This is a genomic window from Streptomyces hydrogenans (genome assembly GCF_014656075.1).
GTDB lineage: Bacteria > Actinomycetota > Actinomycetes > Streptomycetales > Streptomycetaceae > Streptomyces > Streptomyces hydrogenans.
This window is the reverse complement of the sequence record NZ_BNBS01000053.1, coordinates 1-52,743: the sequence shown is the minus strand read 5'-3', so window position 1 is coordinate 52,743 and position 52,743 is coordinate 1. Positions and strand designations below refer to the sequence as shown.

At 73.9% G+C, this 52,743-nt stretch carries 47 protein-coding genes and 2 pseudogenes; 19 read left to right on the top strand and 30 right to left on the bottom strand.

Features of this window, described 5'->3' with window-relative positions:
* Window positions 1-579 precede the first annotated feature (579 nt).
* Entirely contained in the window at window positions 580-1,578 is a 999-nt protein-coding gene (trpS, locus tag IE321_RS22435) for a tryptophan--tRNA ligase (protein ID WP_190224285.1), read from the top strand.
* On the opposite strand, the gene IE321_RS22430 is transcribed toward trpS, so the two are convergent.
* Window positions 1,545-2,543 carry a GlxA family transcriptional regulator gene (locus tag IE321_RS22430; protein WP_190224284.1) on the bottom strand — a complete coding sequence of 333 codons (999 nt, stop codon included), beginning with the start codon at window positions 2,541-2,543 and terminating at the stop codon, window positions 1,545-1,547. The two genes, trpS and IE321_RS22430, sit on opposite strands and share 34 nt — an antisense overlap.
* Window positions 2,544-2,618: 75 nt before the next feature.
* Here IE321_RS22430 and IE321_RS22425 point away from each other — a divergent pair, with 75 nt between their 5' ends.
* Entirely contained in the window at window positions 2,619-3,227 is a 609-nt protein-coding gene (locus tag IE321_RS22425; RefSeq protein WP_190224283.1) for a cysteine hydrolase family protein, read from the top strand.
* 3 nt (window positions 3,228-3,230) lie between these two features.
* Here IE321_RS22425 and proC read toward each other — a convergent pair whose 3' ends face one another.
* From proC to IE321_RS22400, 5 genes are all read right to left on the bottom strand, one after another.
* Window positions 3,231-4,040, bottom strand: coding sequence for a pyrroline-5-carboxylate reductase (gene proC / locus IE321_RS22420; RefSeq protein WP_043226625.1), 810 nt, complete (start codon window positions 4,038-4,040; stop codon window positions 3,231-3,233).
* An 85-nt stretch (window positions 4,041-4,125) separates the two neighbouring features.
* Window positions 4,126-4,863 (bottom strand): ABC transporter permease, encoded by a 738-nt coding sequence (locus tag IE321_RS22415; protein WP_043226624.1) that lies wholly within the window; start codon window positions 4,861-4,863, stop codon window positions 4,126-4,128.
* The gene (locus tag IE321_RS22410; RefSeq protein WP_190224282.1) at window positions 4,860-5,732 is read right to left on the bottom strand and encodes an ABC transporter ATP-binding protein; all 873 of its coding nucleotides are present in this window, start codon (window positions 5,730-5,732) and stop codon (window positions 4,860-4,862) included. Before IE321_RS22410 ends, IE321_RS22415 begins: the two co-directional genes overlap by 4 nt.
* A gap of 85 nt (window positions 5,733-5,817) precedes the next feature.
* Window positions 5,818-6,324, bottom strand: coding sequence for a hypothetical protein (locus tag IE321_RS22405; RefSeq protein ID WP_190224281.1), 507 nt, complete (start codon window positions 6,322-6,324; stop codon window positions 5,818-5,820).
* A 49-nt stretch (window positions 6,325-6,373) separates the two neighbouring features.
* On the bottom strand, window positions 6,374-6,628 hold the full coding sequence (locus IE321_RS22400) for an SH3 domain-containing protein (protein WP_043226621.1): 255 nt from the start codon (window positions 6,626-6,628) through the stop codon (window positions 6,374-6,376).
* A 138-nt stretch (window positions 6,629-6,766) separates the two neighbouring features.
* Between IE321_RS22400 and IE321_RS22395 the strand changes: the two genes are divergently transcribed.
* The gene (locus IE321_RS22395) at window positions 6,767-9,025 is read left to right on the top strand and encodes a protein kinase domain-containing protein (RefSeq protein ID WP_190224280.1); all 2,259 of its coding nucleotides are present in this window, start codon (window positions 6,767-6,769) and stop codon (window positions 9,023-9,025) included.
* 206 nt (window positions 9,026-9,231) lie between these two features.
* Here the strand turns inward: IE321_RS22395 and ilvD are convergent, their stop codons facing one another.
* From ilvD to IE321_RS22375, 4 genes and pseudogenes are all read right to left on the bottom strand, one after another.
* Window positions 9,232-11,085 carry a dihydroxy-acid dehydratase gene (gene ilvD, locus IE321_RS22390; RefSeq protein ID WP_190224279.1) on the bottom strand — a complete coding sequence of 618 codons (1,854 nt, stop codon included), beginning with the start codon at window positions 11,083-11,085 and terminating at the stop codon, window positions 9,232-9,234.
* A 154-nt stretch (window positions 11,086-11,239) separates the two neighbouring features.
* The gene (locus IE321_RS22385) at window positions 11,240-11,854 is read right to left on the bottom strand and encodes a TetR/AcrR family transcriptional regulator (protein ID WP_190224278.1); all 615 of its coding nucleotides are present in this window, start codon (window positions 11,852-11,854) and stop codon (window positions 11,240-11,242) included.
* A 2-nt stretch (window positions 11,855-11,856) separates the two neighbouring features.
* Window positions 11,857-12,675 (bottom strand): annotated as a pseudogene (locus tag IE321_RS22380) (sugar phosphate isomerase/epimerase family protein); the annotation flags it as partial.
* Between the two features lie 221 nt (window positions 12,676-12,896).
* Window positions 12,897-13,841, bottom strand: a complete 945-nt coding sequence (locus tag IE321_RS22375; protein WP_043226614.1) for a Ppx/GppA family phosphatase — start codon at window positions 13,839-13,841, stop codon at window positions 12,897-12,899.
* 137 nt (window positions 13,842-13,978) lie between these two features.
* On the opposite strand from IE321_RS22375, the gene IE321_RS22370 reads away from it, so the two are divergent.
* Window positions 13,979-14,785, top strand: coding sequence for a DUF3109 family protein (locus IE321_RS22370; protein ID WP_043226647.1), 807 nt, complete (start codon window positions 13,979-13,981; stop codon window positions 14,783-14,785).
* A gap of 50 nt (window positions 14,786-14,835) precedes the next feature.
* On the opposite strand, the gene IE321_RS22365 is transcribed toward IE321_RS22370, so the two are convergent.
* Entirely contained in the window at window positions 14,836-16,662 is a 1,827-nt protein-coding gene (locus IE321_RS22365; protein WP_190224277.1) for a sigma-70 family RNA polymerase sigma factor, read from the bottom strand.
* 217 nt (window positions 16,663-16,879) lie between these two features.
* Here IE321_RS22365 and radA point away from each other — a divergent pair, with 217 nt between their 5' ends.
* Both radA and disA read left to right on the top strand, forming a co-directional pair.
* The gene (gene radA, locus IE321_RS22360; protein ID WP_043226612.1) at window positions 16,880-18,286 is read left to right on the top strand and encodes a DNA repair protein RadA; all 1,407 of its coding nucleotides are present in this window, start codon (window positions 16,880-16,882) and stop codon (window positions 18,284-18,286) included.
* Between the two features lie 198 nt (window positions 18,287-18,484).
* Window positions 18,485-19,609 carry a DNA integrity scanning diadenylate cyclase DisA gene (gene disA / locus IE321_RS22355; RefSeq protein ID WP_043226611.1) on the top strand — a complete coding sequence of 375 codons (1,125 nt, stop codon included), beginning with the start codon at window positions 18,485-18,487 and terminating at the stop codon, window positions 19,607-19,609.
* A gap of 223 nt (window positions 19,610-19,832) precedes the next feature.
* On the opposite strand, the gene IE321_RS22350 is transcribed toward disA, so the two are convergent.
* Window positions 19,833-20,705 carry a hypothetical protein gene (locus tag IE321_RS22350; protein WP_190224276.1) on the bottom strand — a complete coding sequence of 291 codons (873 nt, stop codon included), beginning with the start codon at window positions 20,703-20,705 and terminating at the stop codon, window positions 19,833-19,835.
* Window positions 20,706-20,930: 225 nt separating this feature from the next.
* Here IE321_RS22350 and IE321_RS22345 point away from each other — a divergent pair, with 225 nt between their 5' ends.
* The 6 genes from IE321_RS22345 to cseC all read left to right on the top strand — a co-directional run bounded on the left by IE321_RS22345 (window position 20,931) and on the right by cseC (window position 26,257).
* On the top strand, window positions 20,931-21,608 hold the full coding sequence (locus tag IE321_RS22345; protein ID WP_043226609.1) for a phosphatase PAP2 family protein: 678 nt from the start codon (window positions 20,931-20,933) through the stop codon (window positions 21,606-21,608).
* Between the two features lie 33 nt (window positions 21,609-21,641).
* Window positions 21,642-22,580: an iron-sulfur binding domain-containing protein gene (locus IE321_RS22340; protein WP_190224275.1), complete on the top strand. Its 939-nt coding sequence runs from the start codon at window positions 21,642-21,644 to the stop codon at window positions 22,578-22,580.
* A 174-nt stretch (window positions 22,581-22,754) separates the two neighbouring features.
* Complete coding sequence (locus IE321_RS22335) at window positions 22,755-23,351, top strand: SigE family RNA polymerase sigma factor (protein WP_043226607.1); 597 nt, start codon at window positions 22,755-22,757, stop codon at window positions 23,349-23,351.
* The gene (locus IE321_RS22330; protein WP_190224274.1) at window positions 23,339-24,148 is read left to right on the top strand and encodes a hypothetical protein; all 810 of its coding nucleotides are present in this window, start codon (window positions 23,339-23,341) and stop codon (window positions 24,146-24,148) included. The genes IE321_RS22335 and IE321_RS22330 overlap by 13 nt, the downstream gene beginning before the upstream one ends.
* Before the next feature lie 72 nt (window positions 24,149-24,220).
* Window positions 24,221-24,931, top strand: a complete 711-nt coding sequence (gene cseB / locus IE321_RS22325; protein WP_043226606.1) for a two-component system response regulator CseB — start codon at window positions 24,221-24,223, stop codon at window positions 24,929-24,931.
* A gap of 3 nt (window positions 24,932-24,934) precedes the next feature.
* Window positions 24,935-26,257, top strand: coding sequence for a two-component system sensor histidine kinase CseC (gene cseC, locus IE321_RS22320; protein WP_190224273.1), 1,323 nt, complete (start codon window positions 24,935-24,937; stop codon window positions 26,255-26,257).
* 60 nt (window positions 26,258-26,317) lie between these two features.
* Here the strand turns inward: cseC and IE321_RS22315 are convergent, their stop codons facing one another.
* Window positions 26,318-27,895 (bottom strand): MDR family MFS transporter, encoded by a 1,578-nt coding sequence (locus IE321_RS22315; RefSeq protein ID WP_190224272.1) that lies wholly within the window; start codon window positions 27,893-27,895, stop codon window positions 26,318-26,320.
* A gap of 105 nt (window positions 27,896-28,000) precedes the next feature.
* Here IE321_RS22315 and IE321_RS22310 point away from each other — a divergent pair, with 105 nt between their 5' ends.
* Window positions 28,001-28,558: a TetR/AcrR family transcriptional regulator gene (locus IE321_RS22310; protein WP_190224271.1), complete on the top strand. Its 558-nt coding sequence runs from the start codon at window positions 28,001-28,003 to the stop codon at window positions 28,556-28,558.
* Between the two features lie 12 nt (window positions 28,559-28,570).
* Here IE321_RS22310 and IE321_RS22305 read toward each other — a convergent pair whose 3' ends face one another.
* A complete protein-coding gene (locus tag IE321_RS22305) occupies window positions 28,571-29,287 on the bottom strand; it encodes a M23 family metallopeptidase (protein ID WP_190224270.1) in 717 nt (238 codons plus the stop codon).
* A gap of 476 nt (window positions 29,288-29,763) precedes the next feature.
* Between IE321_RS22305 and IE321_RS22300 the strand changes: the two genes are divergently transcribed.
* A complete protein-coding gene (locus IE321_RS22300) occupies window positions 29,764-32,748 on the top strand; it encodes an NACHT domain-containing protein (protein WP_190224269.1) in 2,985 nt (994 codons plus the stop codon).
* A gap of 68 nt (window positions 32,749-32,816) precedes the next feature.
* Here the strand turns inward: IE321_RS22300 and IE321_RS22295 are convergent, their stop codons facing one another.
* Entirely contained in the window at window positions 32,817-35,336 is a 2,520-nt protein-coding gene (locus tag IE321_RS22295) for an ATP-dependent Clp protease ATP-binding subunit (protein ID WP_043226599.1), read from the bottom strand.
* 473 nt (window positions 35,337-35,809) lie between these two features.
* Between IE321_RS22295 and IE321_RS22290 the strand changes: the two genes are divergently transcribed.
* Window positions 35,810-36,406, top strand: coding sequence for an SCO3374 family protein (locus tag IE321_RS22290; protein WP_043226598.1), 597 nt, complete (start codon window positions 35,810-35,812; stop codon window positions 36,404-36,406).
* Here IE321_RS22290 and IE321_RS22285 read toward each other — a convergent pair.
* From IE321_RS22285 to IE321_RS22240, 10 genes are all read right to left on the bottom strand, one after another.
* Window positions 36,385-36,720 (bottom strand): histone-like nucleoid-structuring protein Lsr2, encoded by a 336-nt coding sequence (locus tag IE321_RS22285; RefSeq protein WP_190224268.1) that lies wholly within the window; start codon window positions 36,718-36,720, stop codon window positions 36,385-36,387. The two genes, IE321_RS22290 and IE321_RS22285, sit on opposite strands and share 22 nt — an antisense overlap.
* Before the next feature lie 153 nt (window positions 36,721-36,873).
* Window positions 36,874-37,383 (bottom strand): amino-acid N-acetyltransferase, encoded by a 510-nt coding sequence (locus IE321_RS22280; RefSeq protein WP_190224267.1) that lies wholly within the window; start codon window positions 37,381-37,383, stop codon window positions 36,874-36,876.
* Window positions 37,384-37,398: 15 nt separating this feature from the next.
* Window positions 37,399-37,812: a BlaI/MecI/CopY family transcriptional regulator gene (locus tag IE321_RS22275; protein ID WP_079022203.1), complete on the bottom strand. Its 414-nt coding sequence runs from the start codon at window positions 37,810-37,812 to the stop codon at window positions 37,399-37,401.
* 118 nt (window positions 37,813-37,930) lie between these two features.
* Window positions 37,931-38,113 carry a hypothetical protein gene (locus tag IE321_RS22270; RefSeq protein ID WP_043226594.1) on the bottom strand — a complete coding sequence of 61 codons (183 nt, stop codon included), beginning with the start codon at window positions 38,111-38,113 and terminating at the stop codon, window positions 37,931-37,933.
* A gap of 14 nt (window positions 38,114-38,127) precedes the next feature.
* Window positions 38,128-38,703 carry a hypothetical protein gene (locus tag IE321_RS22265; protein WP_190224287.1) on the bottom strand — a complete coding sequence of 192 codons (576 nt, stop codon included), beginning with the start codon at window positions 38,701-38,703 and terminating at the stop codon, window positions 38,128-38,130.
* Window positions 38,704-38,995: 292 nt separating this feature from the next.
* On the bottom strand, window positions 38,996-39,802 hold the full coding sequence (locus tag IE321_RS22260; RefSeq protein ID WP_043226591.1) for a type III pantothenate kinase: 807 nt from the start codon (window positions 39,800-39,802) through the stop codon (window positions 38,996-38,998).
* Window positions 39,802-40,815: a carboxylating nicotinate-nucleotide diphosphorylase gene (gene nadC, locus IE321_RS22255; protein ID WP_190224266.1), complete on the bottom strand. Its 1,014-nt coding sequence runs from the start codon at window positions 40,813-40,815 to the stop codon at window positions 39,802-39,804. The genes IE321_RS22260 and nadC overlap by 1 nt, the downstream gene beginning before the upstream one ends.
* The gene (locus IE321_RS22250; protein ID WP_190224265.1) at window positions 40,812-42,503 is read right to left on the bottom strand and encodes an L-aspartate oxidase; all 1,692 of its coding nucleotides are present in this window, start codon (window positions 42,501-42,503) and stop codon (window positions 40,812-40,814) included. Before IE321_RS22250 ends, nadC begins: the two co-directional genes overlap by 4 nt.
* Window positions 42,500-43,570 carry a pantoate--beta-alanine ligase gene (panC, locus tag IE321_RS22245; protein ID WP_190224264.1) on the bottom strand — a complete coding sequence of 357 codons (1,071 nt, stop codon included), beginning with the start codon at window positions 43,568-43,570 and terminating at the stop codon, window positions 42,500-42,502. The genes IE321_RS22250 and panC overlap by 4 nt, the downstream gene beginning before the upstream one ends.
* Complete coding sequence (locus tag IE321_RS22240; protein WP_043226588.1) at window positions 43,567-44,526, bottom strand: Rossmann-like and DUF2520 domain-containing protein; 960 nt, start codon at window positions 44,524-44,526, stop codon at window positions 43,567-43,569. The genes panC and IE321_RS22240 overlap by 4 nt, the downstream gene beginning before the upstream one ends.
* Window positions 44,527-44,664: 138 nt before the next feature.
* Between IE321_RS22240 and IE321_RS22235 the strand changes: the two genes are divergently transcribed.
* Window positions 44,665-45,876, top strand: a complete 1,212-nt coding sequence (locus tag IE321_RS22235) for a threonine aldolase family protein (protein WP_190224263.1) — start codon at window positions 44,665-44,667, stop codon at window positions 45,874-45,876.
* Between the two features lie 177 nt (window positions 45,877-46,053).
* Here IE321_RS22235 and IE321_RS22230 read toward each other — a convergent pair whose 3' ends face one another.
* Window positions 46,054-46,293, bottom strand: coding sequence for a hypothetical protein (locus IE321_RS22230; protein ID WP_190224262.1), 240 nt, complete (start codon window positions 46,291-46,293; stop codon window positions 46,054-46,056).
* Window positions 46,294-46,393: 100 nt separating this feature from the next.
* Between IE321_RS22230 and IE321_RS22225 the strand changes: the two genes are divergently transcribed.
* Complete coding sequence (locus IE321_RS22225; protein ID WP_043226584.1) at window positions 46,394-47,485, top strand: DUF5937 family protein; 1,092 nt, start codon at window positions 46,394-46,396, stop codon at window positions 47,483-47,485.
* Window positions 47,486-47,502: 17 nt separating this feature from the next.
* On the opposite strand, the gene IE321_RS22220 is transcribed toward IE321_RS22225, so the two are convergent.
* On the bottom strand, window positions 47,503-48,177 hold the full coding sequence (locus IE321_RS22220) for a response regulator (protein WP_043226583.1): 675 nt from the start codon (window positions 48,175-48,177) through the stop codon (window positions 47,503-47,505).
* A 37-nt stretch (window positions 48,178-48,214) separates the two neighbouring features.
* A complete protein-coding gene (locus IE321_RS22215) occupies window positions 48,215-49,414 on the bottom strand; it encodes a sensor histidine kinase (RefSeq protein ID WP_190224261.1) in 1,200 nt (399 codons plus the stop codon).
* Between the two features lie 96 nt (window positions 49,415-49,510).
* Between IE321_RS22215 and IE321_RS22210 the strand changes: the two genes are divergently transcribed.
* Both IE321_RS22210 and IE321_RS22205 read left to right on the top strand, forming a co-directional pair.
* On the top strand, window positions 49,511-50,512 hold the full coding sequence (locus IE321_RS22210; RefSeq protein ID WP_373316633.1) for an SAM-dependent methyltransferase: 1,002 nt from the start codon (window positions 49,511-49,513) through the stop codon (window positions 50,510-50,512).
* 79 nt (window positions 50,513-50,591) lie between these two features.
* Window positions 50,592-51,734 (top strand): NADH-quinone oxidoreductase subunit D, encoded by a 1,143-nt coding sequence (locus IE321_RS22205; RefSeq protein ID WP_043226581.1) that lies wholly within the window; start codon window positions 50,592-50,594, stop codon window positions 51,732-51,734.
* A 13-nt stretch (window positions 51,735-51,747) separates the two neighbouring features.
* On the opposite strand, the gene IE321_RS22200 is transcribed toward IE321_RS22205, so the two are convergent.
* On the bottom strand, window positions 51,748-52,233 hold the full coding sequence (locus tag IE321_RS22200; RefSeq protein ID WP_190224260.1) for a GNAT family N-acetyltransferase: 486 nt from the start codon (window positions 52,231-52,233) through the stop codon (window positions 51,748-51,750).
* Window positions 52,230-52,743 (bottom strand): annotated as a pseudogene (locus IE321_RS22195) (hypothetical protein); the annotation flags it as partial. The gene IE321_RS22200 and the pseudogene IE321_RS22195, both read right to left, overlap by 4 nt.

Genomic DNA, 52,743 nt, shown 5'->3' with positions numbered 1-52,743 from the left:
CTGCGTTTCCGACTCTATCAGATCTTTCCGACCCGATTTCCTCGGTGCTTTCCGGTCCCTTTTGCTTTCGCTCCGGGCCCTTCCGGCGTTTCCGACTCTATCAGATCCTTTCGGCGTCTGATTCCCAGTCAGCGGGAGTTGTCTTCCCGGCCGTTGGGCCGTTCCGACGAGTGAGACATTAGCGGATTCCCCGGCCCCGAAGCGAATCGGGGTCTGCGTCCGGACTTCGAACGCGGATTCCTCATTTCGCAAAAGCGCACGGAAATCAAACGGCACGACGAATCGCAGCCGTCAGGCTCAGTGGTTCTTGCGGAATCGCTGTCCGGGGCCGGCCTGGGCCGGTGCTCACGTCGGACAACTCGGAGAACACTACGGACCTGACAAACCCGTGTCAACCCTGGTCCGGAGGCGTACTCTCTCCCCATGACTACGCATGCGCACACCACCCAGTGGTGGGCCGCCTGACCGGCGGCCCGTACTGACGCATGCACACGGCCGCCGCCTCGGCGGCCGTTCGCGTATCCCCCTCCGGGAGCCGGGCCGTCGGGCCGGCGAAGGACGGAGAAGGAGCGGATCGCGATGACGAGGATCTTCAGCGGGGTCAAGCCGACCGGGCACCTGACGCTGGGCAACTACCTCGGAGCCGTACGGCGGTGGGTCGAGGTCGACCAGCACCAGGGCGAGGCGCTGTTCAGCGTCGTGGACCTGCACGCGCTGACCGTGGAGCACGATCCGGCGCGGGTGCGCCGGCTGAGCCGGCAGGCGGCGACGCTGCTGCTGGCCTCGGGGCTCGATCCGGAGCTCTGCACGCTGTTCGTGCAGAGCCACGTGGACGAGCACGCCCGGCTGTCGTACCTCCTGGAGTGCACGGCCACCGACGGCGAGCTGCGGCGGATGATCCAGTACAAGGAGAAGAGCGTGCGGGCGCGGGAGGCCGGGCAGGGCGTGCGGCTGTCGCTGCTCACCTATCCCGTGCTGATGGCCGCGGACATCCTGGCCTACGGGACCGACGAGGTGCCGGTGGGCGAGGACCAGACGCAGCACGTGGAGCTGACCCGGGACCTGGCACTGCGGTTCAACCAGCGGTACGGGCACACGTTCACCGTGCCCAGGGCGACGCGGCCGGCGGTGGCGGCGCGGGTCATGGACCTCCAGGACCCCACCTCCAAGATGGGGAAGTCCCACGAGAACGGGGCCGGGATCGTCTATCTGCTGGACGACGCCGACACCGTGCGGCGGAAGGTCATGCGGGCCGTGACGGACAGCGGCCGGGAGGTCGTCTACGACCGGGACGTCAAGCCGGGTCTCGCAAATCTGCTCGATCTGATGGCGGCGGCGACGGGTGGGAACCCGGAGGAGCTGGCCGGTGTATACGAGTCGTACGGAGCCTTGAAGAAGGACACGGCGGACGCCGTCGTCGAGCTGCTGCGGCCGGTGCGGGAGCGGCATGCCGAGCTCGCGGCGGATCCGGGGTACGTGGACCGGGTGCTGAGGGAGGGGGCCGAGCGGGCCCGGGGGATCGCGCGGCCGCTGGTGGACCGGGCCTACCGGGCGATCGGGCTGCTGCCCGCCGCGTGACGGAAGGCGGCGCGGTAGTCGCGCGGGCTGGTGGCGAGGTGCGCGGCGAAGTGCTGGCGCATCGTGACCTCGCTGCCGAAGCCCGCGCGGCGGGCCACCTCGGGAAGGGGGTGGTCGGTGAGTTCGAGGAGTTTCTGGGCGGCGGCGACGCGCTGGGTGATGAGCCAGTGGAGGGGGGTGGTGCCGGTGGTGGCCTGGAAGTGGCGGGCGAAGGAGCGGGGGGACATGCCCGCGTGGGCCGCGAGGCTCGCGACCGTGTGGGGCAGGTCGAGGTGGGCGAGCGCGTGGGCGCGGACGGCGGCGAGGGCGTCCTCGTCCCGGTCGGCCCTGGGCGTGGGTCGCTCGATGAACTGGGCCTGGGTCCCGGTGCGGAAAGGGGCGGTGACCATGGAGCGGGCGACGGTGGCGGCGACCTCGGCGCCGTGGGCCGTACGGACCAGGTGGAGGCAGAGGTCGATGCCGGCGGCGGTGCCGGCCGAGGTCCAGACGCCGGTGTCCTCGATGTGGAGCGCCTCGGGTTCGACGCGGACCTCGGGGTGGCGGGCGGCCAGGGTCCCGGCGAGGCGCCAGTGGGTGACCGCGCGGCGGCCGTCGAGCAGTCCGGCGCGGGCCAGGACGAAGGCGCCCGCGCAGAGGGAGGCGACGGGGACGCCGTGGGCGTGGGCGCGGCGGAGGGCGTCGAGGACGGCCGGCGGGACGTCGGCGTCGGGGTCCTCGATGCCGGGGACGAGGACGAGGTCGGTGGGGGTGAGGGTGTCGAGCCAGTCGAGGGACCGGTCGGGGGCGAGGGACAGGCCGCCGCGGATCGGGATGGCGGCGGTCGGGTCGGCGGCTGCGCGGCGGAGCTCGAAGGCGGGGACGCCTCGGTCGGTGCGGTCGGTGCCCCAGACCTCGGTGACGACGGAGACGTCGAAGGCGCGGATGCCGGGGAAGGAGACGAGAGCGATGCGCTGGGGGGCCGCCATGACTGGCAGTAAAGCATCGATCGCTGGCTTCTGCGCCTCTGGGGCGGGTGGGCGGTGCCCGGCAGGATCGTGGTCATGGAGATCGAGGAGAACGCAGCGCTGATCGTCGTCGACGTCCAGAAGGGCTTCGACTCCGCGTACTGGGGTCGCCGGGACAACCCGGAGGCGGAGAAGAACATGGCCGCGCTGATCGACCGGTGGCAGGAGACGGGCCGGCCGGTGGTCTTCGTACGGCACGACTCGCGGCAGGCGGGGTCGCCGCTGGCGCCGGGCACCGAGGGCAACGCCTTCAAGGACTTCGTCGAGGAGCGGCGGGGCACGGGGGCGGGGCCGGAGGTGCTGGTGACGAAGACGGTGAACTCCGCCTTCTACGGGGAGCCGGACCTGGACGCCTGGCTGCGGGGGGCGGCCCGCGGCGGAGCCGCTGACGGACGCCGTGGTCAGCTCGTGATCGTCGGGATCCAGACGAACATGTGCAACGAGACGACGGCCCGGATGGGCGGGAACCTCGGCTACGACGTGCTGTTCCCGCTGGACGCGATGCACACCTTCGACCTGGCGGGGCCGTTCGGCTGGTCGCGGACGGCGGAGGAGCTGACCCGGGCGACGGCGGTGTCGCTGCACGGCGGGCGGTTCGCCCGGGTCGTGACCACGGAGGACGTGCTGAAGGGCACGGCCGGGTAGGGGTCAGCCGTTGCCGGAGGCGAGCTCGCGGCTGCGGTCGCGGGCGGCCTCCAGGGCGGCGATCAGGGCGGCGCGGACGCCGTGGTTCTCCAGCTCGCGGATGGCGCTGATGGTGGTGCCGGCGGGGGAGGTGACGGCCTCGCGGAGCTTGACGGGGTGCTCGCCGCTGTCGCGGAGCATCACCGCGGCGCCGATGGCGGCCTGGACGATGAGGTCGTGGGCCTGGGCGCGGGGCAGGCCGAGGAGGATGCCGGCGTCGGTCATGGCCTCGACGAGGAAGTAGAAGTACGCGGGGCCGGAGCCGGAGAGGGCGGTGGCGGCGTCCTGCTGGGACTCGGGGACGCGGAGGGTCTTGCCGACGCCGCCGAAGATCTCCTCGGTGTGGGCGAGGTGCTCGGGGGTGGCGTGGCTGCCGCCGGAGATCACGGACATGCCCTCGTCGACGAGGACGGGGGTGTTCGGCATGACGCGGACGACGGGGGTGCCGGGGCTGAGCCGCTCCTCGATGAAGGAGGTGGGGATGCCGGCGGCGGCGCTGATGACGAGGCGGTCGGTGGCCACGTGGGGGCCGAGCTCGTCGAGGAGGCGGCCCATGTCCTGGGGCTTGACGGCCAGGATGAGGGTGTCGGCGCGCTTGGCGGCCTCGGCGTTGGTGACCGTCTCGACGCCGTAGCGGTCGCGGAGCTCCTCGGCGCGCTCGCCGCGGCGGGTGGTGACCAGGAGGTGCGCGGGGCGCCAGCCGGCTCGGATCATGCCGCTGAGGAGCGCTTCACCGATCTTGCCGGTGCCGAGGACTGCGACGGTCTGGGTCATGGCTCTGTTCACCTCGCCGGAGGGGGTATGTGTCGTCATCCTCGCACCGGCGGGGCGGCCGGTGCGCGGGGTGTCCGAGGGTCGGTCACGCGGTGCGGCGGCGGAGGGTGGCGGCGCCGAGGGCGAGGACGAGGACGGCGCAGCCCGCCACGACGAGGGCGTCGCGGACGAAGGCGGTGGTGACGTCGGGGTGGCGGAGGACCTCGTTCATGCCGTCGACGGCGTACGACATGGGCAGGACGTTCGAGATCGCTTCGAGGGCGGGGGCCATCTTGTCGCGCGGGGTGAAGAGGCCGCAGAGGAGCAGCTGGGGGAAGATCACCGCCGGCATGAACTGGACGGCCTGGAACTCGGAGGCCGCGAAGGCGGAGACGAAGAGGCCGAGGGCGGTGCCGAGGAGGGCGTCGAGGAGGGCCACCAGGAGGAGGAGCCAGGGGGAGCCGACGACGTCGAGGCCGAGGAACCAGACGGCGAGGCCGGTGGCGAGGACCGACTGGACGACGGCGACGAGGCCGAAGGCGAGGGCGTACCCGGCGATGAGGTCGGCCTTGCCCAGGGGCATGGCGAGGAGGCGTTCGAGGGTGCCGGAGGTGCGTTCGCGCAGGGTGGCGATGGAGGTCACCAGGAACATGGTGATGAGGGGGAAGATCCCGAGCAGCGAGGCGCCGATGGTGTCGAAGGTGCCGGGGCTGCCGTCGAAGACGTAGCGGAGCAGGAAGAGCATCGCGCAGGGGACGAGGAGCATCAGCGCGATGGAGCGGGGGTCGTGGCGCAGCTGGCGCAGGACGCGGGCGGCCGTGGCGAGGGTGCGTGCGGGGGTCATGGGCGGGGCTCCTCGTGGGCGGCGCGGGCGGCGGCGGTGTCGACGAGGTGGAGGAACGCCTCCTCGACGGTGGGGGTGCCGCTCCGCCGGCGGAGGTCGTCGGGGCTGCCTTCGGCGAGGATCTCGCCCTCGCGCATGAGGAGGAGGCGGTGGCAGCGCTCGGCCTCGTCCATGACGTGGGAGGAGACGAGCAGGGTGGTGCCCCGGTCCGCGGCGAGGCGGTGGAAGAGGTCCCACAGGTCGCGGCGGAGGACGGGGTCGAGGCCGACGGTCGGCTCGTCGAGGACGAGCAGGTCGGGGCTGCCGAGGAGGGCGACGGCGAGGGAGACGCGGCTGCGCTGGCCGCCGGAGAGGCGTCCGGCGAGGGCGTCGGCGTGGTCGCGGAGGTCGACGTCGGTGAGGGCGCCGTCGACGGCGGCGGCGCGGGCGGGGCGGTGGGTGCGGCCGGGGAGGAGCACGGCGGCGAAGTAGTCGAGGTTCTGCCGGACGGTGAGGTCGTCGTAGACGGAGGGGGCCTGGGTGACGTAGCCGATGCGGGGGCGGAGGCTCGGGTGCCCGGCGGGCCGGCCGAGCACGGTGAGGGTGCCGGTGACCTGGGCCTGGGTGCCGACGATCGTGCGAATGAGGGTGGTCTTGCCGCAGCCGGAGGGGCCGAGGAGGCCGGTGACGCGGCCGGCGGGGACGGTGAGGTCGAGGCCGCGCAGGACGGTGCGGCCGCCGCGGACGGTGGTGAGGGCGCGGACGGTGATCGCGGGGTCGGGGTCGGAGTCGGGGGGTTCGGGGTCGCCGTGGGCACCGGGCCCTTCGGGGTCGCCGGGCCCTTCGGGATCGCCGGGCCCTTCGGGATCGCCGTCGGAATAATTCATCATGTGATGAATACTGGGGACGGAGAAGCCCCCGCGTCAAGGACCGCGGGGGCTTCTCGGTGGCCGGCGCCGTGCGCGCTCCGGCTTCTTACGGGCGCTTGGGCTTCTTGCGGGCGGCGGGGTTGCCGGTGCGGGCGCCGCGGCGCTTCTCGAAGCGGGCGCGGGCCGTCTCGTACTCGGCGCGGCGGAGCTTCTCGCCGGGGGCCTCCACGAGGCAGCGGAGGGCGTAGGCGAGGAGCACGCCGATGAAGCCGATCGCCTTCAGGCTCTTGAGGGAGTCCTCGCGGGCCGGGTCGGCGGGGCGGCGGCCGAAGCCCTCCCAGGTCTTGGTGAAGGCGATGGCCGAGCAGATCGCGAACATCAGGATCACCAGCGTGTTCACGATGCCGCCCACCGCCGCGACCTGGAGCCCCTGGTAGGCGAAGCGCAGGACGAAGGCACCCGCGACGGCCACGAGGAGCGCGCCGGCGGCGAGGCCGGCGCGCCGCGGTCCGTAGTGGGCGCTGTGGTCGACCCAGGTCGTCCCGAAGAAACGGATCTCCTCGGGCTGGGGTCCGCTCGTGCCGCTTCCGGGGTTCTGCTTGTCCTCGCTCACGAGGTCGATTATCCCCGGAGCGGCGCCCGGACGGCCGAGGCGAAGGTCCTCAGGCGCAGCGCGGCGCGACGTAGTCGTCGCTTCCGGTCCTCACGTACGCGTCGGAGACGTACTGGCCCGGGGCGATGCTGTCCCAGATGCGGGTGGTGCCGTACGGGCCGGAGACCCACTCGCCCGGCTTCTGGCAGTGGATCGGGACGGTCACGCCCTCGGAGAGCACCCGGACCACCGGGTACTGGGTGCTCGGACCGGACCGGACGTTCAGCCGGTAGCCCGGCGCGACCGGGTAGTACTTCACCGCCATGATGTTCTCCCCCTGGTTTCACTCTGTGCGACGCGCGCAGGCTAGCAAGCTCCTCCGACATCGCGGACCCCATCGACTAGGCTCCGTCGCGTCGCGCACGCGCGCGTGGACGGACGCGGAACCACACGGGGGTGGGAGATGCCGCCGTTGAGCAGCACCAACGCCGACAGGGACGCCGGGGGTCCCGAGTACGCCGGGGAGTACCGGCTGCAGGCGGTGCTCGGCGCGGGCGGCATGGGCGTCGTCCACCTGGCCTCCTCGCCCTCCGGGCTGCGGCTCGCCGTGAAGGTGGTGCACGCCCGCTACGCGGAGGATCCCGACTTCCGGGCGCGGTTCCGGCAGGAGGTCGCGGCCGCCCGCCGGGTGAGCGGCGCCTTCACCGCTCCCGTCGTGGACGCCGACCCGGCCGCCGAGCGCCCCTGGATGGCCACCCTCTACGTCCCCGGCCCCACCCTCGCGGACCAGGTCCGCCAGCGCGGGCCGCTCTCCCCCGCCGAGCTGCGCCGGCTCACCGCCGGGCTCGCCGAGGCGCTGCGCGACATCCACCGCGCCGGGGTGGTGCACCGGGACCTCAAGCCGAGCAACGTGCTCCTCACCGACTCGGGGCCCAAGGTCATCGACTTCGGGATCTCGCGGCCGGTCGACAGCGACCTGCACACGGAGACCGGGAAGCTGATCGGCTCGCCGCCGTTCATGGCGCCCGAGCAGTTCCAGCGGCCGCGCGAGGTGGGGCCGGCCGCCGACGTCTTCGCGCTCGGCTCGGTCCTGGTGCACGCGGCGACCGGGCACGGACCCTTCGACTCGGACAGCCCCTACATCGTGGCCTACCAGGTGGTCCACGACGAGCCGGACCTCACCGGGGTGCCCGCGGAGCTCGCGCCGCTGGTCGCGCGCTGTCTGTCGAAGGAGCCGGCCGACCGGCCCACGCCGGCCGAGATCATGACGGCCCTGCTCCCGCCCTCGTACGAGGCCGAGGCGTTCATACCGTCCCAGCGGCGGCGGCCCTCGCTGCCCGTGGACCCGTTCGCGTCGCCGGAGGGGCGTACCGACGGCTTCGGCCAGGGCTCCGGTCACGGTTTCGGTCCCGGCTTCGCGTCCGGCTCCGGCTCCGGGGACACCGCGACGCGGGGTGTCGCGCCCCCGCCGCCCGCGCGCCGGCGGCGCTCCCTGCTCGCCCCGCGCCTGACGGTCTCGGCCGCGGTCGTGCTCGTCCTCGCCGGGGCCGGGACGTACGCGGCGCTGCGGCCGCCGGCCCGGCCCGCGGCCGAGGCCCCCGCCCACCCGGCCGAGGTGGCGACCTCCTTCGACGGCTGGCACGTGCGGCTCCAGGAGGACGGCGACCCCGCCGCGCCCGCCTGCCTGCACGAGGCCGGCGCCCTCTACTGCTCGGCCCGGGGCGTGGCGCTCGCCCGCCTCGACCCGATGACCGGCGAGGTGCTGTGGAAGCGGACCGCGCCGGTCGGCCAGGAGCCGCCGGACGCCCCCGTGCGGCTGGCCGGCGGGGCGGAGCCGCTGGTCGGGGCCGCGCCGCGACCCGGTCCGCTGCGCGCGTACGCCGCCGGGGACGGGACGCCCGGCTGGACCGCGCGCGCCGACGTGCCCGAGACGTACCGCCCGGCGGGCGCGGTGGTGGTGTTCTCCGACGGCCGCGGCGCGCTCCGGGGGATCGACGCGCGGACCGGTGCCGAGCGGTGGGCCCGCCGGCCGGCCGGGTTCGACGCGCCGGTGCTCGGCGCGTACGACGCCCCGACCGGGCTGGTCGCCGTCTCCGAGACGGCGGCCGACGGGCGGAGCAGCCGGATCGGGGCCGTCCTGCCCGCGACCGGCGAGGTCGTGTGGAGCCGGGTGGTGACCGGGGACGCCGCGCCGGTCGGCCGCACCGGCGACGGGACGCTGGTCCTCGCCTCGCGCTACCAGGGGGACCTGGTCGACGCGCTGGTGCTGCTCGCGCCGGGCGATCCCGACGACCCGGGGAGCGGGCCGGACACCGGCTCGGAGCGCCGGGTCGAGCTCCAGGAGCGGATGCAGGTCGGCGGCGTCGCCGTGCGCGGCTCGGTGGCGTACCTGCTCTCCCTGGACGGGCGGCTGCTCGCCGTGGACACGGCGGCGGAGAAGGGCGCGCGGCTGTGGGACCTGCAGACGGGCGCCTCGAACGTCTCGGCGCCGGTCCTCGGCCCCGACGACCGGCTGTACCTCTCCGCGGCGGACGGGCGGCTGTTCGCCGTGGACACCGCGCGCGGCGCGGTCGTCGGGCAGACCCGCCCGCGGCTGCCGGACGGGCGGCTCGGGTACGCGACGCGGGTGCCGGCGCCGATGGTCGCCGCGAACCGGGTGTTCGGCACGGCTCCGGACGGCTCGGTCCTCGCGGTGGACGCGCGCGTGGCGGAGTCCTGGTAGCGGGCGGGGCGGGGCGCGGGCCTCGGCCGCGGAGGTCCCGGGCACCGACGCAGGCGTAGGCGTACGTGCGGGGCGCCCCTTCTCGGTCGTGCCGCCCCGGCCGACGCGGCGTCGGCGGCGCGGGAGCACACACACACGCGCGCGCGGGGAGAGGGCTTTTCGGCCCTCTCCCCGCGCGTGTGGAGAAGTGGGTGACGGCTCCGGTGTCAGCCGAGCTTCGACACGTCCCGGACCGCACCCTTGTCGGCGCTCGTCGCCATCGCCGCGTACGCGCGCAGGGCCGCGGAGACCTTGCGCTCGCGGTTCTTCGGCGCGTAGACGCCGCCGAGGGCCTCGCGGCGGGCGGCGAGGGTCTCGTCGTCGACGAGCAGCTCGATCGCGCGGTTCGGGATGTCGATGCGGATCCGGTCGCCGTCCTCGACCAGGGCGATGGTGCCGCCCGAGGCCGCCTCCGGGGAGGCGTGGCCGATGGAGAGGCCCGAGGTGCCGCCGGAGAAGCGGCCGTCGGTAACCAGCGCGCACGCCTTGCCCAGGCCGCGGCCCTTCAGGTACGAGGTGGGGTAGAGCATCTCCTGCATGCCGGGGCCGCCCTTGGGGCCCTCGTAACGGATGACGACGACGTCGCCCTCCTTGACCTCCTTGAGGAGGATCTTCTGGACGGCCTCGTCCTGCGACTCGCAGACGACGGCCGGGCCCTCGAAGGTCCAGATGGACTCGTCGACGCCGGCGGTCTTCACGACGCAGCCGTCGACGGCGAGGTTGCCGTGCAGGACGGCCAGGCCGCCGTCCTTCGAGTACGCGTGCGCGGCGTCGCGGATGCAGCCGCCGGCCGCGTCCACGTCGAGGGCCTCCCAGCGCTCCGACTGGGAGAAGGCGGTCGCGGAGCGGACGCAGCCGGGGCCCGCGTGGAACAGTTCGACGGCCTCCTCGGAGGCGGCGCCGCCGCGGACGTCCCAGGCGTCCAGCCACTCCTTGATGGAGCGGGAGTGGACCGCGTGGACGTCCTCGTTGAGCAGGCCCGCGCGGTAGAGCTCGCCGAGGATGGCCGGGATGCCGCCGGCCCGGTGCACGTCCTCCATGTAGTACGTGCGGTCCTTGGCGACGTTCGGGGCGACCTTGGCCAGGCAGGGCACCCGGCGCGAGACCTCGTCCATGTCCGGCAGGCCGTAGTCGACCTCGGCCTCCTGGGCGGCGGCGAGCAGGTGGAGGATCGTGTTGGTCGAGCCGCCCATGGCGATGTCGAGGGCCATGGCGTTCTCGAAGGCCGCGCGGGTGGCGATGGAGCGGGGCAGGACGGAGGCGTCGTCCTCGTCGTAGTACCGACGGGTGATGTCGACGACCGTGCGGGCCGCGTCCTCGTACAGCCCCTTGCGCGCGGTGTGGGTGGCGAGCAGCGAGCCGTTTCCGGGGAGGGAGAGGCCGATGGCCTCGGTCAGGCAGTTCATCGAGTTGGCGGTGAACATGCCGGAACAGGAGCCGCAGGTCGGACAGGCGTTCTCCTCGATCCGGAGCATGTCCTCGTCCGAGATCGCGGGGTTCACGGCGTCGGACATCGCGTCGACCAGGTCCAGCGTGCGGACCGTGCCGTCCACCAGGACCGCACGGCCGGCCTCCATCGGGCCGCCGGAGACGAAGACCGTCGGGATGTTGAGGCGCAGGGCGGCCATCAGCATGCCGGGGGTGATCTTGTCGCAGTTGGAGATGCAGATCAGGGCGTCGGCGCAGTGGGCCTCGACCATGTACTCCACGCTGTCCGCGATCAGGTCGCGGGAGGGCAGGCTGTAGAGCATGCCGCCGTGGCCCATGGCGATGCCGTCGTCGACGGCGATCGTGTTGAACTCGCGGGCGATGCCGCCGGCGGCGGTGATGGCCTCGGAGACGATCCGGCCGACCGGCTGGAGGTGGGTGTGGCCGGGGACGAACTCGGTGAACGAGTTCGCCACGGCGATGATCGGCTTCCGCCCGATGTCCGCGCCCGGTACACCGGAGGCGCGCATAAGGGCGCGTGCGCCCGCCATGTTGCGGCCGTGGGTGACAGTGCGGGACCTCAGCTCGGGCATCGTCGCTCGCTCCTCGTGATGGATGTGCTTGTTACGAGCGTACGCCGCCGCTCCAAGATCTGGACAGCCTGTCCGGAATGCGGGACGGGATTCCAGGCTTCGGTCGGTGGACGGACGCGCGGGGGCTCGCGCTCCGGGGTGTCTCGTCGGGGCGTCAGGCCTCGGTCAGGTAGCGCTGGAGCGTCGGGGCGACCTCCGCCACGATCCGCTCCGGGTCCGCCGAGGCCAGCGGCTCCACCTGGATCACATACCGCAGGATCACGATCCCGATCATCTGCGAGGCAGCCAGCTCGGCCCGGAACCGGGGGTCCGGCACGGCCAGGTCGGCCGCGATCCGCTCCAGGAGCCGGCGCAGCACGAAGGTCCGCAGCACCTTGGCCGCCGCCTCGTGGGTCACCGCGGAGCGGATGACCGCGAGCAGCGGGGCGCGGGTCACCGGGTTCTCCCACACCCCGATGAAGAAGCGGGCCAGGCGCTCGCCGACCGCCTCGCGCGGGCCGTCGAGGATGGCGGGGACGACCAGGGCCGGCTCGAAGGAGACCTCGATCGCCGCCGCGAAGACCTCGTCCTTGGTGCCGAAGTAATGGTGCACGAGGGCGGGGTCGACCCCGGCCGCCTTGGCGATGCCGCGCACCGAGGTCTTGTCGTAGCCGCGCTCCGCGAACTGCCCCCGCGCCGCCTCCAGGATGCGCTCGCGCGCCCCGGGGCCGCTGTCGTCGGCGGCGCCGAGCGCAGGGCGGCCGCGCCGCCCGGGGGTCGCCTCGCCCACGCGCGCGTGCCCCGGGCCGCCGAGGCGAGGTGGAGCCGGGTGAAGGCGAGCGCCTCCGCGAGGTCGGCCTCCCGTTCGGCGGCGGACATCGCGCGCCGGGTGTTGACCTCGATGACGACGTGCCCGTCGAAGCCGCTGGTGGCCAGGCCCTCCAGGAGCTCGGCGCACGGCTGGGTGCCCCGGCCCGGGACCAGGTGTTCGTCCTTGGCGGAGCCGCGCCCGTCGGCGAGGTGGACGTGGCCGAGCCGGTCGCCCATGCGGTCGATCATCGCGAGGGTGTCCGTGCGGGCGGTCGCGGTGTGCGACAGGTCGATCGTGAAGTGCCGGTAGTCGTCCTTGGTGACGTCCCACTCGGGGGCGTACGCGAGCATCTCGCGGTCCTTGTACCGCCACGGGTACATGTTCTCGACGGCGAAGCGGACGTCGGTCTCGTCGGCCATCCGCCAGATGCCGGTCACGAAGTCGCGGGCGTACTGGCGCTGCCAGCGGAAGGGCGGGTGGACGACCACCGTGGAGGCGCCGAGCCGCTCGGCGGCCGCCTGGGCGCGCTGGAGCTTGACCCAGGGGTCGGTGGACCAGACGCGCTGGGTGATGAGCAGGCAGGGGGCGTGGACGGCGAGGATCGGGACCTGGTGGTAGTCGGAGAGCCGGCGCAGGGCCTCGACGTCCTGGCTGACCGGGTCGGTCCACACCATGACCTCGACGCCGTCGTACCCCAGGCGCGCGGCGACCTCGAAGGCCGTCGCCGTCGACTCCGGATAGACCGAGGCCGTCGACAGGGCGACCTTCGCATCCGGGACGCGCACCGCTGGTTCTGCCACGAAAGACAGGGTACGGGGCGCACCTGGGCGCGGGAGGGTGGTTCCGGTCACCCTCCGCCCGCCCCCGGCCCGCCTCCCGCACGCGCGCGTGGAGCTGTCGGACGGCTCCGATCGGGCGGTACGCGCGCGGGGGACCGTCCGGCACCTCCGGTCCCGCCGTACGCGCGTGACCCGGTCGTACGGCTCCGGTCCCGCTCCACGCGCGCGGGGAACGGGGGCGGTCACGCGCCCGCCGGGACCTCCGGGAGGTGGTCGAGGCGGCGCAGGATCACGCCCTCGCGCAGGGCCCAGGGGCAGATCTCCAGCTGGTCCACGCCGAGCAGGTCCATCGCCCCCTCGGCGACCAGGGCGCCGGCCAGGAGCTGGGCGGCGCGGCCCTCGGAGACGCCCGGCAGGGTGGCGCGCTCGCCGCCGCTCATGGCGGCGAGCCGCGGCACCCACTCCTCCAGGGAGGCGCGGGTCAGGAGCCGCTCCACGTACAGCCCCTCGCCGGAGCCGGGGGCGCCGGCGATCCGGGCCAGCTGCTTGAAGGTCTTGGAGGTGGCGACGACGTGGTCGGGCTTCCCGAAGCGGCTGAACTCGCCGACGGTCCGGGCGATCTGGGCGCGCACATGGCGGCGCAGCGCCTTGACGTCCTCCGTGTCGGGCGGGTCGCCGGGCAGCCAGCCGGCGGTGAGCCGGCCCGCGCCGAGCGGCAGGGAGACGGCCGCGTCGGGGTCCTCGTCGATGCCGTAGGCGACCTCCAGGGAGCCGCCGCCGATGTCGAGGAGGAGGAGCTTGCCCGCCGACCAGCCGAACCAGCGGCGGGCGGCGAGGAAGGTGAGCCGGGCCTCCTCCTCGCCGGTGAGGACCTGGAGGTCGACGCCGGTGTCCTTCTTGACCCGGGCGAGGACGTCGTCGGCGTTGGTGGCCTCGCGGACGGCGGAGGTCGCGAAGGGCAGGACCTCCTCACAGCCCTTGTCCTCGGCGGCATGGAGCGCGTCCCGGACGGTGCCGATGAGCCGCTCGACACCGGCGGGCGCGATGGCTCCGCGCGCGTCGAGGAGTTCGGCGAGCCGCAGCTCCGCCTTGTGGGAATGGGCGGGCAGCGGGCGGGCGCCGGGGTGGGCGTCCACCACGAGCAGGTGCACCGTGTTCGAACCGACGTCGAGGACTCCGAGTCTCATGGCGGAAACGCTACTGCGCCGACCCGCATACGCTTGGCGTTGTGCCAAAGACGAAAAAGGCGAAGCCGGGCAAAGACAGTGCCTCCGGCGGCGACGAGGCCGCGCACGACGTGCGGGACGTGAAGTACGCGCGCGACGTGAAGGGCGACAAGCCGCCCGTGACGGGCGTGCGGAAGCGGCGCAGGGGCGAGGAGCCGGACGAGCAGGGGCTCGACTTCCCGCGCGCGTGGGTGGAGTTCGCGGACCCGGCCGACGAGGAGCAGGTCTTCCGCTGTGACCTGACCTGGCTGACCTCGCGCTGGACCTGTGTCTTCGGCAGCGGCTGCCAGGGCATCCAGGCGGGCCGGGCGGCGGACGGCTGCTGCACGCTGGGCGCGCACTTCTCCGACGAGGACGACGAGAAGCGGGTCGCCGAGCACGTGGCGCGGCTCACGCCGGAGCTGTGGCAGTTCCACGACGTCGGCAGCGAGACGGGGTGGACGCAGGTCGACGACGACGGCGACCGGCAGACCCGCCGCTGGAAGGGCTCCTGCATCTTCCAGAACCGGCCGGGCTTCGCGGGCGGCGCCGGCTGCTCGCTGCACATCCTGGCCCTGAAGGAGGGCCGGGAGCCGCTGGAGACGAAGCCGGACGTGTGCTGGCAGCTGCCGGTGCGCCGGACGTACGACTGGATCGACCGGCCCGACGACACGCGCGTGCTCCAGGTGTCCATCGGGGAGTACGACCGGCGCGGCTGGGGTCCGGGCGGTCACGACCTGCACTGGTGGTGCACCTCGGCGACCTCGGCGCACGGCGGCGGGGAACCGGTCTACGTCTCCTACCGGCCCGAGCTGATCGAGATGATGGGCAAGGACGCGTACGACGTGCTGGTCGGGCTCTGCGAGGCGCGGCTGGCCTCGACGCTGCCCATGGTGGCGCCGCACCCGGCGGACCCCGAGCCGTAGCTCCTCCTTCCAGGAGGAGCCCGGGAAGGCGTCCGCGAGGCGCCGGGACCTCAGGAGGAGGGCGCCGGAGTCGCCTCGTCCGTCGTCGGCGGGGGCGTCGTGGGTTCCGTGGTGCCCGGCTCCGTGGTCGGCGGATCGGTGGTCGGCGGGTCCGTCGGCTCGGTCGTCGGGGGCGGGGTCGTGGGTTCCGTGGTCGGCGGCGGTGTGGTGGGCTGCTCCGTCGTCGGCGGGGGCGTCGTCGGCTCGGTGGGTCCGGTCGGCTGCGGTTCCGCCGGTCCGCCGGTGGGCGGCGGTCCGGTCGGCGGGGTCGTCGGCTCCGTGGTGACCGGCGGGGGCGGGATCACCCGGTCGTCGATCGGCGCGACGGGCCCCTGGCCGCTGATCCTCAGCACCGCCCCGGTCGGGTCGACGCCGATCCGGGCGCTCCAGGGCCCGCGCGGCTCCCGGGCCCGGTCGACGTGGACGGCGACGGTGACGGTCCCGCCCGGGGCCACGGTGCCGGAGGACCGGGTCACGTACAGCCAGGGCGCGTCCGTCCACAGCGACCAGTCGACGGGGGCGCCGCCCTGCCCGGCCAGGGTGATGAGGGTGACGCCGCCGAGGCAGCGCGCGGTGACCTCGATCCAGCCCAGGGCGGTCTCGCCGGGCCGGGCGGGGGCGGCGGGGCCGGCGGACCGGGCGGGCGTGACGACCTCGACGGACACGTCGGGGGTGCGGCTCCCCTGGACGAGGCCGGGGTCGGCGGTCGCCCGGGCGTTGCCCGCGTTCTCGTACCGGTCGTAGGGGCCGCCGTCCGCGCCCGTCGCCTCCTCGCTCTCGCCGACGCTGACCCGGGCGCCGTCCCGTCCGGCCTCGGCGCCCGCCGGGACGCCCCGGTAGGAGGTCCACAGGGCGAGCACCGGGGCGGCGACGACGGCGGCGACCACGGTGGTGGTGACCGCGCGGGCCCGCATCCGGTCGCGGCGGGCGACGAGGTCCTTCGGGTCGATCGGGAAGCCGGTCGGCGCGAAGCGGGGGGCGCCCGCACGCGCGCGGGGGACGTGCAGCATCGCCATGTAGGCGGCGGCCCGGGGCGCCTCGACGAGCGGCAGCCGGTCCTGGACGGGGCGCGGCCCGCCGCCCGGCCAGGGGGCGGCGGCGCCGACCCGCTCGGCGGTGCGGCGGCAGACCGGGCAGTCGTCCACGTGCCGGACCAGTTCGGCGCGCAGGGCGGCCGAGAGGATCACCTGCCGGTCCCCGGTGAGCAGCCGGGCGACGGTGGGGCAGCTGCCGGTGGAGACGACGGCGAGCGCGGCCCGGGTGCGCTCGACCTCGCAGCCGGCGGTGGCGAGGAGCTCGCGGGCGGCCGACGGGTCGAGGGCGAGGACGGCGGCGACCTGGCGCGGGCTCAGGCCGTGCCGGACGGCCAGTTCGAGGGCCTCGCGCTGCTCGGGCGTGGTGCCGGCGGCCTCGGGCCAGGCGAGGCTGGCGAGCTCGGCCCGGCGGCGCTCGGCGGTCTCCGCGGAGACCGGCGGCGGCGCGGGCGGGGGGACGGCGGGGCGGCCGGTGTGGGCGCCCTGGCGCCGGCGGCGCTGTTCGCCGAGGCTGCGCAGGCAGGCCCAGCGGGCCAGCGCGTAGAGCCAGGCGGTGCGGCCCTCGTCGTCGGAAGGGCAGCGGCCGTGGTGGCGTTCGGCGGCGGCGAGGACGTCGCCGAGGACGGCGGTGGCCGTGTCGTGGTCGCAGAGGACCGAGAGGCAGTACGTGAAGAGTCCGTCGAGGGCGGCCTCGTAGCGGACGGGGGGTCGCTGGCCGAGCGTGCCGCGCGGTCCCTGCTGCGGGCCGCGGCGCGCCCGGTGGGCGCCCGGGGTGCGGGAGGATTCCAGCCTGCTGCTCGTCACTGGGCGACCGTAGGCGCGCGAGGGGGCACTCTTCATACCGGATCCGCCGTTCTCAGCCTTACGGGTGAAGGCGTCACTCGAAAGGGGACACGAGCGGTGTGTTCCGCTGCCGCGGCGCGGGGCCGGCGGCCGGCTGTCCACAGGTTGTGGCCGTTCCGTCCACAGCCCGGGAGCGGGCGGCGGTCCGCTGTCGGTGGCGGCGGCTACGGTGTGGGGCATGGCTGCCCGTACGAAATCCGCCAAGGACCGTCCGTCCTACCGCTGCACCGAATGCGGCTGGCAGACGGCCAAATGGCTCGGCCGCTGCCCCGAGTGCCAGGCATGGGGGACGGTGGAGGAGTACGGCACGCCCGCCGTCAGGACCACCGCCGCCGGCCGGGTCTCCACCGCCGCGGTCCCCATCGGCCAGGTGGACGGCCGGCAGGCGACCGCCCGCTCGACCGGCGTCGACGAACTGGACCGCGTCCTCGGCGGCGGCCTGGTGCCCGGCGCGGTGGTGCTGCTCGCGGGCGAGCCGGGCGTCGGCAAGTCCACGCTGCTGCTCGACGTGGCGGCGAAGGCGGCCAGCGACGCCCACCGGACGCTGTACGTGACGGGCGAGGAGTCCGCGAGCCAGGTGCGGCTGCGCGCGGACCGGATCGACGCGATCAGCGACCACCTGTACCTGGCGGCCGAGACCGACCTGTCGGCGGTCCTCGGCCATCTGGACGAGGTCAAGCCCTCGCTGCTGATCCTGGACTCGGTGCAGACCGTCGCCTCGCCGGAGATCGACGGCGCCCCCGGCGGCATGGCGCAGGTCCGCGAGGTCGCGGGCGCGCTGATCCGGGCCTCCAAGGAGCGCGGGATGTCCACCCTGCTCGTCGGGCACGTGACGAAGGACGGGGCGATCGCGGGCCCCCGTCTCCTCGAACACCTGGTGGACGTCGTCCTGCACTTCGAGGGCGACCGGCACGCGCGTCTGCGTCTGGTCCGGGGCGTGAAGAACCGGTACGGGGCGACGGACGAGGTCGGCTGCTTCGAGCTGCACGACGAGGGGATCACGGGTCTCGCCGACCCGTCCGGGCTGTTCCTGACCCGTCGTGACGTGGCCGTGCCGGGCACCTGCCTCACGGTGACGCTGGAGGGCCGCCGGCCGCTGGTCGCCGAGGTGCAGGCGCTGACCGTGGACTCCCAGATCCCGTCCCCGCGCCGGACCACCTCCGGTCTGGAGACCTCCCGGGTCTCGATGATGCTGGCGGTCCTGGAGCAGCGCGGCCGGATCAGCGCGCTGGGCAAGCGGGACATCTACAGCGCCACGGTGGGCGGGGTGAAGCTCTCCGAGCCGGCCGCCGACCTGGCGATCGCACTGGCCCTGGCCTCGGCCGCGAGCGACACCCCGCTGCCGAAGAACCTGGTCGCGATCGGCGAGGTCGGCCTCGCGGGCGAGGTGCGGCGGGTGACCGGCGTCCAGCGCCGGCTCGCCGAGGCGCACCGCCTGGGCTTCACGCACGCGCTGGTCCCCGGGGACCCGGGGAGGGTGCCGCCGGGCATGAAGGTGACGGAGGTCGCGGACATGGGCGACGCCCTGCGCGTGCTGCCCTCCGGCCGCCGCCCGAGCCGGCGCGCGGAGGAGCCGGGAGGCTGACGGAGGGGTGACCCGGGTACTCCGGTGGGGGGTCGGAGGGGTAGGCGCGTGGCCCAGCGGGTAGGGCGGATCGCGACCGGGCCGCCCCGGCGGGGGCCCGTCCGGAGCACCCCCGACCGGCGTGCGGCCCAGGGCCGCGGGGTGGTGTCGCTAGACTTTGCCCTGGTCTCGCCCATCCGTACGAGCCGGAGGAGTGCAGTGGCAGCCAAGGACGGGGCAGCAGCTCCTGGAAAGTCCGGCGCGGGCTCCGGCAACGAAGCACTGATGCGCGCGGCGCTGAGCGCGGTCGCGCCCGGCACCGCCCTGCGCGACGGCCTGGAGCGGATCCTCCGCGGCAACACCGGTGGCCTGATCGTGCTCGGCATGGACAAGACGGTGGACTCGATGTGCACCGGCGGCTTCGTGATCGACGTGGAGTTCGCCGCGACGCGTCTGCGGGAGCTGTGCAAGCTCGACGGGGCGATCGTCCTCGACAAGGACATCTCCAAGATCCACCGGGCCGGTGTGCAGCTGGTCCCGGACGCCTCCATCCCCACCGAGGAGACCGGCACCCGCCACCGCACGGCGGACCGGGTCTCCAAGCAGTGCAACTTCCCCGTCGTCTCCGTCTCGCAGTCGATGCGGCTGATCGCGCTGTACGTGAACGGCGAGCGGCGGGTCCTGGAGGAGTCGGCCGCCATCCTGTCCCGGGCCAACCAGGCGCTCGCGACCCTGGAGCGGTACAAGCTCCGCCTCGACGAGGTGGCCGGCACGCTCTCCGCGCTGGAGATCGAGGACCTGGTGACCGTCCGGGACGTCACCGCCGTCGCCCAGCGCCTGGAGATGGTCCGCCGGATCGCCACCGAGATCGCGGAGTACGTGGTCGAGCTCGGCACCGACGGCCGGCTGCTCTCGCTCCAGCTCGACGAGCTGATCGCGGGCGTGGAGCCGGAGCGCGAGCTGGTGATCCGGGACTACGTGCCGGAGCCGACGGCGAAGCGTTCCCGCACGGTCGCGGAGGCGCTGACCGAGCTGGACGCGCTCACCCACACCGAGCTGCTCGAACTGCCCGTCGTCGCGCGGGCCCTGGGGTACAGCGGCTCCCCCGAGACCCTCGACTCGGCGGTCTCGCCGCGCGGCTACCGGCTGCTCGCGAAGGTGCCGCGGCTCCCCGGCGCGATCATCGAGCGTCTGGTGGAGCACTTCGGTGGGCTGCAGAAGCTGCTCGCGGCGAGCGTGGACGACCTCCAGACCGTGGACGGCGTCGGCGAGGCGCGGGCCCGCAGCGTCCGCGAGGGCCTGTCGCGGCTGGCGGAGTCGTCGATCCTGGAACGGTACGTCTGACGGCGGTGGCCCCCACCGGTCGTGCCGGTGGGGGCCACCTGCCGGGGATCGCTTCCCCGCGCGTCAGTCCTTCGCCGGGCCGAACGGTTCGGTCGCCCGTCCGTCAGCCCTTCGCCGGGCTGGACGGATCGGCCCCCCGCCCGTCAGTCCATCGCCGGGCCGAACGGTGCGGCCACCCGCCCGTCATCCCATCGCCATGCCGAACGGATCGGTCCCCCGCCCGTCAGTCCTTCGCCAGGCTGAACGGCGTCGCGACCGGCTTCCCGCCCGCCACGGTCGCCTCGACCAGGTAGTTGCCCGGGCCGGCCGCGCCCGCCGGGGCGGTGGCGCACTGCGGGGCGCTGCGCCGGAGGTCCCATTCCACGGTGTGGGTGATCGTGGCGCCGGCGGGGAGCTTGAGGAGGACCGGGTCGGCGGGGCGGGGGCAGTCGTCGGAGGACCACAGCCGGTCGCTCTGCGGGTTGCTGATCTTGAGGACGGCGGCGCGCGGGCCGAGGTCGGCCTTGCAGTCGGCGTCCGAGGTGTTCTTGAGGACCAGCTGGAAGCGGGGCCGCTCGCCGGGCTCGTAGGTGAGCTTGGCGCTGCGCAGCATCAACTCCAGGGATCCGGCAGGGCAGTTCGGGAGCGGCGAGCCGGCCGGGACGCGCTGTCCCGCGCCGGTTCCGGCCCCGCCGTCGCCGCCCGCGCCGTCGGTGTCGCCGTTCTTGCCCGCCGTGCCGGACGCGGCGCCGTCGCCGGAGCCCGCGCCCGTGTCCGTACCGGCCGAGCCGTCGGCGGAGCCCGTACCCGACCCGGATCCGCTGCCCGAGCCGTCGCCCGTGCCGGACTCGCCCGCGTCGCCGGAGTCGTCCGACTCGTCCCGTCCGCCGGGCTGTTGGCTGATGGCGGGGCCGGTGCCGCCGGGGCCGGGGGTGATGGAGGGTGCGGGGGACGAGCCGTTGGCGGCGTCGTTCGTCTTCTTCCCGGCTCCGTCACCGGAGGTGACGGCCCACAGGGTGAGCAGGGCGAGAAGTGCGATCAGACACAGCGCGACCGCCCTCCGTCGCCAGTAGATGGTGGAGGGAAGCGGCCCGACCGGATTGCGCAAAGATCCCACGCCCCGAACCTTACGAGAGATCACGCCCAACTCCCGCCCCACCCGCCGCCCGAGAGCCCAAGTTTTGCCGATGATCACATCCTCGGGGAACGGGAACTCTCCCCACGACGGCCGGAAATCGACCCTCCGCGCGTCCCTTTTGCTCCGACCCCCACTTTCGTCAGGGGTCGGATCCTTCCTTGGCCCGGGGCGGAGCACTCCGGATTCCGGTTAGCGTCATGCACCATGGACAACCTCCTCGACCTCTCCGACCGTCTCTACCTCGACGTCCTCGACTTCGCGCACTCCACACCGCACTGGTTCCAGCTGCTCGCCGAAGTCTGGACGGAGCTCGGACTGCTGCTCTTCGGCGCACTGTTCCTGGCCGGGTGGTGGCGCTCGCGGACCGGATCGAGCCAGGCGATGGCGCTCGCCCTCCTCGCCCCGCTCGCCACCGCCTTCGGTTACGTGGTGAGCGAGGGCCTGAAGTCCCTGATCGACGAGGAACGCCCGTGCCGGGCCGTCGTGGGGGCGCCCGCCGCGCTCGTCGACTGCCCCGCGTACGGCGACTGGTCCTTCCCCAGCAACCACTCCGCCATCGCCGGCGCCGCCGCCATCGCGCTCGCCCTCTCCTGGCGCGGGATCGTCTGGCTGACCGTGCCGATGGCGATCCTGATGGCCTTCTCCCGCGTCTTCGTCGGCGTCCACTACCCGCACGACGTGACGGCCGGCCTGATCCTCGGCGGTCTGGTCGCCTTCCTCGTCATGCGTGCCGCCCGCCGGCCGGTGACCTCACTGGTGGAGACGGCCCGGTCCAGCAGGAGCGCGGCCGTCGTGTGGTGCGCGGGGCGGGGGCCCGCGACCCCGGCGCACGCCTCCGCGCGCCCCGGGCGCCGCTCGCGGGCCCGCCACGGCGCGTACTGATCACTCCCCGGACGTGCCAGGATCGGGGGTGCCATGACTTCCATCGATGCCCCCGCCTCCCTGTCCCCCTCCGTCGGTACGGCTCCGGCCGCCGCCGACCCGGCCGAGCTGCACGGGCCGGTCCTCGCCTGGTTCGACCGGCACGCCCGCGACCTGCCCTGGCGCCGCCCCGAGGCCGGTGCCTGGGGCGTCATGGTCAGCGAGTTCATGCTCCAGCAGACCCCCGTCGTCCGGGTGCTCCCGGTGTACGAGCAGTGGCTGGCGCGCTGGCCGCGCCCGGCCGACCTGGCCGCCGAGCCGCCCGGCGAGGCCGTCCGCGCCTGGGGCCGGCTCGGCTACCCGCGCCGGGCCCTGCGGCTGCACGCGGCGGCCGTGGCGATAAGGGACCGGCACCGCGGTGACGTGCCGAGCGACCACGGCCAGCTCCTCGCCCTGCCCGGCATCGGCGAGTACACCGCCGCCGCCGTGGCCTCCTTCGCCTACGGCCAGCGCCACGCGGTCCTCGACACCAACGTGCGCCGGGTCCTCGCCCGCGCGGCGACCGGCGTCCAGTACCCGCCGAACGCCACCACCGCCGCCGAGCGGCGGCTCGCCCGCGCCCTGCTCCCCGACGACGAGGGCACCGCGGCCCGCTGGGCCGCCGCCTCCATGGAGCTGGGCGCCCTGGTCTGCACGGCGAAGAACGAGGACTGCGGGCGCTGCCCGCTCTCCGACCGCTGCGCCTGGCTGGGCGCCGGCAAGCCCGCCCACGACGGCCCGCCGCGCCGCGGCCAGACCTACGCCGGCACCGACCGTCAGGTCCGCGGCCGGCTCCTCGCGGTGCTCCGCGACTCCCCCGGGCCCGTCCCCCAGTCCGCGCTCGACGCCGTCTGGGACGAGCCGGTCCAGCGCGGCCGGGCCCTGGACGGCCTGGTCTCGGACGGTCTGGTGGAACCCCTGGACGGCGGCCGGTACCGGCTGCCGCTGACCTGAGCCGACCCGACCGCCCACCGCCGCGCGCACCCGCCCGCCGGCCGCTGTTACACAACCGATGGGCAGCCGTGCGTCCACCGACGGCTGCCCCGCACAGCCCCGTGACAAGCGCTCCGTAGCGTCGTCGACGACACGGAGAACAAGCAGGTCACGGGGATTGTGGAGGCAGCCGGGATGAGCCAGGGCGAGGTGCTCGACTTCGAGGAGTACGTCCGCACGCGGCAGGACGCGCTGCTGCGCAGCGCCCGTCGGCTCGTCCCGGACCCGGTCGACGCGCAGGACCTCCTGCAGACGGCGCTGGTCCGTACGTACGGCCGCTGGGACGGGATCGCGGACAAGTCGCTGGCCGACGCGTACCTGCGCCGGGTCATGATCAACACGCGGACCGAGTGGTGGCGGGCGCGCCGTCTGGAGGAGGTGCCCACCGAGCAGCTTCCGGACGCGAGCGTGGACGACCCCACCGAGCAGCACGCCGACCGCGCCCTGCTCATGGACATCCTCAAGGTGCTGGCGCCCAAGCAGCGCAGCGTCGTCGTGCTGCGGCACTGGGAGCAGATGAGCACCGAGGAGACCGCGGCGGCGCTCGGCATGTCGACGGGTACGGTGAAGTCGACGCTCCACCGCGCGCTCGCCCGGCTCCGCCAGGAGCTGGAGAGCCGCGATCTGGACGCCCTCGCGCTGGGGCGGCCCGGGGAGCGGACCGGAGGACAGCGGTCGGCTGCGGCGACCGTGCGAGGTGACGAGGGAGGGCGCGAGCGGTGCGCGGCCTAGACGACGACGTCGACGGCGACGGCAGAGTCGGCGGCAGGACCGGCGACGCGTTCGGCGGTGCCGGGGACGGTGCCGGCCGGGCCCGTGGCGGGACGTCCCGGGCGGTCGGCCCCAAGGCGGCGGGTGTCACGGCGATGGCCGGACTCGCCGCCCTCGGCCTGTTCGTGGCCGCGTGCTCGACCGGCGGCACGGGCTCCCGCGACGAGGGCGCGGCGCGCGCCGACGCGACCGCCGCCGCCCCCACCCCGCCCGCCACGGCGAGCGGCCAAGGCTACGCGAAGGAGCCCCCGCGGGTCGATCCGATCGCGCTCCTCAAGGGCGACCCGAAGATCGGCGCCCGGCTGAAGGACGACCTGAAGCCGTGCGTCGCCGACGTCTACCCGGTGGACACCTCCTACGGCGACCTCACCGGCGGCACCGCGCCGGACGTCGTCGTCAACGTGATGACCTGCGGTGACGCGGTCGGCATCGGCACGTACGTGTACCGCAAGCAGCCCGGCGGGACGGCCTCCCCCGGCACCGCCACGGCCAACGGCTACGAGAACGTCTTCATGGCCGAGGACGCGGCGGTCTACGGCACGATCGACCGCGGCGACCTGATCGTGACGAAGCAGGTGTACGCGGAGGGCGACCCGGTCGCCTACCCCTCGGGCGAGGACGTGATCACGTACCGCTGGTCGGGGAACCGGTTCACCCAGCACGACTGGGTGCACAACGACTTCAGCCGCGCCGTCGGCGAGGGCGACGGCACCACCGCGGTGCCGGAACCGGAGCCGAGCCCGCCCGCCGCCGGCTGAGACCGCCGGGCCGCCCGCCGGCCCGGACCGCCCCCGCCCTCCCCGAGTCACCCACCACCGAAGGACCGCACGATGGCCGAGACCCATGTCCTGTTCGTCGAGGACGACGACGTCATCCGTGAGGCCACCCAGCTCGCCCTGGAGCGGGACGGCTTCCGCGTCACCGCGATGCCCGACGGGCTCTCCGGCCTGGACGCCTTCCGCGCCCACCGGCCGGACATCGCGCTGCTCGACGTCATGCTGCCGGGCATGGACGGGGTCAGCCTCTGCCGCCGCATCCGCGACGAGTCGACCGTCCCGGTGATCATGCTGTCGGCCCGCGCCGACTCCATCGACGTCGTCCTCGGTCTGGAGGCCGGGGCGGACGACTACGTGACCAAGCCCTTCGACGGCTCCGTCCTCATGGCCCGCATCCGGGCCGTGCTGCGCCGCTTCGGCCACGCGGCCGGCAACGGCGCGGGCGCGGAGGACGAGGAGCGGGCCGGGGACGGCGGGCCGCTGGTCTTCGGCGACGGAGAGCTGGTGGTCGACACCGAGGGCATGGAGGTGCGCCGGCGCGGCGAGCCGGTGGCGCTGACGCCGACCGAGATGCGGCTGCTCCTGGAGTTCTCCTCCGCGCCGAACACCGTGCTCTCCCGCGACAAGCTCCTGGAGCGGGTCTGGGACTACGGCTGGGGCGGCGACACCCGGGTCGTCGACGTCCACGTGCAGCGGCTGCGGGCCAAGATCGGCCAGGACCGGATCGAGACGGTCCGCGGCTTCGGCTACAAGCTCAGGGGCTGATCGGTGAGAGCGCTCCCGCTCCGCACCGGCGTCCGCTGGAAGATCGCCCTGGCCATCGCGGCGGTCGGCGCGCTGATCGCGGTCACCCTCAGCGTGGTCGTGCACAACGCCGCGCGCATCTCCATGCTCGACAACGCGCGCGAGGTCCAGATGGAGCGGCTGCTCTTCGCCCAGCGCCTGTACGAGACCTCCAAGCCGAAGGAGCCGCGCTTCGGCGCCAAGATCAACGACCCGGCGCTGCCCGACCAGCTCGACCAGCTGATGCGCGACCAGCGGCGGGGCACGTACGTGCAGGAGCACCGGCACGGCGGGCCGCCGGACGTGTGGGCGGCGGTGCCGCTGGCCAACGGCGACGTGCTCTCGCTGCACATCCCCTTCGCCGACCGCAGCGCCACGATCATGAAGGACCTCGACCGGGCGCTGGTCATCGGTTCGGTGTCGGTGGTCTTCGGCGGCTGCGCGCTCGGCATCCTCGTCGGCGGGCAGCTCTCCCGGCGGCTGCGGAAGGCCGCCGCGGCGGCCGGACGAGTCGCCCAGGGCAACGGCGACGTCCGGGTCCGGGACGCCGTCGGCGGAGTCGTGCGCGACGAGACCGACGACCTGGCGTGGGCGATCGACTCGCTCACCGACGCCCTGCACGAGCGGATCGAGGCCGAGCGGCGGGTCACCGCGGACATCGCGCACGAGCTGCGCACTCCGGTGACCGGGCTGCTCACGGCGGCCGAGCTGCTGCCGCCCGGCCGCCCGACCGAGCTGGTACGGGACCGGGCCCAGGCGATGCGGACGCTGGTCGAGGACGTGCTGGAGGTGGCCCGGCTGGACGGGGCCTCGGAGCGGGCGGAGCTCCAGGAGATCGCGCTCGGCGAGTTCGTGGAGCGGCGGGTGCGGTCGGTGTTCCCGGAGGCGGAGGTCCGGGTGGTGCACGAGTCCTGGGTGTCGACCGACCCGCGCCGACTGGAGAGGATCCTCGGCAATCTGCTGGCCAACGCGGCCAAGCACGGCAAGGGACCGGTGGAGGTCACCGTCGAGGGCCGGGTGGTGCGGGTGCGGGACCACGGCCCCGGCTTCCCGGAGGCGCTGCTCCGCGAGGGCCCGAGCCGCTTCCGTACCGGCACGAGCGACCGGGCTGGCCAGGGCCACGGCCTGGGCCTGACGATCGCGGCCGGCCAGGCGCGGGTCCTCGGGGCCCGGCTGACCTTCCGGAACGTGGCCTCGGAGGCCGCGCCGGAGGGCGTCGGCGGGGCGGTCGCGGTGCTGTGGCTGCCGGACCACGCGCCGACGAACACGGGGAGCTTCCCGATCCTGCGGCTGCCGGAAAAGACGTAGGCACGCGCGCGTGGGGCCCGGTTTCCGCGAAACCGGGCCCCACGCGCGTACCGAAGGGGATCAGACCGTCTCGGCGACCTTCGCCGTGCCCTCGTCGGCCGGCTGCTCGGCCGACGCGGGGCCGGCGCCGCGCAGCGCCACCTCCTTGACGAAGAAGGCGAGGACGAAGCCGAGGACCGCGACCGCCGAGCCGACGAGGAAGGCGGAGTGGGTGCCCGCGGCGACCGCGTGCTGGTACGCCTCGCGCAGCGCCTCCGGCAGCTTGGCCAGGCTCGCCGCGTCCAGCTGGGCGGACCGCTCGGTGAGGGCCGAGCCGCCGCGGCCGGCCATCTCGTCCTGGACCCGGCTCGTGAAGAGCGCGCCCATGATGGCGACGCCGAAGGAGGAGCCGAGGGTACGGAAGAGGGTCGTGGAGCTGGAGGCCACGCCCATGTCCTTCATCTCGACGCTGTTCTGCGCGACGAGCATGGTGATCTGCATGAGGAAGCCCATGCCGGCGCCGAGCAGGGCCATGTACACGCCGGAGACCAGACGGGTCGTGCCGGTGTCCATCGTGGAGAGCAGGAAGAGGCCGGCGATCATCAGGGCGCCGCCCGCGATGGGGAAGACCTTGTACTTGCCGCTGCTGGTGGTGACGCGGCCGACGACCAGCGAGACGACCATCATCGAGAGCAGCATCGGCAGGAGCAGCAGGCCGGAGTTGGTGGCCGAGGCGCCCTGCACGGACTGCTGGAAGATCGGCAGGTAGAGGACCGCGCCGAACATGACGAAGCCGGTGATGAAGCCGATCAGCGACATGAGGGTGAAGTTGCGGCTGCGGAAGATGTGCAGCGGCATGATCGGGTCGCTCGCGCGGGTCTCCACGTACAGGAAGGCGGCGAGGGCCGCCAGGCCGCCGACGGTGAGGCCGACGATGGTGGCCGAGCCCCAGGCGTACTCCGTGCCGCCCCAGGTGGTGACCAGGACGATCGCGGTGATGCCGACGGTCAGCAGCGCGGCGCCGAGGAAGTCGATCCGGGTGCCGGCCGCGCGCCGCTTCTTCGGCAGGTGCAGGACGGTGGTGACCATGGCGAGCGCGACGGCGCCCAGCGGCAGGTTGATGTAGAAGGACCAGCGCCAGCCCCAGTGGTCGGTGATGGTTCCGCCGACCAGCGGGCCGCCGATCATGGCCAGGGCCATCACGCCGGCCATCATGCCCTGGTACTTGCCCCGCTCCCGGGGCGGGATCAGGTCGCCGATGATCGCCATGACGCCGACCATGAGGCCGCCGGCGCCGAGGCCCTGGATCGTGCGGAAGCCGATGAGCTGGCCCATGTCCTGGGCCATGCCGCTGAGCGCCGAGCCGATCAGGAAGATCACGATCGAGGTGAGGAAGACGCCCTTGCGGCCGTACATGTCTCCGAGCTTGCCCCAGATGGGGGTGGAGGCGGCGGTGGCCAGGGTGTAGGCGGTGACGACCCAGGAGAGGTGCTCCAGACCGCCGAGCTCACCGACGATCGTCGGCATCGCGGTGCCGATGATCATGTTGTCCAGCATCGCGAGGAGCATCGCGATCATGAGGGCGAGGAGGACGACGCGCACGCTGCGCGGTGACTCCCGCCCCTCCTCCGCCTGTTTCGATGGCGCGTTGTCCGTCATGGCCGTCCCCTTACTTGCCGCCCGGCTAGTTACTACACTGGGGACGGTAGGCCCGTCACTTGCCGGTCGTCAAGTAAGTTTTGTGGAAAGTGGGAGTGAACAGCCATGACCCGAGGCAACACGCGCCAGCGCATCCAGGACGTGGCTCTCGAACTCTTCGCCGAGCAGGGCTACGAGAAGACCTCGCTGCGGGAGATCGCGGAACACCTCGACGTCACCAAGGCCGCGCTCTACTACCACTTCAAGACCAAGGAAGACATCATCATCGGGATCTTCCAGGACCTGACCCGCCCGATGGACGAGCTGCTCACCTGGGCCGGCGGACAGCCGCGCACCCTGGAGACCAAGCAGGAGATCCTGCGCCGCTACCAGCTCTGCCTGCTCGCGGCGGCCCCGCTGTTCCGCTTCATGCACGAGAACCAGGCGACCGTGCGCGAGCTCAGCATCGGCCTCACCTTCAAGGAGCGGCTGCTCGCGCTCTACGAGTACATCCAGGAGCCCGAGGCCCCGATGAAGGACCGGGTCCGCGCCATGAGCTCGATCTTCACCCTGCACGCGGGCACGTTCTTCATGCAGAACGCCGACGAGGGCGATCCCGAGGAGAAGCAGGAAGCCGTCCTCGAGGTCGCCCTCGATCTGATCGAGCAGGCCCACCGGGCCTGACACGGGTCAGCGTCAGATGGAGACGCCGTGGGTGCGCAGGAACGCGGCCGGGTTGATGGCCGAGCCGTAGTTCGGCGTCGTGCGGATCTCGAAGTGCAGGTGCGGGCCGGAGGAGTTGCCGGTGTTGCCCGAGAGGGCGATCTTCTGGCCGGCGGCGACCTTCTGGCCGACGTGGACCTTGATCTTCGACAGGTGGGCGTACTGCGAGTACGTGCCGTTGGCGTGCTTCACGACGATGGCGTTGCCGTAGGCGGGGCCGTCACCGCCGCCGTTCGGGCCGGCCTTCACGACGGTGCCGGCGCCGGCGGCCTTGACCGTGGTGCCGACCGGGACGGCGAAGTCCTGGCCGGAGTGCTTGTGGGCCCACATGGCGCCGCCCTGGTTGAAGCTGGCGCTGAGGGCGTACGAGGCGACGGGCTTGACCCAGCCCTTGGCCTTCTTGGCGGCGACCGGCTTGGCGGCGGCCTTCTTGGCCGCGGCCTTCACCTGAGCGGCCTTGACGGCCTTGGCCTTCGCGGCCTTGACCTGGGCGACCTTCGCCTGAGCGACCTTGGCCTGGGTCTCGGCCTGCGCCGCGACGGCGGCGGCCGCGGTACCGGCGACCGGGGCGGCCTTGCTCTCGGCGGCGAAGGCGGACCCGGCTCCGGCCACCAGCGTCGCTCCCAGACCAGCAGTGGCGAGGACGACGGCGGTGGTGCGGACGGCGGGGTTCATGACGCGCTTCGACATACGGGGGAAGACCTCCGGGCAGTACGGGACCCGACGCGATCGGTGCGTTGCGCCGGGCTGGCCGTTCCTTGGTAACCCGCCACCCAGGTCATCCCAAAACACCCCATCTACGACACAAGGTCGTAGCGATCTCCCCAGGAATACGCCTCTTGACACCACCGGAGCCTCTTCGCGAAATCGGACATAACAACCCAAGATTCCGGGTTTAGCCCCATGTCGCCGGTGCCGGGAAAGGCCCGAAAGGCGGCGCGGCGCCCGATTCGGGCACCTCGGGACCTAGGTCCTGGTGGTTGACGCGTAAACGTCCCGATTCGCCCGCTATCGACACTACGATCCCGTCTAGTACCCCCCAAAACCCCTGTGCCGCTTGTCACCGCGCGCGCCCCGCCAATGGGACCTGGGTCACGCGACCGCGGCCGTCCGGAGGCCGTCGCGCACTACGCTGACGGCATCCGGGGACGTACAGGGGGACAGGCATGGAACCGGCACTCATCGGCACCCGCCTCGCGTCGGCCGCCATCGGCCCGCTGCTGAGGAAACTGCTGGCCGGCGACGGCCCCGGGGCCGGACTCACCGGCGCCGACCGCCCCGTCCGGCTCGCCTCCCTCCTCTCCTTCCGGGGCGAGAAGCGCACCCTCACCGAGAAGGACGTCCGGAAGCTGGCCGCGACGCTGGTGGCCCGGACCTGCGAGGGCCCGGGCGGACCGCCGTTCCCCCCCGACGAGACCGAGGCCGTCACCGACGCGCTCGCCGCGCACCTGCTGGCCCTCGGCGACCTCGACATGGACGACGTGCAGGCCGTCCACCTCGGCCCCCGCGCCCTCGCCCGGCGCCTGCGCGCGGCCGCCCCCGCCCCCGACGGCCTCGCCGCGGACTCCGTCCTCTACCTCGACACCGCCACCGAATGGGCCTGCCACCACATCCTGGAGTTCTTCACCCGCCGCGGCTCCTTCGTCGCCCGCACCCTGGTCGAGCAGACCCGCGGCCAGGCGGCCCTCGCCCGCAAGGTCGACGCCCTGGCGGCGGCCCACCCGGGCCCGCTCGCCGAGGACGCCGCCTTCGAGCGCCGCTACCTCGCCCACCTGGCGAGGAAGCACGGCCACCTCACCATCCACGGCATCGACCTGCGCGACACCCGGGAGGAATGGCCGCTCGACGTGGCCTACCTGTCCCTGGAGGCGACGGGCGACGCCCGGGACCCCGACCGCGACCCCCGGGAGCACGCCTCCGTCCGCGCCGACCTCGCCCCGGCCGCCCACGAACGGATCCTGCTCCGGGGCCAGGCCGGCTCCGGCAAGACGACCCTCGTCCAGTGGCTGACCCTCGCGGCCTGCGCCACACCCCCGGCCGAGGGCATGGGCTACCTCCACGGCCGCGTCCCCTTCGTCCTCCCCCTACGCACCCTCACCCGCCACGGCGAGCGGCTCCCCGACGCGGAACGGTTCCTCTCCGCCGCCGACTGCCCCCTCACCCCGCCCGACGGCTGGGCCGACCGGGTCCTCTCCGCCGGCCGCGGCCTCGTCCTCGTCGACGGCATCGACGAGATCCCCGAGGCCGAGCGCGGCCGGGCCCGCGACTGGCTGCGCGGACTGCTCTCCGCGTACGAGGGCGGCAACCGCTGGCTCGTGACCTCCCGCCCCACCGCCGTGCGCGACGACTGGCTGGCCCGCGACGGCTTCACCGAGCTGACCCTCTCCCCCATGACGCCCGCCGAGGTCGCCACCTTCGTCCGCCGCTGGCACCGGGCGGCGGGCCCGGCGGCGGCGCCGTACGAACAGCGGCTCCTGGACTCCCTGCGGACGACGGAGCACGTCGCCCAGCTGGCGACCAACCCCCTCATGTGCGGCCTCGTCTGCGCCCTGCACCACGAACGCCGCGGCTACCTCCCCCGGGGCCGGGGCTCCCTCTACGAAGCCGCCCTCTCGATGCTGCTCGTCCGCCGCGACCGCGAGCGCGGCATGGGCGCCCCCTACGGCGTGGACCTGGACGAGGCCCCGCAGATCCAGCTGGTCCAGCGCCTGGCGTACTGGATGACGCTGAACGACCGCTTCCAGATGGCGCGCGGCCACGCGGAGTCCCTGGTGGCCGAGGCGCTGCCGGCGATGGGCCTCACGGACCACGCCCCGGACCAGGTCTTCGCCCACCTCCTGCACCGCAGCGGCCTGCTGCGCGAGCCCACCGCCGACACCGTCGACTTCGTCCACCGCACCTTCCAGGACTACCTGGCGGCCAAGGCCCTGGTCGACCACTGGGACATCGGGGTCCTCGTCCGCAACGCGACGGACGACCGCTGGGAGGACGTCCTGCGCATGGCCGTCGGCCACGCCCGCCCCCGCGAGGCCGCGGAGATCCTGAGCGAGCTGCTCAAGGCGGCGGACACCGCCGCCGACCGCCCGTCCCGGCTGCGACTCGTCCTGCTCGCGGCGACGGCCCTCGGCCACGCGACGGAGGTCGCCCCGGAGGTACGGGCGGAGATCCTGCGGCGCACCGGCGAGGTCATCCCGCCCCGCGACCCGGACGAGGCCCGCGAGCTGGCCGGGGCCGGACGGATGGTGCTGGAACTGCTGCCGGGCCCGGAGGGGCTCGACGAGCGCACCGCGCACCTGGTCGTGGTCGCCGCGACCCACGTCCTGTCCGACGCGGCCGTCCCCTTCCTGGCCCGCTACGCCGACCACCCGTCGCTCGGCGTGCGGGCCCAGCTCGTCTGGGCCTGGCAGCGCTACGACGCGCGCGCCTACGCGGACGGGGTCGTCGCCCGCCTGGACCCCACCGAGCTGCGCCTCCAGGTGCTGGACGACGAGCGGGCGGACGAGCTGCTCCGCCTCGGCCTCGCCCCGGAGCTCCTGGACCTCTCCGCCTCGGTGTCGGCCGACCGGGCGGCCGCCGTACTGGCCCGGTGCGACCCGCGGGAGCTGCGGCTGCTGGACCACCCGCCCGGCGGGGAACTCGCGCCGCTCGGCCCGCTCGGCAGCCTGGAGTACCTCGCCCTGCCGACCGACGCGGTGTGGCGGACCACCGATCTCCCCGAGGGCGTCCCGCTGCGGAGGCTGAACTTCCTGAGCCTCCCCGAGGACGGACTCGCGGGCCTCGCCCGGTACCCCCTGCTGGGCGAGCTGCCGTACCTCCCCGAGCCGACCCCCGCCGTCTGGCGGGACCTGAGGGCCCTCCCGCAGATCGAGCGGATGACGTTCAGCGCGGAGGCGCTCGCCGACTGTCCCGAGGACGTGGTCCTGCCCCGGGTGTCCTTCCTGGTCTGCTACGGGGGCGGCAGGCGCCGCCGCGGCCACTCCCTGGACGACGTGGTGCGCGTCTTCCCCGGTCTCCAGCTGCTCTACCTGTCCGGGGGGACGTTCGACGTCTCCCGCGCCGGCGACCTGGCCGCGCTGAGGGTCGTCCGGACCAACTCCGTCGTCCTCACCGGGACCGAGGGCCTGCCCTCCCGCGTCCGCGTCTCCGCCTGAGCCCACGGAAAAGGGGCGGCCCCGGAACCGTGCTGGTTCCGGGGCCGCCCCTTGCGCGTCTCTACCGCTTACGCGTCCTTGGAGAGGTTCGGGCCCGAGTCGCCCGCCGTGACCGGCGGGGCGTCCGGGAGGGCCGCCTTCTCCTCGCCGCGGAAGGTGAACTTCTGCTCGTCACCCTCGCCCTCGGTGTCCACGACCACGATGTGGCCGGGGCGCAGCTCGCCGAAGAGGATCTTCTCGGAGAGCGAGTCCTCGACCTCGCGCTGGATCGTCCGGCGCAGCGGCCGGGCGCCCATGACCGGGTCGTAGCCCTTCTTGGCGAGGAGCTCCTTCGCGGACTGGGAGAGCTCGATGCCCATGTCCCGGTCCTTGAGGCGCTCGTCCACGCGGCCGATCATCAGGTCGACGATCTGGAGGATGTCGTCCTGGGTCAGCTGCGGGAAGACGATGATGTCGTCGACGCGGTTGAGGAACTCGGGGCGGAAGTGCTGCTTCAGCTCCTCGCTGACCTTCGCCTTCATCCGCTCGTAGTTGGACTTCGTGTCGCCCTGGGCGGCGAAGCCCAGGTTGAAGCCCTTCGAGATGTCCCTGGTCCCGAGGTTGGTCGTCATGATGATGACCGTGTTCTTGAAGTCCACGACCCGGCCCTGGGAGTCGGTCAGGCGACCGTCCTCCAGGATCTGGAGCAGGGAATTGAAGATATCGGGGTGGGCCTTCTCGACCTCGTCGAAGAGGACGACGGAGAACGGCTTGCGGCGCACCTTCTCGGTGAGCTGGCCGCCCTCTTCGTAGCCGACGTATCCGGGCGGCGAACCGAAGAGACGGGAAACCGTGTGCTTCTCGCTGAACTCCGACATGTCGAGGGAGATCATCGCGTCCTCGTCGCCGAAGAGGAATTCGGCGAGGGCCTTCGAGAGCTCGGTCTTACCGACACCGGACGGACCGGCGAAGATGAACGAGCCACCGGGACGCTTGGGGTCCTTCAGGCCGGCGCGGGTGCGACGGATCGCCCGCGAGAGGCCGATGACGGCGTCCTTCTGGCCGATGACGCGCTTGTGGAGCTCGTCCTCCATGCGGAGCAGACGCGAGGACTCCTCCTCGGTCAGCTTGAAGACCGGGATGCCGGTGGCGGTCGCGAGGACCTCGGCGATCAGCTCGCCGTCGACCTCGGCGACGACGTCCATGTCGCCGGCCTTCCACTCCTTCTCGCGCTTGGCCTTGGCGGCGAGGAGCTGCTTCTCCTTGTCGCGCAGGGACGCGGCCTTCTCGAAGTCCTGCGAGTCGATCGCGGACTCCTTGTCGCGGCGGACGCCGGCGATCTTCTCGTCGAACTCGCGGAGGTCCGGCGGCGCGGTCATCCGGCGGATGCGCATCCGGGAGCCGGCCTCGTCGATCAGGTCGATCGCCTTGTCCGGGAGGAAGCGGTCCGAGATGTACCGGTCGGCCAGCGTCGCGGCCTGGACGAGGGCCTCGTCGGTGATGGAGACGCGGTGGTGCGCCTCGTACCGGTCGCGCAGACCCTTGAGGATCTCGATGGTGTGCGGCAGCGACGGCTCGGCGACCTGGATGGGCTGGAAGCGGCGCTCGAGCGCGGCGTCCTTCTCCAGGTACTTGCGGTACTCGTCGAGGGTGGTGGCACCGATGGTCTGGAGTTCGCCGCGGGCCAGCATCGGCTTGAGGATGCTGGCGGCGTCGATCGCGCCCTCGGCGGCGCCCGCACCCACGAGGGTGTGGAGCTCGTCGATGAACAGGATGATGTCGCCGCGGGTGCGGATCTCCTTGAGGACCTTCTTCAGGCGCTCCTCGAAGTCACCGCGGTAGCGGGAGCCGGCGACCAGCGCGCCGAGGTCGAGGGTGTAGAGGTGCTTGTCCTTGAGGGTCTCGGGCACCTCGCCCTTGACGATGGCCTGCGCCAGGCCCTCGACGACGGCGGTCTTGCCGACGCCGGGCTCGCCGATGAGGACCGGGTTGTTCTTGGTGCGGCGGGACAGCACCTGCATGACCCGCTCGATCTCCTTCTCGCGCCCGATGACCGGGTCGAGCTTGGACTCGCGGGCGGCCTGCGTCAGGTTGCGGCCGAACTGGTCGAGGACCAGGGACGTCGAGGGGGTGCCCTCGGCAGGGCCGCCGGCGGTGGCGGCTTCCTTGCCCTGGTAACCGGAGAGCAGCTGGATGACCTGCTGCCGCACCCGGTTGAGATCGGCGCCCAGCTTCACGAGGACCTGGGCGGCGACGCCCTCGCCCTCGCGGATCAGGCCGAGCAGGATGTGCTCGGTGCCGATGTAGTTGTGGCCGAGCTGGAGGGCCTCGCGGAGCGAGAGCTCCAGGACCTTCTTGGCACGAGGGGTGAAGGGGATGTGACCGGACGGGGCCTGCTGGCCCTGGCCGATGATCTCCTCCACCTGCTGGCGGACCGCCTCGAGCGAAATCCCGAGGCTCTCCAGGGCCTTAGCGGCGACACCCTCACCCTCGTGGATAAGGCCCAGAAGGATGTGCTCGGTGCCGATGTAGTTGTGGTTGAGCATCCGGGCTTCTTCCTGAGCCAGGACGACAACCCGCCGCGCGCGGTCGGTGAACCTCTCGAACATCGTTAATCGCTCCTCAGAGCGGTCAGTCAGTTAGGGGTCGATCCCCTCCCTGTCCTTCCGCAGCTTAGTCCCGCAAGCGGGGACCGCTCATTCCAACTGCCGACATCCGTCCGGATCACCCCCTTGTCCGTGGGGTGCTCCGCTGCCGAACAGCCGACAAATGCTCCAACTCGATGGTGCGAGACGATGTTCCCGCAGGCCAAGTAGTTACCCCCGCCTTGAGTACGCCGATGGCGAACGTGAGACGGACCGGCCGGACGGGTCACCCCTCTCCACTAGGAATGTCTTACCCGTAGGGTCCGACACTCCATGCGGCACACCCGGGTTCCCTCCGCTACCAGCGAACAGAGTGGCGCCGTCGAATGCGCTCGTACGCCCCATTACCGGACACCTCGGGTCCCCGGACCGGAACGTTACGTCACCGGCGGCGGCCGGGGCCGTAACCAACCGGGCCCCCCGGGAGTTCCCCCGGCATGGCCTTCACCGTCCCGCTTCCCCGCTCGCCGCTCGACGGTGGCCGGGCGCTCTCGCTCTGGTACGAGCGGGAGCTCGGGTGGACGACGGTGCCGGGCCCGCCGGTGCAGCTGGTGACGGGGCTCCGCTTCGACGTGCTGGAGCTGCCCGCGGCGGCCGGCCGGGGTGTGCTGCGCCGGGTCGGCGCGGCGACCGGGCCCGTCGCCCTGATGGGGCGCCGGATGCGGCTCCTGGTGGCCGCGGGGAGCTCGGAGGAGCTTCCCGGCCTGCTGGAGTGGCTGGAGTGGGGCGGGATCTCACTGGATCTGGTGGCGCTGGGCTCCGACGGCCGGATGACCGCTCCCCCGCCTCCGGGACGGGGCGGATCCGGCGCGCCGGGTGCCGCCGTGTGGCTGCGGGCCCCCGAGCCGGGGCGCGAGGTGGAGTCCTCGCTGCCGGCTCCGCGGTCCGGGCCGTGGGGCCGTGCGGAGGCCCCGTGCCTGACGCGCCTGGTCGCCGCGGCCGCGGTGGAGTGCCACCGGCTGCGGTTGCTGAGCGCCCGGGCCGGTGGGCCGGCGGCTCAGCGGGGGACGCCTCAGCGGTTCGCGTCCTCGTAGGCCGCCTTGACGTGGGCGGGAACGCGGCCGCGGTCGTTGACCTCCATGCCGTTCTCCTTGGCCCAGGCGCGGATCTTCGCCGTGTCCGGGCTGCCGGAGGCGGCCACGCGGCCCTTGCCGCGGCCCGCGGCGGTGCGGCCGCCGGTGCGGCGCCCGCTCGTGGTGTACGGCTCGAGCAGGCCGCGGAGCTTTTCCGCGTTGGCGGTGGTGAGGTCGATCTCGTAGGTCTTGCCGTCCAGCGCGAACGTCACGGTCTCGTCCGCCTCGACGCCGTCGAGGTCGTCGACAAGAAGGACCTGAACCTTCTGTGCCACCGGATTTCCTTTCATCGAAAATGCAGTACGCGGAAAGGAAACCGCTTTTCCCGGAAAAACACAAACCCCTGGGAGAGGTTCAGATCCCCGGCAACGCGGGAAACGTGCGCGATTCGGACATAGGGTTCCGCCGGGGTTCCTCCGGGGTTACGGTCACAGGTGCAGAAGCATCCGGCTGTTGCCCAAGGTGTTCGGCTTCACTCGTTCGAGACCGAGGAACTCGGCGACACCCTCGTCATAGGAACGCAGGAGCTCGGCGTAGACATCTCCGTCGACCGGGGTCTCGCCGATCTCGACGAAGCCGTGCTTCGCGAAGAACTCGACTTCGAAGGTGAGACAGAAAACCCTGCGCACCCCGAGCCAGCGTGCGGTCTGCAACAACTTGGTGAGGAGCTGATGCCCCACGCCGGCGCCCTTGAAGTCGGGATCGACGGCGAGCGTGCGGACTTCCGCGAGGTCTTCCCACATGACGTGCAGGGCGCCGACTCCGACGACCTCGGCGTCCTCGTCGCGTTCCGCGACCCAGAACTCCTGGATGGCCTCGTAAAACGTCACCGTCGCCTTGTCGAGCAGGATGCCGCGGCGCGCGTAGGGATCGACCAGGCGTCGCACGGCGGCGACGTCGGAGGTGCGGGCACGGCGTACGGTGACGGCTTTCGACATGGGGGGACGGTACCGCTAGGAAGCCGTCGGTTCCCCGTCGCCCTCCTCGGGCGCGGAGGGGAGCGGGTTGTCGCGCTGGACGATCCGGATGGCGTCGTTCAGCGACTCCCGCTGTTCGGGGGACATCATCCCGAAGAAGGCGACCAGGGCGGCCGCGGGGTTGTCGCTCTGCGCCCAGGCGTCGTTCATCAGTGCGGCCGAGTAGGCGGCGCGGGTGGAGACCGCGGTATATCGATAGGCCCGGCCTTCGACTTCCCGGCGCACCCAGCCCTTCTGATGGAGATTGTCCAGGACGGTCATGACGGTGGTGTAGGCGATGGAGCGTTCCCGCTGGAGGTCTTCCAGGACTTCCCGGACGGTCACCGGGCGGTTCCATTGCCACACGCGCGTCATGACGGCGTCTTCGAGTTCTCCCAGAGGGCGGGGCACAGGCTCACCCTAGTGGGAGATACCTGGAATAACAGCTATTGAACGGGGAAGCGCGCCATAACGCGACAAAAGGGGCGCCGACCACAGACGGTCGTGCGCCCCTCGGGGTCGGGGTGTCCTACGAGCCGGAGCCGGATCCGTCCGCCTGACGGGCGGCCTCCGCGCGGGCGAGCGCGGCGTCGACCACCGCGTCCTCCTTGGCCTTGTTCGGACCGCCCTGGGACTTGACGATCACGACGATGAGGGCGATGAAGAACGCAGCCATCACGACGGGGGGCAAAAGCGCGGATACGTAGTCCATGCCGACCAGGGTAGCTAGCCCGCGACCCGTTCCTCGGGCGGGGGCGGGGGTACCGGGCGACGGCGCGGCGGGAAGACCTCGGAGGGCTTGGGCGCCGGGCGTTCGGCCGGGGCGGGCGTCGGCGGCTTGGGCCGGGGCTCCTCCGCCGCGCGGCCGCCGGGCAGGGCGAGCAGCCGGGCCCGGGAGGCGGACGCCGGGGCGCTCCCGGTGGCCTGGGAGACCCGTGCCAGGCGGGTCCGCACCGAGCGTTCGGCGAGGACCTGGCAGCGGTCGAGCAGCCGGGCGGCGGCGGGGTTGCCGCGCAGGGCGCGCAGGGCGGCGAGGTCGTCGGCCCCGGGGTCGTACCCGCCGGCCAGGGCGTCCTCCAGGAGGTCCAGGTAGCCGGCGAGCGAGCCGGGGAGGGTCTCGCGGTAGCGGACCAGGTCGGCGAGGAGGAAGGCGCGCAGCCGGCCCGCCTCGTGCACGGCCTCGTCCACGGAATCGGCCAGGCGGAGGGCGTCGCGGACGACCTCGTCCGGGAGGGGGGCGGGGTGGAGGGCGTTGGCGAGGGCGCGTCGGAGCACACGCAGCTCGTCCGCGCTGAACGCCATGCCGCCGCGGGATCCGTATGGCGTGGGCATGGGCCGACGATACGCGCTAATCGGACAAATTTCGCTTAGCGATCATCCGGCGCGTCGACCCCTCGCGCACCCCCTCACCTGCGGATTCCCGCCCCCCGCGCGGGTCCCCCGGCACCGGGGAGACCACCCGCACGGCCACCCGCGGGGACCGCGCGCGATGCCGCGCGGAGCCCGTACGCGTGGCCGGTGCGGAGCCGGATCCCGGAGCCCGTGCCCGGAGCACGTACGCGGGGCCCGTGCGCGGGGCCCGTGCGCGGGTGGGTCACATGCGGGAGACGTTCCGTTCGTAGACCAGGCGCAGGCCGATCAGGGTCAGCCAGGGCTCGTGCCGGTCGATCTCGGCCGAGTCGCGCAGGACCATCGGCGCCAGGCCGCCGGTGGCGATCACCGTGACGGCCGAGGGGTCGCCCTTCGGGCCGACCAGCTCGCGCTTCATGCGGGCGACGACCCCGTCGACCTGGCCCGCGTAGCCGAAGACGATGCCGGACTGCATCGCCTCGACCGTGTTCTTCCCGATCACCCCGCGCGGCCGGACCAGCTCGATCTTGCGGAGCATCGCGCCCTTCACACCGAGCGCCTCGACCGAGATCTCGATGCCGGGGGCGATCGCGCCGCCCGCGTACTCCCCGCGCGCGGTGATCGCGTCGTACGTGGTCGCCGTGCCGAAGTCGACCACGATCGCCGGGCCGCCGAAGAGCTCGACCGCCGCGACCGCGTTGATGATGCGGTCCGCGCCGACCTCCTTCGGGTTGTCGGTGAGGATCGGCACGCCCGTCTTCACGCCGGGCTCCACGAGGACCGCCGGCACGTCCCCGTAGTAGCGGCGGGTCACCTCGCGCAGCTCGTGCAGCACCGAGGGGACCGTCGCGCAGATCGCGATCCCCTCGATGCCGTCGCTCAGCTCGGCGCCGAGCAGCGGGTGCATGCCCATCAGGCCCTGGAGCAGGACCGCCATCTCGTCGGCGGTCCTGCTGGGATCCGTGGAGATCCGCCAGTGCTCGACGATCTCCTCGCCGTCGAAGAGCCCGAGGACCGTGTGCGTGTTGCCGACGTCGATGGTGAGCAGCATCAGCCGCGCACCTCGCGCAGGTCCAGGCCGATGTCGAGGATCGGGGAGGAGTGCGTGAGGCCGCCGACCGCGAGGTAGTCCACGCCGGTCGCCGCGTACGCCGCCGCGTTCTCCAGCGTCAGCCGGCCGGAGGACTCCAGGACGGCGCGGCCGGCGACCAGGGCCACCGCCTCCTCGGTCTCGTCCGGGGTGAAGTTGTCCAGCAGGATCAGGTCGGCGCCCGCGTCCAGGACCTCGCGGACCTGGTGCATCGTGTCGACCTCGACCTCGATCGGCACCTCGGGGAAGGTCTCCCGGACGGCCTTGAACGCCTCGGCGACGCCGCCGGCGGCCACCACGTGGTTGTCCTTCACCAGGGCCGCGTCCGACAGCGACATCCGGTGGTTGACGCCGCCGCCGCAGCGGACCGCGTACTTCTCCAGGGCGCGCAGGCCCGGCGTCGTCTTGCGGGTGTCGCGGACCTTGGCCTTCGTGCCCTCCAGGGCGTCCGCCCACGCGCGCGTGGCGGTGGCGATGCCGGAGAGGCGGCACAGGATGTTCAGCGCGCTGCGCTCGCCGGTGAGCAGGTCACGGGTGCGGGCGGTGACGCTGAGCAGCAGGTCGCCGGGCTCGACGCGCTCGCCGTCCTCGCGGTGCCGCTCGACCTCGAACTCCTCGGTGCAGACGATCGAAAGGACCGCCTCCGCCACCCGCAGACCGGAGACCACACCGGCCTCGCGGGCCACGAAGTCGGCGGTCGCGACGGCGTCCTCGGGGACGGTCGCCACGGTCGTCACGTCCACGCCGCCGTCGAGGTCCTCGGCGATCGCCAGGTGGGCGATGTCCTCGACCTGGACGGGGTCCAGCCCGGCGTCGGCGAGCAGCTGGGCGAGCGCGGGGTCGAGCCCGCACTCGTACTCCTCGGCGTCGCCGCAGCCGCAGCCGTCGCCGCAGCCGCCCGACTCCTCGTACGAGCTGATCTGGATGAGAGGGACGTCCACGGGCTCGGGACGGGCTTCCTCGGGCGTGCTCACGGCTGCGGCTCCCTGGGGGCTTCGGGGGTTACGGGCGGAAAGTCCGCCGTCTCGGTGGTGCGCACCACCGGGCGGCGGTCGGGCGTGAGGCGGACGACCAGGTGGCGGCGCCACCGCTCGTCGTCCCGGTCCGGGCGGTCCTCGCGCCAGTGGCAGCCCCGGGTCTCCTCGCGGGCCAGGGCGGCCGCGGCCAGGACCCGGGCCACGCACAGCAGGTTGGTGGTCTCCCAGGAGTCGACGCCCGGCTCGGCCGCCTTGCGCTCCTCCTCGGCGTCCTGCCGGAGCGCTTCGAGGGCGTCGGACGCGGCCGTCAGGCTCGCGGCCGAGCGCAGCACGCCCGCGTCCCGGGTCATGATCCGCTGGATCTCCCGGCGGACCTCGGGCGCGAGCAGCGTCAGCACCTTCGGCGCGGCCGCCTCCTGGCGGGCGCCCTCGCGGTGCGGACCGTGCTCCGCGATGTCGGCGGCGATCCGCTCCGCGAAGACCAGGCCCTCCAGGAGCGAGTTCGAGGCGAGCCGGTTGGCGCCGTGCACGCCGGTGCAGGCGACCTCGCCGCAGGCGTACAGGCCGGGGACGGTGGTGCGGCCGCGCAGGTCGGTGCGGACGCCGCCGGAGGCGTAGTGCGCGGCCGGGGCGACCGGGATCGGGTCGGTGACCGGGTCGATGCCGTGCGACCGGCAGGCGGCCAGGATCGTCGGGAAGCGGTGCTCCCACATCTCGGCGCCGAAGTGCCGGGCGTCCAGGTACATGTGCGCGGCGCCCTGCTCCTGCATGCGGCGGGTGATCGCCTTGGCGACGATGTCCCGGGGCGCCAGCTCGGCCAGCTCGTGCTGCCCGAGCATGAAGCGGACGCCGTCCGCGTCGACCAGGTGGGCGCCCTCGCCGCGGACCGCCTCGGAGACCAGCGGCTGCTGGCCCTCGGCGCCCGCGCCCAGGAAGAGCACGGTCGGGTGGAACTGCACGAACTCCAGGTCGGAGACCTCGGCACCGGCCCGCAGGGCGAGGGCGACGCCGTCGCCGGTGGAGACGGACGGGTTCGTGGTGGCCGAGAAGACCTGGCCCATGCCTCCGGTGGCGAGGACCACGGCGGGGGCGTGGACGGCGCCGACGCCGTCGTGCTGGCCCTCGCCCATGACGTGCAGGGTGACGCCGGCGGTGCGGCCCCGGTCGTCCTTGAGGAGGTCGAGGACGAGCGCGTTCTCGACGGTGCGCACACCGCGCTCGCGGATCGCCTCGACGAGGGCCCGGGAGATCTCCGCGCCGGTGGCGTCGCCGCCCGCGTGGGCGATCCGGCGCCGGTGGTGGCCGCCCTCGCGGGTGAGGGCGATCTCGCCGTCCTCGGTGCGGTCGAAGTCGGCGCCGGTGGCCATGAGCCGGCGGACGGCGTCGGGGCCCTCGGTGACGAGGAGGCGGACGGCCGGCTCGTCGCAGAGCCCGGCGCCGGCGACGAGGGTGTCGTCGAGGTGCTGGCCGGGGGTGTCCCCGTCGCCGAGCGCGGCGGCGATGCCGCCCTGGGCCCAGCGGGTGGAGCCCTCGTCCAGGCTGGCCTTGGTGACGACGACGGTACGGAGCCCGGCGGCGGTGCAGCGCAGGGCGGCGGTCAGTCCGGCGACGCCGGAGCCGACCACCACGACGTCGGCGTCGATGGCCCAGCCGGGGGCGGGGGCGTGCAGCCGTATTCCGGTCACGAGGCGGCTCCCTGGGTCGCTCCGAAGGTCAGCGGGATGTTGTCGATCAGCCGGGTGGTGCCCACGCGGGCGGCGAGCGCGAGGATCGCCTCGCCGCGGTGGCCGTCCTCGACCTCGGTGAAGTCGGCCGGGTCGACCAGCGCCAGGTAGTCCAGGACCAGCGGCGGCTCGGCCCTCGCGGCCTCGTCCAGGACCGTACGGGCGGCCGCCCGTACGGCCTCCGCCCCGCCGCCCTCGGCGGCCTGCGCGACCGCGTGGGCGTCGGCGGCGGCCCGGGCCTCGCCCAGCCGGGAGAGCGCCTCCGCGCGGTTCTCGGCCCGCCCCTGGGCGCCGGGCAGGGAGACGGCGCGCGCGTGCAGCGCCTCCTGCGCGGCGAGCCGGTCGCGGGCGGCGAACAGGGCCCGGGACAGGGCGAGGGCGGTGTGCCGCTCGCGGTCCGACAGGTAGCGGTTGCGGCTCGACAGGGCCAGGCCGTCGGCCTCGCGGACGGTCGGGACGCCGACGATCTCGACCGGGAAGTTCAGGTCCTCCGCCATGCGGCGGATGACGGCCAGCTGCTGGGCGTCCTTCTGCCCGAAGAAGGCCAGGTCGGGCTGGGTGAGGTGGAGCAGCTTGGCGACGACGGTGAGGACGCCGTCGAAGTGCCCGGGCCGGGAGGCGCCCTCCAGGAGCTCGCCCATGGGTCCGGCGGTGATCCGGACCTGGGGCCGCCCGCCGGGGTAGACCTCGTCGGCGGAGGGGGCGAAGACGGCGCTCGCTCCGTTCGCGAAGGCCAGTTCCAGGTCGGCGTCGAGGGTGCGCGGGTAGCGGTCGAGGTCCTCGCCGGCGCCGAACTGGAGCGGGTTGACGAAGACGGTCACGACGACGAAGCCGTCCGCGCCGACCCGCTCGCGGGCGGCCCGGATCAGGGTGGCGTGGCCCTCGTGGAGGGCGCCCATGGTCATGACGACGGCGTTGCGCCCGGGCTTGCCGCCGAAGTGGGCGCGCACGTCCGCCAGGTCCTCGACCGTCGGGACCAGCTCTGCGGGCGCGTGGCGCCCGGCGCTCTTCCGGTCGAACAGGCTCATCGGTCGTCTCCTCGCGGCCCGTCGGCGGGGCCGGTCGTGTCGGCGGCGGGGTCGGCGGCGAGGACGCCCAGCAGGTCCTGGGCCAGCTCCGGCTTGAGCAGGCCGTGCGCGAGCGCCCGGTCGGCGGTCGTGCGGGCCATCGCCAGGTAGCCGGCGACGGTGCCGGGCGCGTGCTTGCGGAGCTCGGCCACGTGGGCCGCGACGGTGCCGGCGTCGCCGCGCGCGACGGGGCCGGTCAGGGCCGCGTCGCCGGACCGCAGCGCGTTGTCGAGCGCGGCGCCCAGGAGGGGGCCGAGCATCCGGTCGGGGGCGGCGACGCCGGCCGTGCGGAGCAGCTCCATCGACTGGGCCACCAGGGTCACCAGGTGGTTGGCGCCGAGGGCGAGGGCCGCGTGGTACAGCGGCCGGGCCTCCTCGGCGATCCACTCGGGCTCCCCGCCCATCTCGATGACCAGCGCCTCGGCGGCGAGCCGCAGCTCCTCCGGGGCGGTCACCCCGAAGGAGCAGCCGGCCAGCCGCTGCACGTCGACGGCGGTCCCGGTGAAGGTCATGGCCGGGTGCAGGGCCAGCGGGAGGGCGCCCGCGCGGCGGGCCGGGTCCAGGACCCGGGCGCCGTACCGCCCCGAGGTGTGGACGATCAGCTGGCCCGGACGGACGGCGCCGGTCCCGGCGAGCCCCTCGACGAGGCCCGGCAGGGCGTCGTCCGGGACGGTGAGCAGGACGAGGTCGGCGAGCGCGAGGACCCGCGCGGGCTCCACCACCGGCACGTCCGGCAGCAGCGCGGCGGCCCGGCGCCGGGAGGCGTCGGAGACCGCGGAGACGGCGACGGGGCGGTGTCCGGCGAGCCGGAGGGAGGCGGCGAGGGCGGGGCCGACGCGGCCGGCGCCGACGACTCCGACGGTGAGCCGGGCGGGCCGGTCCTCGGCCCTGGGCTCTGGCGCTGCTGGTGCGTTCACGGTGGGTACGGGCCTTCCGTTCCAGTCCTCGGCGGGTACCGGACGATTTCTGGTCATGCTACGCCAGCGTTTCGTCCCTCCCCCTGGCTGTCCACAGGCCACGGGCGGTGGTGCGGGTGACGGTGTGATGATCTGTCCATGGATGTGGACGAACTGCCACCGGGGGCACCCGGTGAGGTGACCGGAGAGCCGTCGGACGGGACGGTCGACGAGGGTGCGGCGCGGCGGTACCGGGCCCAGGTGTGGGGCGGGGCCGCGCGGTCGCTGTGGCGCCCGTCGGTGGAGGGCACGGTCGGCGGCCGGCTGCGCGCGCTCGCCGACTGGGCCGAGGGCGCGGGCCTCGCGGACGCGGCCCTCGACGTGTACGGCGACGGCCTGGTGGAGGTCCTGGAGGAGCGGATCGCCGCGGAGCTGGGCATGCCCGCCGCCGTCTTCTTCCCGACCGGCACCATGGCCCAGCAGGTGGCGCTGCGCTGCTGGGCCGCGCGCACCGGCAACCAGGTCGTCGCCCTCCACCCGCTGGCCCACCCCGAGGTCCACGAGGACGGCGCCCTGGTGGCCCTGTCGGGGCTGCGGACGGTCCATCCGACGGCGGCGCCCCGGCTGCCCTCGGCGGAGGAGGTGCGGGACCACCCGGAGCCCTTCGGGACGCTGATGCTGGAGCTGCCGCTGCGGGACGCGGGCTTCGTGCTGCCGACCTGGGAGGAGCTGACGGCGACCGTCGGCGCGGCCCGGGAGCGGGAGGCGGCGGTCCACTTCGACGGCGCCCGGCTGTGGGAGTGCCCGACGCACTTCGGCCGGCCGCTCGCGGAGATCGCCGGGCTCGCCGACAGCGTGTACGTCTCCTTCTACAAGTCCCTCGACGGGATGTCCGGGGCCGCGCTCGCCGGGCCCGAGGAGCTGATGGCGGAGGCGCGGGTCTGGCTGCACCGGTACGGCGGCCAGGTCTTCCAGCAGTACCCGACCGCGCTCGCCGCCCTGCGCGGCCTGGACACCGAGCTGCCCCGGCTGCCCGCGTACGTGGCCCACGCGCGCGTGGTGGCCGAGGCGCTGCGGGAGGCGCTGGCCGGGAAGGACGGACCGGGCTGGTTCCGGGTCCACCCGGAGGTGCCGCACACCCACCAGTTCCAGGTGTGGCTGCCGTACCCGCCGGACGTCCTCACGGCGGCGGCGCTCGCCCAGACCGAGCGGACCGGGACCTGTCTCTTCCGCCGCTGGTTCGCCCCGGGCCCCGGCGGCCCGCCGGGCGTCGCCGTCACCGAGGTGACGGTGGCGTCCTCGGGCCTGGAGTGGACCGCCGAGGACGTCCGGACGGCCGTACGGGACTTCCTGGCGCTCGTCGAGGGCTGAGGGCACGGCCCTCACGGCGGTACGGGGCCGCCCGGCTCGTCGACGGCCGGGCGCGGACCGGTGCCCGGGCCCGGGGCTCGTCCGGCGACCGGAGGCCCGACGCTCGTCGACGGCCGGGGCCCGTCCCGTACGGGTGGCGACCCGGCCCCCGTCGGGACGGCCGGGGGCCCGCACCGGTCAGGACGGCCGGACCGGTCCCCCGGGCGTCCGGCCGCCGGAGAGGCGGGCGAGCAGGCGGGACAGGGCCGTGCGGAGGCGGCCGGTCGCGGGGCGGCCGGCCACCACCCGCTCGAAGCGGCGGTGGTCGCGGAGCTCCCGCAGCACGGCCACGTCGTGGGTGCCGGGGGCGGGCGGCGCGGACTCGCCCCGCTGCGCGGCCCGGTAGCTGTCGAAGAGGTGCTGCTGCAGCGCGTCCATGGGCTCAGCCTGGGGCCGTACCGTCCCGCCCCGCCCTCCGATTGACGGCCCTCGTCAATCGGAGCGACGGCGTCCCGGGGGCATCCCGCACCATGGGGGCGTGAGCGTGACCATCGACATCACCGGAGTGCCGCCCGAGCGGATCGTCTTCAGCCCCTCGCCGCTGGCCGAACTCGGCAACGCCGTCCACGTGCTGGCGGAGCCGGCCCACCACCCCGGCCACCACGCGTGGGCGACGGCGACCACCGCCGCGCTCGACCCCGGGCTCGCCGACCGGCTCCTGGAGGCCGACTTCATGTGGCGGTCGGCGCGCTCCGACTTCCTGCTGCCCGCGCGGCCCCGCGAGACCCTGGCCGAGGAGCTCGACGACCTCGACCGCATCGACGACGAGACCTTCGTCGGCGCCGCCCTGGAGATCTCCTGCAGCCCCCTCTACGCCCGGGGCGGCATCCCCTCGCCGCTGGTGGACGAGCGGTCCCGGCGGCGCGCCCTGGACCTGGCCGCCGCGCGCGGGCCGCGCCAGGCGGCCTTCGCGGAGCGGATGATCACCGCGCCCACCGCCACGCGCGCGTGGCTCCGGCGTCTCCTGGAGGACTGCGACGAGGCGTTCTTCGCCGACGCCTGGCGGCGGATCCGGGTGCAGCTCGCCGCCGACGCCCGTCACAAGACGGAGCTGATGCGCCACAAGGGGCTGGCCGAAGCCCTCGCGGACGCCTCGGCGGCGATGCGCCTGGAGGAGGACGGCGAAGGCACCCGGATCGTCGTCGACAAGCTGGTGGAGGCCCGGACGGACGCCCGGGCCGGAGCGCTGACCCTGCTGCCGAGCGCCTTCGGCCGGCCGCACCTGCTCTCCCTGTACTCGCCCGGCTGGCAGCCGGTGATCATGTACCCGGCGGCGAGCCGCGAGGTCGGCGGCCTGGAGTCCGTCGAGACCGTGCGGCTCCGCCTGGACGCGCTCGCCCACCCGGTGCGGATGCGGATGTGCCGGAGCCTGGCGCGCGGCCCTTACTCGACGAGCGAGCTGGCGGACACGTACGGCATCACCGCCCCGGAGGTCTCCCGCCACCTGGCCGTGCTGCGCCGGGCGGGCCTGCTCACCACCCGCCGCCGGGGCCGCTACGTCCTGCACCAGCTCGACTTCTCCATCGTCGCCCGGCTGGGCAGCGACTTCCTGGAGTCGGCGCTGCGCTGAGCGGCCGGGGCGGGGGTTCAGCCCTTGGCGCCGCCCGCGCGGACCAGGCCCGTCTCGTACGCGAGGACGACGACCTGGACGCGGTCGCGCAGGCCCAGCTTGGTGAGGATGCGGCCCACGTGGGTCTTGACCGTCGCCTCCGACAGGACGAGACGGGCGGCGATCTCGCCGTTGGACAGGCCCTGGGCGACCAGGAGCATGACCTCCCGCTCGCGCTCGGTCAGCTTCTCCACCTCGCGGTGCTCGGGCTCCCGTCCGGAGGACGGGAGCATCGGGGAGAAGCGGTCGAGGAGGCGGCGGGTGGTCGAGGGGGCGACCACGGCGTCACCGCTGTGCACCGAGCGGATCGCGCCCAGCAGCTCGGCCGGCGGCACGTCCTTCAGCATGAAGCCGCTCGCGCCCGCCTTGAGGCCGGAGAAGGCGTACTCGTCGAGGTCGAAGGTGGTCAGGATGAGCACCTTCGGGGCGTCGGGCACCGCGCAGATCCGGCGGGTCGCCTCCACCCCGTCGAGGCGCGGCATCCGGACGTCCATGAGGACCACGTCGACCTCGGTGGCGCGCAGCACCTCCAGGGCCTCCGCCCCGTCGCCCGCCTCCGCCACGACCTCCATGTCGGGCTGGGCGGCCAGCACCATGCGGAAACCGGTGCGCAGGAGCACCTGGTCGTCGACGAGCATCACGCGGATGGACATGCGGTTCCTTCGGTGAGGTGGGGACGGGGCACGGCTCTCAGTGTGCGGGCTTGAGCGGCAGCAGGGCACTGATCCGGAAGCCTCCGCCCGGTCGCGGGCCCGCGTCCAGGGTGCCGCCCACCATGCCGACCCGCTCCCGCATGCCGATGAGGCCGTGGCCGCGCCCGTCGGCGCCGCCGTCCTCGTACATCTCCTGGGGCGCCCCCCGGCCGTCGTCCTCGACGAGCAGGCCGAGGCCGTCGTCGAAGTAGACGAGCCGGACGCTGGCGCCGACGTCGGGGCCGCCGTGCTTGCGGGTGTTGGTGAGGGCTTCCTGGACGATCCGGTAGGCGGTCAGGCCGACGCCGGTGGGCAGCTCGCGCGGGGTGCCCTCGACGGTCAGGTCGACGGTGAGCCCGGCGCCCCTGACCTGCTCGACGAGCTCCTCGATCTGCTCCACGTCGGGCTGCGGCACGTACTCCCCCGCCTCCCGGTGCTCGCCGGTGCGCAGGATGCCGAGCAGCCGGCGCATCTCGGCGAGCGCCTGCCGGCCGGTGGTGGAGATGGTCTCCAGGGCCTGCTTGGCGGTCTCCGGGGAGGTGTCCATGACGTAGGCGGCGCCGTCGGCCTGCACCACCATCACGGACACGTTGTGGGCGACGACGTCGTGGAGCTCGCGGGCGATCCGGGCCCGCTCGGCGGCGACCGCGACCTTGGCCTGCGCCTCCCGCTCGCGCTCCAGTCGGGATGCCTTCTCCTCCAGCTGGGCGAAGTAGGCGCGGCGGGTGCGCAGCGAGTCGCCGAGTACCCAGGCCAGGGCGAACGGCACGGCCATGATCACCGTGAAGAAGACCTGGGCGGGCACCGAGACGGTCCCCTCCAGGGGCCATCTCAGCTGGGAGAGGGGGGCCGCGCAGAGCCCGCCGACGAGGGCGAGCCGGGAGGCCCACCGGGGGCCGTCGTGGGCGGCGACGGTGAAGATCACGACGAGCATGGCGAAGTCCGCCATGAACGTCTCGATGTCGAAGGCGAGCTGGACCAGGCCGAGCGCGACGGCCAGCAGCAGCATCCGCTCCGGGGCCCGCCGCCGCAGGGCGACGACGAGGGAGAAGAGCACGGCGACCGCCGCGTAGCCGACGGCGGGTTCGAGGGCCGGCATCGACCCGATCCACAGCCCGGAGAACCCGAGGAGGACGACGGCCCAGAAGACGTCGACGCCCGTCGGGTGGCTGCGGATGAAGTCGTAGAGGCGCTGCACGTAACCCAGAGTAGGGAACGGGCGGGGGCCGGGGATCAACCGAGCGGTCGATCCTTGCGGCGGGACCCGTACACCCCGGGGTGGAGACTGGGGCGCGTGACGGATGACGTGACGGACGGGACGGGACGGCCGCCGGAGGGCGCGGCGGGGTGGCGGGGCTGGCGGGAGGCCACGGAGCGGGCGCTGTACGGCCCCGGGGGCTTCTTCCTGCGTCCCGAGGGACCGGTCGGCCACTTCCGGACCTCGGTGCACGCCTCGCCGCTCTTCGCCGCGGCGGTGGCCCGGCTGCTGGTGGAGACGGCGGAGGAGCTGGACACCGACGAGGTCGCCCTGGTGGACGTGGGCGCGGGCCGGGGCGAGCTGACGGCCGGGGTGCTCGCGGCGGTCCCGGCGGGGCTGCGGGTGCGGGCGTACGCGGTGGAGCGGGCGGCCCGGCCGGCCGGGCTGGACGCGCGCGTGGAGTGGACCGGCCGTCCGCCGGAGGGGGTCCGGGGCCTGCTCTTCGCGAACGAGTGGCTGGACAACGTGCCGGTGGACGTCGCCGAGGCGGACGAGGACGGCACGGTGCGGTACGTGCAGGTCCGCGCCGACGGCACGGAGCGGCTGGGCGACCCGGTCGCGGGCCCGGACGCCGCGTGGCTGGCCCGCTGGTGGCCGCTCGGCGGGCCGGGCGAGCGGGCCGAGATCGGCCGGCCCCGGGACGAGGCGTGGGCGGCGGCGGTCGGGTCGCCGTCGGCGGGCCGGGCGGTGGCCGTGGACTACGGGCACCTGCGGGACTCCCGGCCGCCCTTCGGCACCCTGACCGGCTTCCGCGCGGGCCGTGAGGTGGCCCCGGTCCCGGACGGCGCGGGCGACCTGACCTCGCACGTGGCCCTGGACGCGTGCGCGGCGGCGGTCCGGGCGCGCGGTCCCGTGGAGCTGACGACCCAGCGGGAGGCGCTGCGCCGGCTCGGGGTGTCGGGCGCCCGGCCGCCGCTGGCGCTCGCCTCGACGGATCCGGCGGCGTACGTCCGGGCGCTGGCGGGCGCCGGGGAGGCGGCCGAACTGACGGCGCGCGGCGGCCTGGGCGACTTCCTGTGGCTGAGCCAGCGGGTGTGAGGGGCGCCCGGGGGCCGGGTCGCCCACAGGCCGGGGGCTCGCCCGTGGGCGGGGCGTCCGGCGGGGGATACTGTCCGGCATGACGGAGACGACGGTCGGCATCGGCGGCGCGGCGGAGAGCACCGACATGGTGCTGAACATCGGCCCGCAGCACCCTTCCACGCACGGCGTGCTCCGGCTGCGGCTCGTGCTCGACGGCGAGGTCATCCGGCACGCCGAGCCGGTCGTGGGCTATATGCACCGGGGCGCCGAGAAGCTCTTCGAGGCGCGCGACTACCGCCAGATCGTCATGCTGGCCAACCGCCACGACTGGCTCTCCGCCTTCTCCAACGAGCTCGGCGTGGTGATGGGCGTCGAGCGGATGCTCGGCATGGAGGTGCCGGAGCGGGCCGTCTGGCTGCGGACGCTGCTCGCGGAGCTGAACCGGGTCCTCAACCATCTGATGTTCCTGGGCTCGTACCCGCTGGAGCTGGGCGGGATCACCCCCGTCTTCCACGCCTTCCGGGAGCGCGAGGAGCTCCAGACGGTGATGGAGGAGGTCTCCGGCGGCCGGATGCACTACATGTTCAACCGGGTCGGCGGCCTCAAGGAGGACCTGCCGGCGGGCTGGCTCGGGCGGGCCCGGCAGGCGGTCGCGGACGTGCGGTCGCGGATGGACGTGTACGACCGGCTGGTCCTCGGGAACGAGATCTTCCGGGCCCGCACGCGCGGAGTCGGCGTCCTGGCCCCCGAGACCGTGCACGCCTTCGGGGTGTCGGGGCCGATCGCCCGCGCCTCCGGCGTCGACTTCGACCTGCGGCGCGACGAGCCGTACCTGGCCTACGGGGAGCTCCAGGACACCCTGCGGGTCGTGGTCCGCGAGGAGGGCGACTGCCTGGCCCGCTTCGAGTGCCTGCTGGAGCAGACCCACAACTCCCTGGAGCTGGCGGACGCCTGCCTGGACCGGCTGGACGCGATGCCCCGGGGGCCGGTCAACCAGCGGCTCCCGAAGGTGCTGAAGGCCCCGGAGGGCCACACGTACGCCTGGACCGAGAACCCGCTCGGGCTGAACGGCTACTACCTGGTGTCCAAGGGCGAGAAGACGCCGTACCGGCTGAAGCTGCGCTCGGCGTCGTACAACAACATCCAGGCGCTGGTGGAGCTGCTGCCGGGGACGCTGGTCGCGGACATGGTCGCGATCCTGGGGTCGTTCTTCTTCGTCGTCGGCGACATCGACAAGTGACGGCCCGGCCGGCTCAGCCCCGGCGCATCACGACGTAGTCGCGTTCCTCGCGCGCGGGGCGGCTGCGGCCGACGACCGTCCAGCCCCAGCGCGCGTACCGGTCCGTCAGCTCCGGCACGTCGAGGGTCATCAGCAGCGCGGGCCCGGCCCCGGCGGCCACCAGCAGCGCGTCGTGGAGGGCCCGGCCGAGGCCGCGGCCCTGGTGGGCGGGGGCGACGACGAGCTCGGCGAGCTCGAAGGCGGGGGCGTCGCCGGAGAGGACCGTGTCGGTCCAGCCGGCGGCGAGGCCGAGGAGTTCGCCGTCGGGACCGAGGGCGGCCGTCGCGTGGAAGTCGGGGCGCCGGGCGGCGGAGTCGAGGAGCCGGTCCACGGTCCGCAGGGCGCCGCGCGGCGGCTCGTGCCAGGGGGCGCCGGCGAACGCCTGGGCGCACAGGGCGATCAGCTCGTCGCGACGGGCCCGCGCCTCCTCCGGGAGGAGGAGGGCGAGGCGGTCGGTCACTGGTTGACGGCGCCGCGCAGCTCGGCGAGGTCGAGCTGCTCGGTCTCGTCGTGCGCGGTCAGGTCGATGACCTGGCCGATCGGGCCGGCGGCGGAGGGACGGACGACGACGGGCTCGTCCTCCCGCGCGGCGGGGACGGCGGCCGGGGCCTGGACGGCGGCCGAGGCCGGCACCGTGGTGAGGGCCGGGCCCTGCGCCTCGGGCGCGAGGGCGGGGCGGGCGGTGGCCTCGCGGGCCTCCTCCAGGACCTCCTCGCCCACGACGTCGGCGAGGTCGGTGTCCTGGACGGCCTCGATCGCCGACTTCTGGGTGCCGAAGAAGTCGAAGCCCCCCTCGGTGCGCTGGACGGGCCGCCGGGCCGCGTACGGCACGATCGCGCTGGCCGCGGGGACCGCCGGGCTGCGGTCCGCCGCCGGGGGCAGCGCCTTCGCGGGGGCCGCGGCCGGGCCGAGGGCCGCGGGGGCCTCCTGTGCCGCCGGGCGGGCGTGCTGCTCGGCGGCGTGCCGGCCG

Bases quoted from the DNA above. Each gene is read 5' to 3' on its own strand.
- trpS (WP_190224285.1), top strand. From the start codon at position 580: ATGACGAGGATCTTCAGCGGGGTCAAGCCGACCGGGCACCTGACGCTG.
- IE321_RS22430 (WP_190224284.1), bottom strand. From the start codon at position 2,543: ATGGCGGCCCCCCAGCGCATCGCTCTCGTCTCCTTCCCCGGCATCCGC.
- IE321_RS22425 (WP_190224283.1), top strand. From the start codon at position 2,619: ATGGAGATCGAGGAGAACGCAGCGCTGATCGTCGTCGACGTCCAGAAG.
- proC (WP_043226625.1), bottom strand. From the start codon at position 4,040: ATGACCCAGACCGTCGCAGTCCTCGGCACCGGCAAGATCGGTGAAGCG.
- IE321_RS22415 (WP_043226624.1), bottom strand. From the start codon at position 4,863: ATGACCCCCGCACGCACCCTCGCCACGGCCGCCCGCGTCCTGCGCCAG.
- IE321_RS22410 (WP_190224282.1), bottom strand. From the start codon at position 5,732: ATGATGAATTATTCCGACGGCGATCCCGAAGGGCCCGGCGATCCCGAA.
- IE321_RS22400 (WP_043226621.1), bottom strand. From the start codon at position 6,628: ATGGCGGTGAAGTACTACCCGGTCGCGCCGGGCTACCGGCTGAACGTC.
- IE321_RS22395 (WP_190224280.1), top strand. From the start codon at position 6,767: ATGCCGCCGTTGAGCAGCACCAACGCCGACAGGGACGCCGGGGGTCCC.
- ilvD (WP_190224279.1), bottom strand. From the start codon at position 11,085: ATGCCCGAGCTGAGGTCCCGCACTGTCACCCACGGCCGCAACATGGCG.
- IE321_RS22375 (WP_043226614.1), bottom strand. From the start codon at position 13,841: ATGAGACTCGGAGTCCTCGACGTCGGTTCGAACACGGTGCACCTGCTC.
- radA (WP_043226612.1), top strand. From the start codon at position 16,880: ATGGCTGCCCGTACGAAATCCGCCAAGGACCGTCCGTCCTACCGCTGC.
- IE321_RS22345 (WP_043226609.1), top strand. From the start codon at position 20,931: ATGGACAACCTCCTCGACCTCTCCGACCGTCTCTACCTCGACGTCCTC.
- IE321_RS22340 (WP_190224275.1), top strand. From the start codon at position 21,642: ATGACTTCCATCGATGCCCCCGCCTCCCTGTCCCCCTCCGTCGGTACG.
- IE321_RS22335 (WP_043226607.1), top strand. From the start codon at position 22,755: ATGAGCCAGGGCGAGGTGCTCGACTTCGAGGAGTACGTCCGCACGCGG.
- cseB (WP_043226606.1), top strand. From the start codon at position 24,221: ATGGCCGAGACCCATGTCCTGTTCGTCGAGGACGACGACGTCATCCGT.
- IE321_RS22315 (WP_190224272.1), bottom strand. From the start codon at position 27,895: ATGACGGACAACGCGCCATCGAAACAGGCGGAGGAGGGGCGGGAGTCA.
- IE321_RS22310 (WP_190224271.1), top strand. From the start codon at position 28,001: ATGACCCGAGGCAACACGCGCCAGCGCATCCAGGACGTGGCTCTCGAA.
- IE321_RS22305 (WP_190224270.1), bottom strand. From the start codon at position 29,287: ATGTCGAAGCGCGTCATGAACCCCGCCGTCCGCACCACCGCCGTCGTC.
- IE321_RS22300 (WP_190224269.1), top strand. From the start codon at position 29,764: ATGGAACCGGCACTCATCGGCACCCGCCTCGCGTCGGCCGCCATCGGC.
- IE321_RS22295 (WP_043226599.1), bottom strand. From the start codon at position 35,336: ATGTTCGAGAGGTTCACCGACCGCGCGCGGCGGGTTGTCGTCCTGGCT.
- IE321_RS22290 (WP_043226598.1), top strand. From the start codon at position 35,810: ATGGCCTTCACCGTCCCGCTTCCCCGCTCGCCGCTCGACGGTGGCCGG.
- IE321_RS22280 (WP_190224267.1), bottom strand. From the start codon at position 37,383: ATGTCGAAAGCCGTCACCGTACGCCGTGCCCGCACCTCCGACGTCGCC.
- IE321_RS22270 (WP_043226594.1), bottom strand. From the start codon at position 38,113: ATGGACTACGTATCCGCGCTTTTGCCCCCCGTCGTGATGGCTGCGTTC.
- IE321_RS22265 (WP_190224287.1), bottom strand. From the start codon at position 38,703: ATGGCGTTCAGCGCGGACGAGCTGCGTGTGCTCCGACGCGCCCTCGCC.
- IE321_RS22260 (WP_043226591.1), bottom strand. From the start codon at position 39,802: ATGCTGCTCACCATCGACGTCGGCAACACGCACACGGTCCTCGGGCTC.
- panC (WP_190224264.1), bottom strand. From the start codon at position 43,570: ATGAGCCTGTTCGACCGGAAGAGCGCCGGGCGCCACGCGCCCGCAGAG.
- IE321_RS22235 (WP_190224263.1), top strand. From the start codon at position 44,665: ATGGATGTGGACGAACTGCCACCGGGGGCACCCGGTGAGGTGACCGGA.
- IE321_RS22230 (WP_190224262.1), bottom strand. From the start codon at position 46,293: ATGGACGCGCTGCAGCAGCACCTCTTCGACAGCTACCGGGCCGCGCAG.
- IE321_RS22220 (WP_043226583.1), bottom strand. From the start codon at position 48,177: ATGTCCATCCGCGTGATGCTCGTCGACGACCAGGTGCTCCTGCGCACC.
- IE321_RS22205 (WP_043226581.1), top strand. From the start codon at position 50,592: ATGACGGAGACGACGGTCGGCATCGGCGGCGCGGCGGAGAGCACCGAC.